The organism is Algoriphagus marinus, assembly GCF_001936475.1.
In the GTDB taxonomy this organism is placed as follows: Bacteria; Bacteroidota; Bacteroidia; order Cytophagales; family Cyclobacteriaceae; genus Algoriphagus; species Algoriphagus marinus.
Genome location: NZ_MSPQ01000009.1, coordinates 171916 through 229586, shown reverse-complemented (window position 1 = coordinate 229586; position 57671 = coordinate 171916). Strand labels below are relative to the sequence as shown.

General features: G+C 40.5%; 58 protein-coding genes (2 of these 58 only partly in view). 38 read left to right on the top strand and 20 right to left on the bottom strand.

The window, feature by feature from the left end; genetic code table 11:
- The 8 genes from BVC88_RS15640 to BVC88_RS15605 form a co-directional block, all read left to right on the top strand.
- Positions 1–1932, top strand: partial view of a CusA/CzcA family heavy metal efflux RND transporter gene (locus BVC88_RS15640; protein WP_075351646.1) — the end only. The gene continues 2394 nt to the left of window position 1, outside the view; 1932 of the gene's 4326 nt are visible here — the last part of the coding sequence; the start codon falls outside the window, past its left edge; the stop codon is at positions 1930–1932.
- On the top strand, positions 1932–3083 hold the full coding sequence (locus tag BVC88_RS15635; protein WP_075351645.1) for an efflux RND transporter periplasmic adaptor subunit: 1152 nt from the start codon (positions 1932–1934) through the stop codon (positions 3081–3083). The genes BVC88_RS15640 and BVC88_RS15635 overlap by 1 nt, the downstream gene beginning before the upstream one ends.
- Positions 3084–3150: 67 nt before the next feature.
- On the top strand, positions 3151–3777 hold the full coding sequence (locus tag BVC88_RS15630) for a hypothetical protein (RefSeq protein ID WP_075351644.1): 627 nt from the start codon (positions 3151–3153) through the stop codon (positions 3775–3777).
- The gene (locus BVC88_RS15625) at positions 3774–4295 is read left to right on the top strand and encodes a GNAT family N-acetyltransferase (protein WP_075351643.1); all 522 of its coding nucleotides are present in this window, start codon (positions 3774–3776) and stop codon (positions 4293–4295) included. Before BVC88_RS15630 ends, BVC88_RS15625 begins: the two co-directional genes overlap by 4 nt.
- 331 nt (positions 4296–4626) lie before the next feature.
- Positions 4627–7842, top strand: a complete 3216-nt coding sequence (locus BVC88_RS15620) for a SusC/RagA family TonB-linked outer membrane protein (RefSeq protein WP_075351674.1) — start codon at positions 4627–4629, stop codon at positions 7840–7842.
- A gap of 34 nt (positions 7843–7876) precedes the next feature.
- The gene (locus BVC88_RS15615) at positions 7877–9427 is read left to right on the top strand and encodes a SusD/RagB family nutrient-binding outer membrane lipoprotein (RefSeq protein ID WP_075351642.1); all 1551 of its coding nucleotides are present in this window, start codon (positions 7877–7879) and stop codon (positions 9425–9427) included.
- A 68-nt stretch (positions 9428–9495) separates the two neighbouring features.
- A complete protein-coding gene (locus BVC88_RS15610) occupies positions 9496–10584 on the top strand; it encodes a phosphoglyceromutase (RefSeq protein ID WP_075351641.1) in 1089 nt (362 codons plus the stop codon).
- The gene (locus tag BVC88_RS15605) at positions 10581–12272 is read left to right on the top strand and encodes a metallophosphoesterase family protein (RefSeq protein WP_075351640.1); all 1692 of its coding nucleotides are present in this window, start codon (positions 10581–10583) and stop codon (positions 12270–12272) included. The genes BVC88_RS15610 and BVC88_RS15605 overlap by 4 nt, the downstream gene beginning before the upstream one ends.
- 137 nt (positions 12273–12409) lie before the next feature.
- On the opposite strand, the gene BVC88_RS15600 is transcribed toward BVC88_RS15605, so the two are convergent.
- The gene (locus BVC88_RS15600; protein WP_075351639.1) at positions 12410–12979 is read right to left on the bottom strand and encodes a phosphonate degradation HD-domain oxygenase; all 570 of its coding nucleotides are present in this window, start codon (positions 12977–12979) and stop codon (positions 12410–12412) included.
- Positions 12980–13304: 325 nt separating this feature from the next.
- Here BVC88_RS15600 and BVC88_RS15595 point away from each other — a divergent pair, with 325 nt between their 5' ends.
- The 4 genes from BVC88_RS15595 (at position 13305) to BVC88_RS15580 (ending at position 17233) form a co-directional block, all read left to right on the top strand.
- Positions 13305–14021 (top strand): HAD hydrolase-like protein, encoded by a 717-nt coding sequence (locus BVC88_RS15595; protein ID WP_075351638.1) that lies wholly within the window; start codon positions 13305–13307, stop codon positions 14019–14021.
- Positions 14018–15334 carry a DUF5690 family protein gene (locus BVC88_RS15590; RefSeq protein WP_075351637.1) on the top strand — a complete coding sequence of 439 codons (1317 nt, stop codon included), beginning with the start codon at positions 14018–14020 and terminating at the stop codon, positions 15332–15334. Before BVC88_RS15595 ends, BVC88_RS15590 begins: the two co-directional genes overlap by 4 nt.
- Positions 15335–16474 carry a TIGR03364 family FAD-dependent oxidoreductase gene (locus BVC88_RS15585; RefSeq protein ID WP_075351636.1) on the top strand — a complete coding sequence of 380 codons (1140 nt, stop codon included), beginning with the start codon at positions 15335–15337 and terminating at the stop codon, positions 16472–16474. It begins immediately after the preceding gene.
- Between the two features lie 183 nt (positions 16475–16657).
- The gene (locus tag BVC88_RS15580) at positions 16658–17233 is read left to right on the top strand and encodes a helix-turn-helix domain-containing protein (protein WP_075351635.1); all 576 of its coding nucleotides are present in this window, start codon (positions 16658–16660) and stop codon (positions 17231–17233) included.
- Between the two features lie 133 nt (positions 17234–17366).
- Here the strand turns inward: BVC88_RS15580 and BVC88_RS15575 are convergent, their stop codons facing one another.
- The 12 genes from BVC88_RS15575 to BVC88_RS15520 form a co-directional block, all read right to left on the bottom strand.
- A complete protein-coding gene (locus BVC88_RS15575) occupies positions 17367–18548 on the bottom strand; it encodes an MFS transporter (protein ID WP_075351634.1) in 1182 nt (393 codons plus the stop codon).
- A gap of 152 nt (positions 18549–18700) precedes the next feature.
- Positions 18701–19798, bottom strand: coding sequence for an acyltransferase family protein (locus tag BVC88_RS15570; RefSeq protein ID WP_083639125.1), 1098 nt, complete (start codon positions 19796–19798; stop codon positions 18701–18703).
- Positions 19799–19947: 149 nt separating this feature from the next.
- The gene (locus BVC88_RS15565; RefSeq protein ID WP_075351633.1) at positions 19948–20787 is read right to left on the bottom strand and encodes an MBL fold metallo-hydrolase; all 840 of its coding nucleotides are present in this window, start codon (positions 20785–20787) and stop codon (positions 19948–19950) included.
- Position 20788: 1 nt separating this feature from the next.
- Positions 20789–21547 carry a deoxyribose-phosphate aldolase gene (gene deoC / locus BVC88_RS15560; protein WP_075351632.1) on the bottom strand — a complete coding sequence of 253 codons (759 nt, stop codon included), beginning with the start codon at positions 21545–21547 and terminating at the stop codon, positions 20789–20791.
- Between the two features lie 171 nt (positions 21548–21718).
- Positions 21719–22744, bottom strand: a complete 1026-nt coding sequence (locus BVC88_RS15555; protein ID WP_075351631.1) for a cobalamin-independent methionine synthase II family protein — start codon at positions 22742–22744, stop codon at positions 21719–21721.
- An 88-nt stretch (positions 22745–22832) separates the two neighbouring features.
- Complete coding sequence (locus tag BVC88_RS15550) at positions 22833–23114, bottom strand: immunity protein Imm33 domain-containing protein (RefSeq protein WP_075351630.1); 282 nt, start codon at positions 23112–23114, stop codon at positions 22833–22835.
- 191 nt (positions 23115–23305) lie between these two features.
- Positions 23306–24496, bottom strand: a complete 1191-nt coding sequence (locus tag BVC88_RS15545; RefSeq protein WP_075351629.1) for a Gfo/Idh/MocA family protein — start codon at positions 24494–24496, stop codon at positions 23306–23308.
- A 72-nt stretch (positions 24497–24568) separates the two neighbouring features.
- A complete protein-coding gene (locus BVC88_RS15540) occupies positions 24569–25381 on the bottom strand; it encodes a sugar isomerase domain-containing protein (RefSeq protein ID WP_075351628.1) in 813 nt (270 codons plus the stop codon).
- Positions 25382–25404: 23 nt separating this feature from the next.
- Positions 25405–26292: an ROK family protein gene (locus BVC88_RS15535; protein ID WP_075351627.1), complete on the bottom strand. Its 888-nt coding sequence runs from the start codon at positions 26290–26292 to the stop codon at positions 25405–25407.
- Positions 26289–27074, bottom strand: coding sequence for an SDR family NAD(P)-dependent oxidoreductase (locus BVC88_RS15530; RefSeq protein WP_075351626.1), 786 nt, complete (start codon positions 27072–27074; stop codon positions 26289–26291). Before BVC88_RS15530 ends, BVC88_RS15535 begins: the two co-directional genes overlap by 4 nt.
- 20 nt (positions 27075–27094) lie before the next feature.
- On the bottom strand, positions 27095–28465 hold the full coding sequence (locus BVC88_RS15525) for a glucoamylase family protein (protein WP_083639124.1): 1371 nt from the start codon (positions 28463–28465) through the stop codon (positions 27095–27097).
- 93 nt (positions 28466–28558) lie between these two features.
- Complete coding sequence (locus tag BVC88_RS15520; RefSeq protein ID WP_075351625.1) at positions 28559–29233, bottom strand: OmpA family protein; 675 nt, start codon at positions 29231–29233, stop codon at positions 28559–28561.
- Positions 29234–29464: 231 nt separating this feature from the next.
- Between BVC88_RS15520 and BVC88_RS15515 the strand changes: the two genes are divergently transcribed.
- The 9 genes from BVC88_RS15515 to BVC88_RS15475 all read left to right on the top strand — a co-directional run bounded on the left by BVC88_RS15515 (position 29465) and on the right by BVC88_RS15475 (position 36820).
- A complete protein-coding gene (locus BVC88_RS15515; RefSeq protein ID WP_075351624.1) occupies positions 29465–30715 on the top strand; it encodes an alkaline phosphatase family protein in 1251 nt (416 codons plus the stop codon).
- Between the two features lie 2 nt (positions 30716–30717).
- Positions 30718–31113 (top strand): group III truncated hemoglobin, encoded by a 396-nt coding sequence (locus BVC88_RS15510; protein ID WP_075351623.1) that lies wholly within the window; start codon positions 30718–30720, stop codon positions 31111–31113.
- Between the two features lie 170 nt (positions 31114–31283).
- The gene (locus BVC88_RS15505; protein WP_075351622.1) at positions 31284–31958 is read left to right on the top strand and encodes a 3-keto-disaccharide hydrolase; all 675 of its coding nucleotides are present in this window, start codon (positions 31284–31286) and stop codon (positions 31956–31958) included.
- 152 nt (positions 31959–32110) lie between these two features.
- Positions 32111–32902 (top strand): hypothetical protein, encoded by a 792-nt coding sequence (locus tag BVC88_RS15500; protein ID WP_083639123.1) that lies wholly within the window; start codon positions 32111–32113, stop codon positions 32900–32902.
- A 23-nt stretch (positions 32903–32925) separates the two neighbouring features.
- Positions 32926–33948: a hypothetical protein gene (locus BVC88_RS15495; RefSeq protein ID WP_075351621.1), complete on the top strand. Its 1023-nt coding sequence runs from the start codon at positions 32926–32928 to the stop codon at positions 33946–33948.
- A gap of 59 nt (positions 33949–34007) precedes the next feature.
- Entirely contained in the window at positions 34008–34889 is an 882-nt protein-coding gene (locus BVC88_RS15490; protein ID WP_245803657.1) for a formate/nitrite transporter family protein, read from the top strand.
- A 62-nt stretch (positions 34890–34951) separates the two neighbouring features.
- Positions 34952–36100: a hypothetical protein gene (locus BVC88_RS15485; protein ID WP_139316584.1), complete on the top strand. Its 1149-nt coding sequence runs from the start codon at positions 34952–34954 to the stop codon at positions 36098–36100.
- A gap of 49 nt (positions 36101–36149) precedes the next feature.
- Positions 36150–36407 (top strand): DUF6364 family protein, encoded by a 258-nt coding sequence (locus tag BVC88_RS15480; RefSeq protein ID WP_075351618.1) that lies wholly within the window; start codon positions 36150–36152, stop codon positions 36405–36407.
- The gene (locus tag BVC88_RS15475; RefSeq protein ID WP_075351617.1) at positions 36404–36820 is read left to right on the top strand and encodes a PIN domain-containing protein; all 417 of its coding nucleotides are present in this window, start codon (positions 36404–36406) and stop codon (positions 36818–36820) included. Before BVC88_RS15480 ends, BVC88_RS15475 begins: the two co-directional genes overlap by 4 nt.
- Before the next feature lie 29 nt (positions 36821–36849).
- Here BVC88_RS15475 and BVC88_RS15470 read toward each other — a convergent pair whose 3' ends face one another.
- From BVC88_RS15470 to BVC88_RS21370, 3 genes are all read right to left on the bottom strand, one after another.
- Positions 36850–37305, bottom strand: a complete 456-nt coding sequence (locus tag BVC88_RS15470; protein ID WP_075351616.1) for an RES family NAD+ phosphorylase — start codon at positions 37303–37305, stop codon at positions 36850–36852.
- Positions 37306–37310: 5 nt separating this feature from the next.
- Entirely contained in the window at positions 37311–37772 is a 462-nt protein-coding gene (locus BVC88_RS15465; protein ID WP_075351615.1) for an antitoxin Xre-like helix-turn-helix domain-containing protein, read from the bottom strand.
- A gap of 205 nt (positions 37773–37977) precedes the next feature.
- Positions 37978–38118, bottom strand: coding sequence for a hypothetical protein (locus tag BVC88_RS21370; RefSeq protein WP_175574430.1), 141 nt, complete (start codon positions 38116–38118; stop codon positions 37978–37980).
- Positions 38119–38269: 151 nt separating this feature from the next.
- Here BVC88_RS21370 and BVC88_RS15460 point away from each other — a divergent pair, with 151 nt between their 5' ends.
- Positions 38270–39616, top strand: a complete 1347-nt coding sequence (locus BVC88_RS15460; protein ID WP_075351614.1) for a metal-dependent hydrolase family protein — start codon at positions 38270–38272, stop codon at positions 39614–39616.
- Positions 39617–39716: 100 nt separating this feature from the next.
- On the opposite strand, the gene BVC88_RS15455 is transcribed toward BVC88_RS15460, so the two are convergent.
- The 3 genes from BVC88_RS15455 to BVC88_RS15445 form a co-directional block, all read right to left on the bottom strand.
- Positions 39717–42674, bottom strand: coding sequence for a DNA polymerase III subunit alpha (locus BVC88_RS15455; RefSeq protein ID WP_075351613.1), 2958 nt, complete (start codon positions 42672–42674; stop codon positions 39717–39719).
- A gap of 424 nt (positions 42675–43098) precedes the next feature.
- Positions 43099–43665, bottom strand: a complete 567-nt coding sequence (locus BVC88_RS15450; RefSeq protein WP_075351612.1) for a pentapeptide repeat-containing protein — start codon at positions 43663–43665, stop codon at positions 43099–43101.
- Between the two features lie 130 nt (positions 43666–43795).
- Positions 43796–44608 (bottom strand): creatininase family protein, encoded by an 813-nt coding sequence (locus BVC88_RS15445; protein ID WP_075351611.1) that lies wholly within the window; start codon positions 44606–44608, stop codon positions 43796–43798.
- 257 nt (positions 44609–44865) lie between these two features.
- Here BVC88_RS15445 and BVC88_RS15440 point away from each other — a divergent pair, with 257 nt between their 5' ends.
- A complete protein-coding gene (locus BVC88_RS15440) occupies positions 44866–45564 on the top strand; it encodes a ferritin-like domain-containing protein (protein ID WP_075351610.1) in 699 nt (232 codons plus the stop codon).
- Positions 45565–45588: 24 nt separating this feature from the next.
- Positions 45589–46407, top strand: coding sequence for a ferritin-like domain-containing protein (locus BVC88_RS15435; RefSeq protein ID WP_075351609.1), 819 nt, complete (start codon positions 45589–45591; stop codon positions 46405–46407).
- A 165-nt stretch (positions 46408–46572) separates the two neighbouring features.
- Here BVC88_RS15435 and BVC88_RS15430 read toward each other — a convergent pair whose 3' ends face one another.
- A complete protein-coding gene (locus tag BVC88_RS15430; RefSeq protein ID WP_075351671.1) occupies positions 46573–47106 on the bottom strand; it encodes a GNAT family N-acetyltransferase in 534 nt (177 codons plus the stop codon).
- A 105-nt stretch (positions 47107–47211) separates the two neighbouring features.
- Here BVC88_RS15430 and BVC88_RS15425 point away from each other — a divergent pair, with 105 nt between their 5' ends.
- The 14 genes from BVC88_RS15425 to BVC88_RS15360 form a co-directional block, all read left to right on the top strand.
- A complete protein-coding gene (locus tag BVC88_RS15425; RefSeq protein ID WP_075351608.1) occupies positions 47212–48066 on the top strand; it encodes an ABC transporter ATP-binding protein in 855 nt (284 codons plus the stop codon).
- The gene (locus BVC88_RS15420; RefSeq protein ID WP_075351607.1) at positions 48059–48895 is read left to right on the top strand and encodes a hypothetical protein; all 837 of its coding nucleotides are present in this window, start codon (positions 48059–48061) and stop codon (positions 48893–48895) included. Before BVC88_RS15425 ends, BVC88_RS15420 begins: the two co-directional genes overlap by 8 nt.
- 1 nt (position 48896) lies before the next feature.
- Positions 48897–49280 carry a GntR family transcriptional regulator gene (locus tag BVC88_RS15415; protein WP_075351606.1) on the top strand — a complete coding sequence of 128 codons (384 nt, stop codon included), beginning with the start codon at positions 48897–48899 and terminating at the stop codon, positions 49278–49280.
- 86 nt (positions 49281–49366) lie between these two features.
- Positions 49367–50089 (top strand): hypothetical protein, encoded by a 723-nt coding sequence (locus BVC88_RS15410; RefSeq protein ID WP_075351605.1) that lies wholly within the window; start codon positions 49367–49369, stop codon positions 50087–50089.
- A gap of 265 nt (positions 50090–50354) precedes the next feature.
- Complete coding sequence (locus tag BVC88_RS15405; protein ID WP_075351604.1) at positions 50355–50609, top strand: hypothetical protein; 255 nt, start codon at positions 50355–50357, stop codon at positions 50607–50609.
- A gap of 41 nt (positions 50610–50650) precedes the next feature.
- The gene (locus BVC88_RS15400) at positions 50651–51796 is read left to right on the top strand and encodes a DUF4221 family protein (protein WP_175574429.1); all 1146 of its coding nucleotides are present in this window, start codon (positions 50651–50653) and stop codon (positions 51794–51796) included.
- Positions 51793–52206, top strand: coding sequence for a thioredoxin domain-containing protein (locus tag BVC88_RS15395; RefSeq protein ID WP_075351602.1), 414 nt, complete (start codon positions 51793–51795; stop codon positions 52204–52206). The genes BVC88_RS15400 and BVC88_RS15395 overlap by 4 nt, the downstream gene beginning before the upstream one ends.
- 80 nt (positions 52207–52286) lie before the next feature.
- Positions 52287–53255: a hypothetical protein gene (locus BVC88_RS15390; protein WP_139316583.1), complete on the top strand. Its 969-nt coding sequence runs from the start codon at positions 52287–52289 to the stop codon at positions 53253–53255.
- 45 nt (positions 53256–53300) lie between these two features.
- Positions 53301–53480, top strand: coding sequence for a hypothetical protein (locus BVC88_RS15385; RefSeq protein ID WP_075351600.1), 180 nt, complete (start codon positions 53301–53303; stop codon positions 53478–53480).
- Positions 53481–53857: 377 nt separating this feature from the next.
- Positions 53858–54118, top strand: coding sequence for a hypothetical protein (locus BVC88_RS15380; protein ID WP_075351599.1), 261 nt, complete (start codon positions 53858–53860; stop codon positions 54116–54118).
- Between the two features lie 49 nt (positions 54119–54167).
- Complete coding sequence (locus BVC88_RS15375) at positions 54168–55334, top strand: DUF4221 family protein (protein ID WP_175574428.1); 1167 nt, start codon at positions 54168–54170, stop codon at positions 55332–55334.
- Positions 55288–55752, top strand: a complete 465-nt coding sequence (locus tag BVC88_RS15370) for a hypothetical protein (protein ID WP_075351597.1) — start codon at positions 55288–55290, stop codon at positions 55750–55752. Before BVC88_RS15375 ends, BVC88_RS15370 begins: the two co-directional genes overlap by 47 nt.
- Positions 55706–56740, top strand: a complete 1035-nt coding sequence (locus tag BVC88_RS15365; RefSeq protein WP_139316582.1) for a hypothetical protein — start codon at positions 55706–55708, stop codon at positions 56738–56740. Before BVC88_RS15370 ends, BVC88_RS15365 begins: the two co-directional genes overlap by 47 nt.
- Positions 56741–56793: 53 nt before the next feature.
- Positions 56794–57671, top strand: partial view of a hypothetical protein gene (locus tag BVC88_RS15360; protein ID WP_075351595.1) — the 5' portion only. It continues 163 nt past the right edge of the window; the window shows 878 of its 1041 coding nt (coding positions 1–878); its start codon is at positions 56794–56796; the stop codon falls past the right edge of the window.

The following is a 57671-nucleotide window of genomic DNA, read 5'->3' as shown; positions in this document are numbered from 1 at the left end:
GGAGGATCTATTCCGCTATCCGAATTGGCAAAAATCTCTTATACGAAAGGGCCAGCAAAAATCTCACGAGACAATACGCAACGTAGAATAGTGATCGGAGTAAATGTCAGAAACAGAGACTTACAATCCGTTGTGGATGATATACAGGCTATTGTGGCTAATCAAATTGAAGTGCCAGAGGGGTATCGGGTATCTTATGGAGGACAGTTTGAAAACTTGCAACAAGCTAGGAGTCGCTTGATGATCGCAGTCCCTATTGCCTTGTTCTTGATATTTGTACTGTTGTATTTTGCATTTTCTTCCGCAAAGGATGCCATTATGATTTATTCAGCGATTCCTCTTTCTGCCATTGGAGGTGTGTTTTTGCTTTGGGCTCGGGATATGCCATTTAGCATCTCCGCTGGAGTAGGATTTATAGCTTTGTTTGGAATCGCAGTGTTGAATGGTATTGTATTGATCGAACATTTTAAATCCATGGAATCGAAGTTTACTAATCTTAAAGAGCTTGTTTTTATCGGAGCAAAGGAGCGGTTACGACCGGTTTTACTGACTGCCTCCGCCGCGGCTTTAGGGTTTTTGCCTATGGCAATCTCCTCTTCTGCCGGAGCTGAGGTGCAGCGACCTTTGGCTACAGTTGTAGTCGGTGGTTTGTTTACAGCTACATTTTTAACACTGTTTGTTTTACCGGTGTTGTATGTGCTTTTCAAAGAGAAAAAAGAGAAAAGTGGATTAAATCCAAAAGTGATCGCGACCATTATCCTTCTCATGATCGGCGTGCCAGCTATGGCTCAGGAAGTAACAGAACCTTTGACTTTGGAAGCGGCTTTGGAACTTGCTGAAAGTAGAAACCTTAGAATTCAATCTGCAGAAAAAGCAACGGAATCGGCAATAGCAAGACAAGGTGCCGGTTGGAACATAGATAAGACAACGGTTTATTATGGTTTTGATAAAAATGATATCGCCGAGAATGGGGTTTATAATCGGGTTTGGGGAGTAAATCAGCGATTTGCTTTCCCATCGCTTTATACTGCCCAGAAAAAGGTCCTAAAAGATCAAGCACTTATTAGTCAGCAACAAACCGAATTGGAGAAAATGCGGATTCGGTCTGAGGTTAGCAGCGCTTTTTTGACAGTACAGCACTACCAGAGTCTGAGTGATCATTACGATTTCCTGGATAGTTTATATGCGGTATTCGCTAATGCAGCAAACAGACGTTTCGAAACAGGAGAAACCAATTACCTCGAGAAACTAACTGCAGCGGGGAAGCTTCAGGAAATCAAACTCAAAAAATCCGAAGCAGACCAAAACTTTAAAGTAGCCCTAGATCAACTCAAACTGCAATTGAATTGGGTGGGAGAATTGGAAGTAAGTCAAAGTTTGACGAATCTCGATTTGGTGATTTTGGAGCAATGGGACACTCATCCTGGAGTTCAGTATTATGAAGGAATCAGAATCCAAGCTGCTCATCAGGTGCAGGTGGAGAAGAGAAGATTACTTCCTGATATTTCTGTGGATTTATTCCGGGGAACTAACCCTGGTCCAAATGCGGCAGTTTACCCAGGTTTCCAGACAGGTTTGTCGATTCCTTTGTTCTTTGGATCCCAAAAATCAGAAATTAACTCCTCTCAATTCCAGCAACAACGAATAGCTTTGGAATCAGAAAGCTATCAAAATCAACTGATCAGCAAGTCCAAGCAGCTACAAACTCAATTGAGGCAGCAAGAGCAAGTGATTAAATACTACGAATCTGAGGGAAAAGTACTTTCAGAGCAATTGATCGACCAAGCTCAACGATCATATAAAGAGGGCGAAATCGACTTTCTTCAATATGCACAATTACTGGAAAACTCCAGAAACATTACACTTCAGTATTTGCAAAGCAGATACGATTACCAACTCACTATTTTGAAAATCAATTACTTGATCGACTGATGAAAACCAAATTGCTTTCCCTCCGATATTTTCTTGCCCCATTGACTTTATTCTTTGCCTTTTCCTGCGGGCAGCAAACTGATGATAATTCGGGCCTTGAGATTGTAAATGCCTCCACTGAAAATGGGATGATTGAATTGACCACGGAGCAATTCAATGCCATGAATATGGCTTGGGGAAAATTAGAAACTGATCAGTTTTCTGAAGATATCACAGTTCAGGGAGCTGTTCGAGTTCCTGTAGAAAACATGATTGATGTGACTACCTACTACGGTGGATATGTCAGTGGTTTGGAATTGCTGGAAGGGCAATCGGTAAGAAAAGGTGAAGTGCTTTTCTATTTAGAAAATCCGGAATTTATACTTATTCAACAAAATTATTTGGAAGCAAAAAGCCAATTGAACTACTTAAAGGCTGAATATGATCGTCAGAAAACTCTTTTCGATGAGCAGATTGCTTCCCAAAAGAGTTACTTAAAAGCAGAGGCAGACTACCAAAGTACACGGGCAAAAGCAGAGAGTCTGAAGCGTCAGCTTGGTTTGCTTCGAATCAATGCAGACGAACTTCAGCCTGAGTCGATCCGATCTAAAATCGCTATTTACTCACCTATTGCAGGATTTGTGACAGAGATAAATTCTGTTCCTGGTGCCTATGTTCAGCCTACAGATGTTCCTGTTCGCCTGATCAGTAAAGCGCATTTGCATATAGAGTTGATTGTATTTGAAAAAGATGCTACAGCAATCAAAAAGGGGCAAACAGTTGAGGTTCGGGTTCCTGAACTTTCTTCAGAAATATTTGTCGCTGAAGTTTTTATGGTAGGACAATCCATCAATGATGCCCGCCAAATTAATGTACATGCAGACTTTAAAGACGAAAGCAAGGAGTCACTACTCGTTCCTGGAATGTTTGTCGAAGCAAAAATCCAAAAAGATCCTGAGGAGGCGATTTCAGTACCACAAACTGCAGTGATTGAGTCTGAAGGGAAAATGTACGTTTTGGTACTTCGAAATAAAAAAGATTCTGGATTTTCATTAGAAAAGATTGAGGTTCAAACAGGTAGAATGGGGGAGGGAAAGATTGAAATCTTACCAAATGCCAAGCTTTCCGATACTGATCAAATATTGGTAAAAGGTGGGTTTAATTTGATTTAAGGTAAAAGAAAACATCTTATCTCTTTTTAAATATTCAATTTCAACCCGGTTTGTTACTTTTGAAACCATGAAGCATTTTCTGATTCTGGTCTTAAGTATCTCAGTATTTCTTTCTAGTCAAGTTTCTTTCGCCCAAAATGTTTATCGAAATGAAATGGGCGGAATTATTACCAAGGACCAATACGAGGATAAAATATTGAATGGACCCTATTTCGGTGTTCCAGGAAATGATCCCAATGAACAAGTTTTGATTTATAGAATGCCTTTTGGGAAAGTGGACAATCCTGAACTGTTTTATAAAGCGCTGGAACTGGAGGAAGTCCTGAAAGAAGGTAAACCAATTGTGGTGATTTTTTACCCAGGAAAAGATGAGTGCAATTCAACAGGGTTGGTGGCTACAAATAAAAAACTCCGTAGGAAAAATCATGAATGGTTGGTTAAAAATATTGAATCTAAGGATGGTTATGGGCCAGTTTACCTTTACAAAAACCCTTCAGGATTAAATAAGTACCAAGGAATCATGACTCATATTCCTGATCCCGGTAGGCTATTTGAACAAACCTTTTTCAAATTCCCATATCCATGTGGAAGTTTTGTGGTGTTGGATCCCTCAGGAAATTACCATTCGATTTTGGGAGAGTATCCAAATTCTCAGATTATCGAAGCTTTGAAAAAGTTAGAAAAAGCCAAATGAGTAAGTCTTATCGTATCCTGAAATCTGAGCTTCCGGATTTGCCAGAATTGCTGAACATGGCTCAAAAAGCATTTATAGAGGCTTTCACCGCCAATAATAAACCAGAGAACGTGAAGGCTTATTTAGATGAAGCTTTTACGCTAGATCAGTTTCGGAAGGAATATCAAACTCAAGGTTCAACCTTTTATAAGTTGGTTACTGGAACTCGTATCATTGGCTACACTAAAGTGAATCTGACTCCTGCACAGACCGATGTGCACGATCCGGAAAGTTTGGAAATCGCCCGCCTTTATCTGTTAGATGAATTTATCGGCTTAGGTCTGGGGAAAATGCTTCTGGATCAAGCGATTGATTTTGCGAAGCAAAAACAGAAGAAATACATCTGGCTGGGAGTATGGGAGCATAATCCCCGAGCAATTAGCTTTTACGAGCGCAACGGATTTGAAAAATTCGGTTCACATCCCTTTCCTTTTGGCGATGAGCTTCAGACGGATTGGTTAATGAGGAAGGAGATTTAATCATTTGCTTTTACTTTAGGCTGATTCCCAGAAGATTTTGATGAGTCTCTTGCCAATCAGATTTTCCTAATTGATATATCAATTTTAATTGTTTAGTATTTATATACATTATTTTTTAATGTTTCGGTAAAGTTCACGAAACATACCATGTGTTTTGGATCTTAAAAATGACCCAAATAATTGTAATTGACTGTTTTTTAATTTGTTTTAGGAACAATGCTGAAATATTTGTTCATTTTTTGATAATTCTGATTTAACCGGAGTGGTTTTGCAGATGTATAGCTTTGGTAAAAATTTAACCAAAATCATTATCAAAAACATCTACAAAAAAATGGCTGCTAACAAAAGCATTTGGCGATGGATGGCTACTGCCAGTCTATTGCTAATCATGAATTTTTCGTTTGCTCAGGAATCCAAAATAACTGGAAAAGTCACTGATGCAAACAATGAAGCTTTACCAGGCGCGACGGTCTTGGTAAAAGGTACCAATCGGGGAACTGTCACTGACGTAGACGGGACGTATATGATTGATGCTACTCGAAGTGAAATTTTAGTTTTCTCTTTTGTGGGTTTTGAGAGTATTGAGCGAACGGTAGGAAACGCTTCTCAAATCAATGTTTCATTATCCGAAGGTCTCGCACTGAGTGAAGTAGTGGTGACCGCATTGGGAGTGGAGCGAGAGACAAAAGCGCTAGGCTATTCCGTTCAGGCAGTAGACGGGAGTAGGTTTACAGAAGCCAGAGAAAGCAACGTGATCAACTCATTGAGTGGTCGAGTGGCAGGAGTTCAGATTACCAACGGTTCCAGTGGAATCGGAGGGTCTACCCGGGTGACTATCCGGGGAGAGTCCTCTTTGAATATCAATGCAAATCAGCCGCTATTTGTAGTGGATGGAGTTCCAATTTCAAATAATGTCGTAGGATCATCAGGGTCAGGAAACCAAGAGGTCGATTATGGAAATTCAGCAGGTGAGATCAATCCTGATGACGTGGCTTCTATGACCGTATTGAAAGGACCAGCTGCTGCAGCTTTGTACGGTTCACGTGCGGCAAACGGAGCTATCCTAATTACTACCAAATCAGGTAAAAATAGACAAGGCTTAGGAGTGGTGATTAACTCCAATACCACATTTGACAATACCTTGGTGATGCCACAATGGCAAAATGTTTATGGTCAAGGAAATAATGGGCAGTTTGAATTCGTCAACGGAGCAGGCGCAGGTATAGCAGATGGAGTAGATGAAAGCTGGGGACCACGTTTAGACGCAGGTTTGCTGATTCCTCAATTTGACTCGCCAAGATCAACACCGGGATTCAGAGGTGGTGATTTAAATGCACCTGATGGAAGCACAATTCAAGCTACACCTTGGGTGGCTCAGCCAAATAATATTGATGACTTTTTTCAAACTGGCGTCACACTTAATAATAATGTGGCTATATCAGGAGGGAATGAAAAGTCAAACATTCGACTTTCCTGGACCAATTTGGATCAGAAAGGAATCGTTCCGAATACAGATTTGAAACGAAACACTATTTCGCTACATGGAGGGACTAAAGTGACTGATAAATTGACCGTTAATTCCTCTGTGAATTATCAGCGAACCAACAGTGGCAATCGACCGAATATTTCCTATGGAACAGAAAACCTGATGTATCTCTGGATTTGGTACGGAAGACAAATCAATACCCCAAATCTTAGAGATTATTGGATGCCGGGCTTGGAAGGAGTGCAGCAGTTTAACTATAACTACAATTACCACGACAACCCATATTTCAATGTCTACGAAAATACGAATGGGCAGGAAAAAGATCGGATTTTCGGAAATATCTCGTTGAACTACAAATTCACTCCAAAGTTAAACTTGATGTTACGGACTGGTTTGGATTCCTATAATGAACTACGAGACCGTAAGCGAGCATTTAGCACGCAGCGATTTCCAAAGGGGAATTACCGAGAGGATAATATATTTTTCAGTGAGCAAAACTCAGACTTCTTATTAACTTATTCTGAGACTACCAAGCCAGTATGGTCTTATAGCATCGCTTTAGGTGGAAACTCGATGAGGCAGGAAAACCGATTTCTTCAAACTGTTGCTCCTCAACTATTGATTCCAGGGATTTACAACTTCACCAATACTGCAGTAAATCTTCAAGTCAATCAATTTACTTCTGAGAAACGAATCAATTCCTTCTACGGATTTGGTCAGATAGGCTACAAAAATATCTTGTTTCTTGATATAACTGGTCGAAATGACTGGTCAAGTACACTGCCTGCAGACAACAATAGCTATTTCTATCCTTCTGCTACCCTTAGTTCAGTGATTTCGGATATGATTACTCTCCCATCTGCTATTTCATTTATGAAAGTTCGTGCAGCCTATGCAGAGGTAGGGAATGATACGGACCCATACAGCCTTTCGAATGTCTATAACTCTCAAGTAGCCTGGGGAACAATCCAGGCAAAATCTGAATCCAATCGATTGTCAAATGCAGAACTAAAGCCAGAGCGAACTGCTGCTTTCGAAGTAGGGGCTGATATTCGTTTTAATGAAGGAAGGTTTGGATTGGATTTCACTTATTTCGACAACCGTACCAGAAACCAAATCATCCCGATTGAATTGGATATCGCTACAGGCTATGCTTCCCGAATCATCAATGCTGGTGAGATTCAAAATCAAGGAATTGAAATTGTATTGAATGCCAAGCCGATCCAGAATAAGAATGGATTTAACTGGGATTTCATAGCCAACTTTACGAGAAATCGTGGCAAAGTGATTGAATTGACAGAAGGTCTTGATGCTTATACACTTACTGATCGAAATGGTGCTATAATCCAGGCTAGAATAGGGGAGCGAATGGGGAATATCTATGGTGTAGGCTTCGAGCGAGTAGAGGATCCAAATTCTGAGTTTTTTGGACAAATCGTCCATAACTCAACAGGTACTCCTTTGAGAGATCCTGAATTGAAACTTCAAGGAAATTACAACCCAGATTGGATGTTGGGGTTACAAAATAACTTCAGCTACAAAGGTGTCTCTCTTGGATTTTTATTTGATTTCCGATATGGCGGAATCGTCGTTTCTCGAACCAAGACCATTGGAAGTACTTCCGGACAATTGGAAGAAACACTCTATGGACGGGAAAACGGCTATGATTTGAATGTAGAAGGTAACGGCATTATAAGCCCGGGTGTAGTAAAAAACTCTGACGGTTCTTATAGCCCAAATACCGTGAAAATTACCTCACGAAACTGGCACAACAGATATTATGAGCGAAATAATGTTGAAGCAGCTAAGTATGATGCGACCTACTTAAAATTGAGAGAAGTGACCATTAGCTATACTATTCCAAGAACAGTCTTTGGAGATCTTCCGATTCAGGATGTTCGTGTATCTCTTGTAGGTAGGAATCTGGCTCTTTGGACAGAGAACCCTCATTTTGACCCGGAAACTTTATCAATGGCTGGTGGAACACTTCAGCCTGGAATCGAAAACATGGCATTTCCTTCAACCAGAAGCATCGGATTTAATGTAAATGTCAAATTTTGATCGGTTTAAAAATTACAACTAAACAAAAGACAAAATGAAATTTAATATAAAATATATAGCAGGATTAAGCTTAGCGACAGTTTTTGTGCTTAGCTCCTGTGACAAAGATTTCGAAGAAATCAATATGAATCCCAATAGCCCTGAAGTGGTTTCTTCAGATTTGCTCTTGCCAAATGTGATGCGAAGCACAACAAACGAGATCGCCGGAAACGCTTGGGGAATTGGTAATGTGGTCATGCAGTACTCTGCAAAAATCCAGTTTACAAACGAGGACCGATATAACTGGGGACCCTTTGGGAATCCCTATGATAGCTTCTACAATTCCCTTCGGGATTTGAACAATGTGATCGAAATTTCCACAGAAGCGCAACAAAGTAATTATGTGGGAATTGCTAAAGTAATGCGTGCTCATTTGTATTCTTTTATGTCAGATGCCTATGGAGATTTGCCTTATTCGGAAGCAACTCAAGCTAAACAAGGTATAAACTATCCGGCTTTTGAAACCCAGGAGGCGATTTATGCTGGTATATTGAAAGATTTGACTGAGGCAAATGCGCTTTTAGGGTCCACGGCTGAGCGAGTACAAGGTGATATCTTCTTTGATGGTGATATTATGAGATGGAAAAAATTTGCAAACTCGCTTAGGCTTAGAGTCCTTATGAGAATTTCTGATCGTCAAGATCCCTCAGCTGCGATGCAGGCAATCCTTTCAAATCCTGCTCAAAGTCCTATTTTTACTGGAAATGATGATCAGGCAGTACTACAATATTTGGGTGATGTACCTAATCAGCATCCGCTATACACGACAAGATCCGGTTCATTTGATGAGTATCGATTGAGTGAAAACATGGAAGATAAACTCAAAATGCTTGGAGATCCTCGTCTTTACGCTTTTGCTCAACCAACGAATGCTTCGGGTGCTGGGATAATTGGAGAATTGGATGATTATCAGGGTGTGCCAAACGGCCTTGCAGATGAAGAAGCCTTGCAGTATTCTCCTACTGGGGACCCTGCCCTAGGAGGATCTAATCACATTTCTAGAATCGGATTGCTTTGGTCTTGCTCTGCTTGTACTTCTTTAGCTAATCCAACAGGATACCAGGCAATTTTGATGAGCTATGCTGAATTGCAGTTTATTTTGGCAGAAGCTCACGAGCGTGGATTTATTACTGTTGGTTCTGCGGAAGAGTATTACAAAAATGGTATAATAGCCTCTTTGAGTTATTATAAAGAGCGCTACCAGGCAGTTAATCTTCCTCAAATAGCTGAAAAACTCATTGTGACTGAGGAGTACTTTGCACAGCCAGAAGTAGCCTACACAGGAACTCAAGATCAAAAGCTCGCGAAAATTGGAACACAAAAGTGGCTTTCTCTTTTCTTCACAGGTTTGGAAGGATGGTACGATTGGAGAAGAACAGGCTATCCGGAGATTGTCCCCGGTCCGGCGGCTTTCATTAATACTGTTCCTGTACGATATATGTACCCGTCTAGCCTGCAGGCTCTTAATGGTGAAAATTATAAGGAAGCCATACAGCGGCAAGGCCCGGATGCGATTACGACACGGGTTTGGTGGGATGTCAAATAATATAATTTAAGTAACTTAATCCGCTTTCTTATCGGGAAGCGGATTTTTTCAACCCAATTTTAATGACTATGAAAACTAAATTCACCTTTCTCATTTCTATGGCTCTATTTGTTTATGGGTCTATGCAAGCGCAAGAATACAAAACAGAAAATATCGTTCTGATTACATTCGATGGGCTACGTTGGCAGGAGCTTTTCAAAGGGGCAGATTCGCTTATGATCAATGATACTGGAATGATTGAGACCCCAAATTCGCTTTTGGCGGATTATTGGTCAACAGATCCAATCAAACGAAGAGAGATGCTCTTTCCATTTTTTTGGAATACTATCGCAAATGAAGGACAGATTTATGGTAATCGGGCCTATGGTAACTTAGTGGATAATCAAAACAAAATGTGGTTTTCCTATCCTGGATACAATGAAGTCTTGAGTGGATTTGCCGATGATGAACGAATTACTAGCAATGACAAAATCAATAATTTGAATGTGACTTTTCTAGAATATCTCAATCAAATGCCGGATTACAAAGGCAAAGTAATGGCTTTCGGTTCTTGGGATGTGTTTCCTTATATCATTAATGCTGAGCGAAGTGGGATCCCTGTTAATGCGGGTTTTGGAAAGGCAACTGGTGAGAATCTTACTGAAAAAGAGCAACTTCTTAATAGAATGCAAGATGAGATTCGCGGTCCCTGGGGCGGAGTGAGATTAGATCCATTTACACATCATTATGCTATGGAAGCGCTCAAAACGAAAAAGCCTAAGGTACTTTATATCTCTTACGGTGAGACGGATGATTGGGCACATGGGAATAAATACGATCAATACATTTGGTCAGCAAAGCAAACAGATACTTACATCAAAGAAATATGGGATTATATACAATCTGATCCTATGTATAAGGATAAAACCACTATGATTATTGCCGTAGATCATGGACGAGGTGTGACCAAAACTTCCTGGAGAAGTCATGGTTCATCTGTACCTGAAGCTGGTCAAATTTGGATAATGGCCATTGGTCCTGATACTCCGGCAAGTGGTGAGATGAAAATTAAGGGCCAATGGCAATCTGCGATGATCCCACGAACCATATTCCAACTTCTGGGAAAAGAATATCCAGATAAAAAAGCTGCTCCGGCAATTAAAGAGATGATGAAATGAAGGGAGTGATATTTCTGGTTTGGGGGATTTTGATCCTTTCAAGCTGTGAGAATAAATCAATAGAAAATGCTTCTCCAACTTATGGAGAGGCATTTTTTTCTAATGAGCGCTTTACCAAAGTACTCTCCGGGGATCAGTTTCCGAAAGATGGTTTACAGTTACTCAACCAAGATTGGGAGCTTTTGTCAATCGACTCCCTTCCAGGGATTGATCGGGATTTGCCGGAGTTTGAAGACGGAGAGAAGATCACTTTGCCACATCGGGTTTCCCTTCCGAATCATTCCTTTTGGTACCGGTCTTTTCTGGATCTTCAGGAAGGTTATTTGATCATCGACTCGGATGATGGTGCCCAACTCTGGATTGATGGAAAAAGAATCCGAAGAGAAGAGGAGTTGGAGTTTTTTAAAGTGGAGGAAAAAACGAATGCTGAACTGATCATCCGTGGCGTTAACAATGCCATGGCAGGTGGACTCCGTAAAGTTTATTGGATCGGAAAACCAGATGTTGATAGGTGGAGGGCTACACATCGTGCTTTGAAGGATTCCCTTATTTTAAAAAGTAAGATCCAGTCTTTGCAAAACCTGGAATTGCTGGATGAAATCAACTTCTTAAGTATTCAAGAGCAGCAGGAGAAATTAAGAGACTATCCGATTTTGATGTCTGAACCGGTGTTGATAAGCAGTGCAGATGGGGATTATTTTGTTCGTTGGGTTTCTGAGAAAGCAGGAGAAGCCAATCTGATTTTTGAAGATGGAAGCGTAGCGAAAATCAATTCGGAGAATGAGGTTTTTACCTTTTCATTGGAGGATTATTCAAATCACTCTTTCCGGATTTCTCAGGAAAAATCTGTTTTCGGACCATTCGAGTTCTCTATCCCCAAGTCAAAAGAATCGGTCAGACTAGCGATCTGGGCAGACTCTCAGGGAGGTTGGAAAACTTTCCAAACGGTCTCTGATAGGATCTCCACGCATCAGCCTGACCTGAGTATCGGAGCCGGTGACCTCGTCAATAATGGTTCTGAAACTTATGCTTTTCCCCGCTTTCTCCAAAAACTAAGCACCATGAATTCACCTCAACTGTTGGTGCCGGGAAATCATGATTACGATGGGTTTTATGAGGATTTGCAACCTAAACTGCTCCGGAAATATATTCAAAGAAGCTTTGATAGAAGCTATGGAATGCAGCAAATTGGGGCTGCGGCTATCATCAATCTGGATCCGAATTTATATTTTCCAGTGGCTATTCCGGAAGATTCAGATCAATTCAACTGGTTTAAAGAAGCGATGGAATCCGAGGCTTGGAACGCATCTCGCTGGAAAATCATCGTGGTACATCAGCCCCCATATTCTCAGGGATGGCCGGGGTATCAGGGTGAAAAATCTGTTTTGGGTTTATTGGAGCCGTATTTTCATCAGGGAAAAATCGATCTGGTTATTGCAGGGCATACCCATGACTACGAGCGATTGACCAGGGACTTTTCCGGGAATAAGATCACCTTCCTAATTGTAGGTGGAGCTGGGGGAGGTTTGGAGCCGATAGGCCAGGAATCTGATTCTCCTGAAATGGATCTCCTGATTAAAGCACATCACTTTGGGATTTTAGAACTTGATTCGATGAGGTTCAGCTGGAGGGTGTACGGCCTGGATGGACAAAAACTCGATAGTCTGCTTGTGGATAAGGCACGATAGATATCAAGATGCTGATCAATTATTTAACTCGGATTATGGGTTAGAATTCGTGATGAAGGCTTAAACCGGAATAAAACGAACCGAACCGACTGATTTTGAGCTGTAATAGAAAGTCTAATGCATATTTCGGGTTTAATTCAGCTACCCAAAATTTTACTAGCCATCTCTTTATAGATATTCAAATCAGGAACAGGAACATGTTCTTCTTTTGCTGCTTCATCCCAGCTCCGCATCTTTAAGGAGACTTCGAATAGTGGATCTTTTTCAAAAGCCTTTGCCTCCTCAGCATTCATTGAGCCACCTTGGTATCCCAGAGTTTTTAGACTTGCCTCGGAAAGTTTTGCTAAATAATCTGGGCGTATAAAGGTTAGGTATCGCTTAGCTTGAACATGATTCTCAACCAATTTGGCTACTCTTTCTGGAAAACCCTTTTTTCGTAAAAAGTCAGCACCGATTTGTTCGTGGCTTTTCACGCCATAGCCTCCCATTGATTCCATTTCTGTATTTTGAGCTAAAAGATGCCCAATATCATGGAAAAATGCAGCCAAAATTACCTCCGTATCATAGCCTTCTTTTTCTGCTAGTTGGGCCGATTGAGTCATGTGTTCGATCTGAGAGACTGGTTCTCCAATATAATCTGCAGAACCAAAACGCTCATAAAGTGCAAATACCTGATTTATCCTTTTGGTTTTTTCTGAATTTTTCATTTTACAAATGTTTATATATACTAAATAAGTGAAGTTGTTTTTGAAATTGGATTGATTGGTGTGAAGTTTTTATGAATTTCACAAAACATGCTTCATTCATCTGATTAAAGGATTTTAGTCTATTCTGCTCAAGCACAGTTAGTTGTTAATTGATTTAATTCATGATTTTTTAACAATTGAATAACCGGAAATTTTAAAGGATTTTTTGCGTTGTGTTTACTTTTACTAAACAGTAATAGAGTTGGTTTTGCCTTTAGAATGGGGATTAAGCGATGCTAATTCCCATTCTTTTCGGTAAGATCTCATTTCAACTAATTGAATCAGCATGCCTCAAATTAAACTGGCGGTTTTTGATATGGCAGGAACCACCATCCATGATGAAAACAGCGTCGCAAAAGCTTTCCAAGCAGCACTTAATAAACATGGCTATCCGCTAGTCTCTCTACATGAAGCCAACGAAAAAATGGGTTATTCCAAACCTCAAGCCATCAAGGAACTTTTAGAAATCCATGAAAAAGATTTGTCAAAAATCACTGCTGAATTGATCGCACAGATTCACGAGGATTTTGTGATGGGCATGATGGACTATTACCGGACAGATCCATCTATCCGCGCAATTGCTGATGCGGAAGAAGTATTTGATCAATTGCATAAGTGGGGTATAAAAGTGGCTTTGGACACTGGTTTTAGTCGGGATATTACTGATATTATTTTGAATCGGGTAGGATGGACAGATGGGCGGTATGTGGATGCCACCGCAGCAAGTGATGAGGTGCCCGAAGGCCGACCTTCACCACACATGATCCATAAAATCATGAGTGAACTTGGAATTCATGACCCGAAAGAAGTGATCAAAATTGGAGACACCGAAGTCGATGTCAATGAAGGGCATAACACTGGATGTCTGATGAGTATTGCTGTCACATCTGGGATATTTTCCGAAGAAGAACTTATTCCTCACAATCCAACTCACTTGGTGAAGAATCTAACTGAGATCTTGGATCTAGTGCAGGAATATGAACAATCTTTTCAACAGGGATGAAACAAATTCCTGCATTGACCCGGAAATTGGCTCAGACTAGCTCATTTAAAATGAGTCTTTTTGCGGCGATTACTGGGTTTTTGGTGTACAGCAGTATGTATGCTTTTCGCAAGCCTTTCGCCGTTGCGATTTTTGCAGGAGAGGAGTTTTTGGGATTTGATTACAAAGTTTGGTTAATTCTTGCTCAGACTTTGGGCTATATGGCCAGTAAATTTTTTGGGATCAAAATGATCTCAGAGCTTTCTTCTAAGGGGAGAGCCTGGCTGATCGTGGGGCTCATTTCCATTTCTTGGCTAGCCTTACTTGGATTTGCGTTATTGCCGGCGTCCTTGGGATTGATTTGTTTCTTGATCAACGGTTTTCCTTTGGGCTTAATTTGGGGAATCGTCTTTCACTACATGGAAGGCCGCAAGTTTACTGAGATGATGGGCAGCATGCTTGCCGCAAGTTTTGTTTTCTCTTCTGGTTTTGTCAAAAGTGTCGGCCAACTCCTATTGGTCAACTTTAATATATCCGAATACTGGATGCCTTTTGCCACCGGTGCAATTTTCTTTCCACTCCTTATTCTGAGTGTCTTTCTGCTCAATCATATCCCGGAACCAACTGTAGAGGATAAAATTCTTCGCTCACCTCGAAGCGCCATGTCCGGAAAATCCCGAATGGATCTTTTCAGAGAGTTTAGACCTGGATTGATTGCCCTAATCCTAGTCTATATGATGCTCACCGGCCTCCGTGATCTTCGGGACAATTTCGTGGTGGAGATCTGGAGAGGATTAAATATTACAGTAGCACCAGAACTTCTAACCCAAACTGAGATACCGATCACTTTGGCACTTTTGGTGATGATGTCTTTATTGGTTTTGGTGAAAAGCAATAAACAAGCTTTTTATCTTAATCACTGGATTATCATAGCTGGATTTGCTGTTTCGATTCTAGCGACTTTAGGGCTACAAGCTGGGATTATAGCTCCATTTCTTTGGATGGTATTAGCCGGTACAGGGGTTTATATGGCCTATATTCCATTCAACTGCCTACTTTTTGACCGACTCATTGCTACTTTCAAATATGCTGGGAATGTTGGTTTCCTAATGTATTTAGTGGATAGCTTTGGATATTTAGGCTCTTCCTTGGTTTTAGTTGTTAAGCAATTCGGTCAATTCGAAAATCTTAGCTGGCTCAATTTCTATATCAATTCCCTTTTGCTTTTCCTCAGTATTTCACTCGTTTTAATCTTGAGTTCTTATCTCTATTTCCAGAGAAAAAGCAAACAGAATTCTCAAGCGATCACATTTCACCAACCCAAACTCACGTAAATGAACACAAAACCTACTGCAATTGTAATTGGGGCCGGAATCCTTGGATTAGCTTTGACACGTGCTTTGATCGAGAAAGGCTGGTCTGTCCGTGTTTTCGAAAGACATCCTCAAGCTCAAGGGGCATCTGTTCGAAATTTTGGGATGATCTGGCCGGTGGGACAAGCCCAAGGAAAAACCTATGATCGAGCGATTCGCTCACGAGAGATTTGGTTGGAAATGAGTCGAAAAGCCGAGTTTTTCGCTGAACAAACCGGTTCGCTTCACCTTGCTTATACTGATCTGGAAATGCAGGTGGTAAATGAGTACGTGGCTGAAATGCAGGGAATAAAATCCGCATTTTCCCTTTCCCCTGAGGAAACCCTGAAGAAAAGTCCCGCTGCTGTTGCCAAAGGCCTGAAAGGCGCTCTTTGGACAGCAGAAGAAATGATTGTGGATCCCAGAGAGGCGGTTTTAAAACTTTCAATTTACCTTTCAAAATCAGATGACGTGGACTTTCACTGGAATACGGCGATTTCAGGAATTCAGGGCAACACAGTTTTTTCAGGACAAAAAAGCTGGTCAGCGGATCAGGTTTTTATTTGCTCTGGAGCCGACTTTGAAACCCTGTATCCGGAGGTTTTTTCAGAAGCCGAAATCACCAAGTGCAAACTCCAAATGATGCGGCTGACCCAGCAGCCTCAAAATTGGCGGATCGGTCCCCCGTTATGTGCAGGATTGAGTTTTATTCATTATAAGGGATTTGAGGTCGCTTCCTCCCTTGCTGAGTTGAAGTCGTATTATCATAATAAGTACCCTGAACTGATCGAATGGGGGATCCATGTTATGGTTTCTCAAAACGGACTTGGAGAATTAACCATTGGCGATAGCCATGAATATGGATTGAATCTGTCACCATTTGACCGTCAGCATGTCAATGACTTAATTCTGGATTTTTTGAAGACTTTTGCCCAATTCAAAGACTGGCGAGTGGATTCAGCTTGGCATGGAATCTATCCTAAAATGACCAATGGGGCAACTGAGTTTGTCAGGAAAATTGATAAGCAGGTGACCATCGTCAATGGGATCGGAGGAGCAGGGATGACGCTTTCTTTCGGATTGGCAGAAGAAGTGGTGGAGAAAATGGATTTGGGGAGCTAGGCTTTTCTGATCTGTAATTCCTCTAAATGGACTTTGCGAAATTGGAATCAACCCAATATTCAATGCGTGTCATGAGATCTATTTCGATCATTCCTCCATTTTATTTCCTGCTTATTCGTTCTCGAATCAAAATTTTTTCCATCTTTTTTGTAGTTTCCATTACTAACTAATTTTTCCAAATCCATGGAGCATGAAGTGATCGTTCAGATCAGCAACAAGATCAAAAGCATCCGAAAGGAAAAGAATCTAACCCTTCAGGATATTGCCGACAGAGCAGGTGTTACCAAAGGCTTGATATCACAGATCGAGAATAGCCGGACCATTCCTTCATTACTCGTTTTGATACAAATCATAAAAGCGTTGGAAGTGGATTTGGATTTGTTTTTCAATGATTTGAGTGCCCATTCAACTGCCGCCTCTATTTTGGTTCAGCGAAAATCAGACTACGAACGCTTTGAAAAAGAACCCTCAAGTGGTTATGAGTATTTCCGGATTTTCACTAAAAAGGTAAAGCAGAGTATGATTGATATTGTACTCCTCGAAATTCAGCCCGGCAGTTCCAGAGATTTTGTCCAAACTGAAGCATTTGAATACAAATACATCATTTCGGGTTCAGTCAGATATCAGTTTGTTGATCAGGAAATCATGCTAAATGCCGGGGATTCTATGCTTTTTGACGGTAGAATAGCCCATAATCCGATTAATGAAGGAACCGAAGTCGTACAAATGCTAGTTGTTTATTTCTTTGAAGAGAAGTGATGTCTAAATAATTAAATGGTTAAAGCCATTTTGAATAGTTTATTATAGCTCACTGTATTACCGATGGCCTATGTTGTTTATGAGGGAGTTCAAAAACCCAGTTTATTGGTTTAATTTAGAGAAGACTTGAAATTTAGGGTTTTAGTGAAGTCGATTCCTTTGCTGTTTTTAGATTTAATGAATTAGTAAGGAAAGCCATCAGCAATAGGAATATTCCCAAAAAATAAACCAAAGCTGAATACCCCGTCAGGATTGTTATTTTCCCAAAAAAGAAGGGCATCAGTGTAATTCCAACATATGCACTTGCCATTTGCATCCCCATAATTTTTTGTGAGTGTTTTTCTCCAAAATTCACCGGGGTTTCATGCAAAAGACTTGGAAAGATCGGAGCACAACCCAACCCAACCATCAGAAATCCCGGTAAAAGCACAGCATCATAGGGTATAAACAATAAACCCAATCCTATTGCAATCCCGCCTTGTCCCAAATAGATCAATTGACGGTTGGAGAAATACTTGGTTAAGAAACCGGAAAATAATCTTCCCGCTGTAATTCCCACGTAGTAAAGAGAGGCCAGTCTTGCGGCTTGATCCACCGCATAACCTTTTTCGAAAACCAGAAAACTAGCTCCCCATAATCCGAAAGTTGCCTCAATCGTGCAGTAACAAAAGAAGATTAAAAGAGCCTTTTTAAGACCGGGAATTGTTTTTAATAAGGTAAGCAGGCGGTCAGAAACCCCATCCTTTCCTATATCATTGCTTAGTTGTCTCTTACTCCAAAGCGGGAGCGAAAGAATCAAAATAACCACCAGACCGATTTGAATCCAAGCGATCGTATGATAGCCGTTGGACCAAGACATTCCTTTGGCTAAATAACTAGCCATGATTATCGGCCCAATAGCCGCCCCGACTCCCCAAAAACTATGAAGCCAATTCATATACCTAGCTTGATAATGAAGCGCCACGTAATTGTTTAGTGCAGCATCTACACTACCTGCGCCTAATCCTAGAGGGATGCTCAATAGGCAAAGGAATAAGAAGTGCTGGGAATAGGAGAACCCCAATAGCGCAATTGCGGTAAGGATTACACTGATTGTTGTCACCTTCGCTTCTCCAAACTTCTTGATTAAACTACCGCTATACAGGCTGGAAATAACGGTCCCTGCTGCTACTATCATTGAAATTATCCCTGCGTAATCTACAGGGACATTCAGATTTTTAAACATTGCCGGCCAAGCAGAACCCAAGAGTGCATCTGGAAGCCCAAGGCTGATAAACGCCAAATAGATGATGAGAAGAAGTAAGCGCTTTTTCAAGGGTGAGATTAAAAGTATTTAATCAAGAAAATAAATAACCTGGAGTTATCCAATGGCTTTTCATCTCTTTTATCCTCTTGGAAGTTTAAGCTTTTCAAAGAGCGGATCTGTGTGGATTTCCGGAAGAGATTTTTCGGGTTTGATTTTAGACTTTAATAAATGTTTTGTTTTTGTACATATACCAAAGCAATAAATAGAGTAGGGCGAAACCTCCTGTAGCGGTGATCATTCCATAATAAGTTCCAACATATTGCTCCAATCCATAAAATAGGAAGTCTGCAATTCTGGAAAAAATTAAAGACGTGAGAAAGTACGTATGCTGCGATTGCATTCATACCGATTACTTTGAAAGGGAATGTCCATTTTGTTTTTCCTTTTACATCAATAATCCAGTAGAACAAAGCCAGTAAAATATAACAAACACCTGATGATGCCAGTACGAACGAACTGGTCCATATTTTCTTCACAATAGGATGCCAGATTCCCCAAATCAATCCCAAGCCTAAAGCAACAATTCCGACAATAAATAAATAAAGAGCGACTTTTTCTCGGGGTAGTTTTGATTTAATCAATTCTCCTGCAAAGACTCCAGATAAGGTTGTCGCTGTAAATCCTAATCCGGTGAGGAACCAGGTGTACTGAAGTCCATCATCAAATTTTCCAAAAACCAAATGATCGAAGTACAAAGCATAATTACGATCAGGTAGTATTACACTCTTTCCAACACCAGGTACATTGGGTATGGTTAAAATCAAAGCATAGGCAATTAGGCAAGCGGCGAAAATAAAATAGAGCCATTTTCTCTCCAGATTGATATAGGCAATACATGAAAAAAAGTATCCCACGGCAATTGCCTGTAAGGTATTACTGAAAATATGGAACTGTGAAGAATCTAAGGCCAATAGGTTACCTTGAACAATCCAACCAAGGATAAATAGGATGATGAAACGCTTGATAAGTTTTTTGTAAATGGATGTTTTAGAGGTGTTTTCCTGTATTCTTTTGGATAAAGAAAATGGGATTACCGCTCCAACAACAAATAAGAATAAAGGCATGATAATGTCATAGAAAGTAGAACCAAACCACTCAGGATGATCAAACTGTCTTGCCAAGGATTCAGTAAAAGAGGTTCCTACACCTTCGTTCAACCCTATGAAAAATCTATCTGCAAAAATGATAAGTAACATGTCAAAACCTCTCAAGACATCAATTGAAAGGATGCGATTGGGTTTCACTAAGCTTTCATTCATAAAAATTTGAGTTAGCTGGATCTGTTTTTTTTCGATAGATGTGCTTCTATTGATTATATCTCTTTATTAGACTTATATTCTATTTAGTTAACACTACAAATCAGAATATTTAAAAGCTCTGAATAAGTTTATTGGAAATCAATTTAAAATTAGACCTCGATTTTCCCGCCAATTTCCAATACTTGGTATGGAATCCCTTCCTTTTCAGCCGCTTCTATAAAGCGCTCAGGATCTTCGGTATTAAACTCAAACATGTTGTAATGATGAGGGATGACAATTCCTGTTCCCACTGCTTTTCCAAATGTAGCGGCTTCATCAGCACTCATATTTCCCGCGACTTTCCGTTCTGGCTTATTTCCGTTGATGGGTAAAAGAAGTACATCAGGATGGAAGTGGGCAACTTTTTTCTCTAAACCTTCATACCATAGCGTATCTCCTGAATGGTAAATGGAATATGGGCCAATTTGAATGATATAGCCTAAGAACTTGTGATGGCCGTTATCATTTTTCTCCAATTCATTATGTGCAGAAGGAATCGCATTAAATGCCACGGCCTGATTGAGAAAGTAACTCTGTCGGTCGGTCAGCCCAATTAGGAAATTCGGATCACATCCTACTCGCTCAGCTACAAAAGCTCGATTTGCTTCGGGAATCACAAAACGGATTTTAGGGTTTGCCTTTAAAATTGGCTTAAGTGTCTCCGCATCCAAGTGATCCGTATGGTTATGTGAGGAAGTGACCAAATCAATGAAATCCAGCTTTTCCGGTGAAATCACCAACTCACTCATTCTCACATGAGGCTTGTCCGTACCCTGATACTTTTTGCTGAGACTATCGGATAAATAGGGGTCTAAAAGCAAATGAATTCCATGCCATTGAATCAGAAAACCACTTTGACCGAGCCACCATATCCGAAGTCCTTCCACTTCCTCAGCGTATGCTTTGATTTCAGCCAAAAGCTCCTCGTCATTTTTGATTGGTTTGATCATCTCAATAACCGGATTTGTCTTCTGCCGCCTCTTTTTTATCACCTGAAATTCCTAATCTGGATTTGGCTTCTTCCATTATAGCTACTGTAGCTGAGGCTCCGAGACGCGTGCAGCCCAAATCTCTTGCTTCCAGTAATCCATCTAAGGTTCTGATTCCTCCAGCGGCTTTGATCTGAACTTTCGGGTCGCAGTATTTTCGCATCAGTTTCAGATCATGTGTGGTAGCTCCAGCATAGCTGTAATGTCCATCGGGTTGCTTTACAAATCCATAGCCCGTGCTTGTCTTCACAAATGCAACTCCGATTTTACTGCATATTTTACAAAGCTTGATCTTGAATTTATCCTCGGATAAAAAGTCGTTTTCGAAGATCACTTTCAAGATTGCCCCATGCTTTTCGCATTCTTTATTGATGGCTTTGATCTCTTTTCGAACATAGCTCCAGTCTCCGCCTAGAACTTTGCCACAGTTGGCCACCATGTCGATCTCAGTCGCGCCATCTTTGCAAGCTTGACGGGTTTCCAAGACTTTCAATTTGATGGTGCTATTCCCATGCGGAAAACCGATTACTGAGCAAACTTTGACTTTGGAGCCTTTCAAAAGCTTGGCAGTCTCCTTTACAAAATAAGGCTTGATACAAACCGCGGCTACCTCGTATTCTAAAGCCAGCTTACATCCATCCTCCATTTCCTGATCGGTCATCGTGGGATGAAGCAAAGAATGGTCGATCATTTTTGCGACTTCTTTTAAAGTAAAATTCATGGGAAGAATTTAAAATTTGAAAATTAATAATTTAAAATTAAGGGCTTAAAGCCGATTTGATAGTCTCATTCTAGCCATTTACTTTGGGGTTTAAAATTCTGGAAGTCAAGTATCTGAATTTTTTTCATCCAACATCCAACATCCGACATCCGACATCCGACCTCCAACTTCCTACCTCCTCATCTCTTTCGCTCCTTGGCACATTGCTGCGAGTTTTCGCTTGGCTGCCCAGCGGGCAGTTTGACTGAGTCCACAATCGGGTGCTACTGCCAGCTTTTCTGCTGGGACATATTGAAGGACTTGTTTGATTCTGTTTTTGACGTCCTCAACTGTTTCGATGTAATAATTTTTCACATCAATGATTCCTACAGCGACGTCCATTTTTTCTGCGAATTGGGCCAAAAGTGGTAATTCATCAAATTCCCGATTGGCCATTTCGATATGGATTTCATCGACGTTGAAGTCTAGGAAATCTGGTAACATCGGATACAATTTACGGAAACCAACAGGTCTTCCTTTGAAATTCCCAAAACATAAATGCGTTGAAAGTCTACTTTTTCCTACCGCTGGTGCAACCGTTCGATTGAAAATATCCACAAATCGCTTCGTATCTTCTTTGTAGGCATAGCATGACATTGATGGCTCGTCCACGGTGATTTCCTGACAACCTGCATCCACCAATCGCTGAATCTCCTCTCGAACTAAAGGCAAAAGTGCTTCGGTGATTTCATATCGATCCTTGTAGATTTTGCCATCAGGAATCATTCTACCACTCAAGGTATAAGGTCCGGGAATTGAAGCTTTCAAAGTCGGGCCTTTTGGGGCAAGGCGAACCAAGCGTTTATATTCTTCTACTGCACCCAATCCTTCCGGAGCAGTCAATGGCTCAATGATGGAATGCTTCCCTCGCTGATCATGGGCAGGAGGTCCAAACTTTCGGGTCTCGTCATGATTGGGTTGGAGACCTTTCAGAAAGCCATAGAAAGAAAGGTTGAAATCGATTCGAGTTTGCTCTCCGTCAGTGATTACATCAAGTCCTGCATCGACTTGATCTTTGATAGCAATACTGACTGCATCATCGATCATTTCGGCGATGTCTGCTTTTCCAAATTTGTCTAGGTTATTCGAGCCGAACTCGAGCCATCCCGGAAAAGGGTAGGAGCCGATTACGGTGGTTCTGATTGGGGTTGGTTGCATGGGTTAGGGAATAGGGGTTAGGAGATTGGGGATCAATAGATTTGAGTTAATATTTTAAAGCCATTTCATCAAAAAAAGAAGTGTTTTTTCATCCCGCTCTTCGGATTTTCCAATTACAATCTTTGCTGGCTCTAGTCGCTGTATAACCGGCTTCCATTTCAAGAAGCTGAATAAGAGAAGGGTCAATATTTAATATCTCCTGAAATCCCACTATTCTAGCTACATCTTCAAAATTCTCAAATTCATCATCACTAAAGAATTGCCAAGCTCCATCCTCAATTTCATGTGTTACAAAAGTGATTGGCTTGTTTTCCAAGAGGACAAACGTTGTAGTGAAAACAGCTGTATCAATTGAATTTATCAATTCCATTTTTTAAAGCTTTTGCCCCAATAAAAGAACTCCGATTCTCTTTTTATTAATGATCCCAAATGTTTCGTGGCCATATACATCTCCCTTGAGTCCATATTTTTACCTTATGATTAGCATTTTATTATTTGCGTAAAAGTCAAAATATCGAAGCTTCCCGCATCCAACCTCCAACACCCGACACCAAACACCCATCACCCCACTATCTCCTTCACTTTTCCACTTTCTTTGTTTTTAACAATCGTGACTTTATCGCCATTCGGGAGTTTTTCGGTTTTGATTAGCCAATGATCCGCATCGTATTCTTGGAAGACGGAAGGTTTGGTGATGCCGGTTTTTCCACGCCAAACTTTCAAATCCACAGGTTCCCAAAGCTTGGTTTTCGCAGATTTGTATGCCGCATCAATTATTGAGTTCACTACATAGCCATCGTAGAAAGTTTCTTGGGGTGCAGTGCCTTTTTCAATTGCATCAAACATATCGATAAACATATTTGGATAGCCCAACTCGTGAGCCTCGTCACCAACTGGGAATTGCCAACCAGAATCAGATTCCGCTTTTTCTGCGATATAGCCCTTTCCTTCCCCTGAAGTGAACATCTCAAATCCGGTTCTCAGCCAAGTATTTACCCAAATCGTCCCCTCAGTTCCCATCACCTCATCTCGAAGGTCCATTCCACCACGGAAGGTCCAGCTCACCTCGAATTGACCGATTGCCCCATTTTCATATTTCACCAAACCGATTGCATGGTCCTCTGCATCAATAGGCTTCACTTGGGTGTCTGCCCAGCACATGACTTCCAACGGGCGAATATCTTTCCCGATAAAATTCCTCGAAATCTCAATGCAATGGCAGCCTAGATCCACAATCGCTCCGCCTCCAGCTGCTTCCAGATCCCAAAACCAATCGGCATGAGGGCCCGGATGGGTTTCTCGCGATTTCGCCCAAAGTACCCGGCCAATTGCTCCATCCTGAACAGATTTGAGTGATTTCTGGAATTTTGGTGTATAGCAAAGATCTTCCAAATAGCCCGAGAAGACTCCTGCTTTTTCGCAGGCATCCATCATCCGAAATGCTTCTTCGGCATTTCTTCCAAGTGGCTTGGTGCAGAGTACTGGCTTTTTATATTTTACACAAAGCATTACTGCTTCTTCATGCAGGTAATTTGGTAAAGCAATGATCACAATCGCTGAGTCTGGATGCGCAACTGCTTTTTCCATATCGGTAAATGAGACCGGAACATTATAATCTTTCGCAAAGCGAGCTACAGTTTCTTCTGATCTGGAATAGACGACTTTGACTTGGTCTCTCGACCGTCTTCCTGTTAATGACTCGGCATAAAATCGACCAATAAATCCTCCTCCGAGAATACAGATGTTTGCCATAGGTTTTGATCTTTTGGGTTTGAAAGTATAATATATTACCTGTGCGCTTATTTTGGAAATGAAATCTGCACCTTATTTCACAGGGTTTTGCTCTGAGACATAAGATGGGATTCCATTTTGTTGATACATTTTGGCGATTCGATGCCCATGTTCATCATAGGCCGCTTGGAAGATTTCGGTAGCTTTTTTAGCTCCGATCACCGCTCCTGCAGTCAATACTTTTGGAGGATGCCCCGCTTTGGTAAGCAAGTTTGCTACTTCTGCCTTGACGGCATTGACCAACATACAAGATCCGATTGTAGAACCGGGAGCGACGGGAGTTTCTAAGCCTTCAATTTGGACCATTGCATCTCCCACCGGCGCGCCTGAATCCAATACTAAATCACAGAAATCCTGCAATTTTTTCCCATCGGATCTTTTTGAGGTGGAGGCTTCAGAATGCTTTTTGGAAATCAAGCCAACGGTTTTGATCCCTTTCGATTGGAAGATTTCAGCCATTTCAATCGGTACTACATTGCATCCAGATGAAGAAATCACCAATGCGGAATCTATTTCTGAAAGGTCAAAATTTCGAAGAATTTGAGAAGCAAAACCCGGAACGTTCTCCAAAAACATAGCTTGACGCTGCCCATTCGCCCCTACAACAAGATTGTGAAAAGTCAACGAAAGCTCCACAATCGGATTGAAACCTGGGAATGATCCATAGCGAGGCCACATCTCTTCCACCATGATGCGACTATGACCCGAACCAAAAACATGGACCATTCGACCAGCTAAAATGGATTTTGAAAACCAATCTGCAGCAGTTTGGATGGCTGATTCTTGAGTACGAACTCCATCCAAGAGTTCTTGGCAGCGGTCGAGGTAGGTTTGGGTATAGGACATGGTTTTCTTGTTTTCCGGTAGATTTAAGTTTTTTTGAGGGCAAAAGCTGCTGCGCCAATAGCGCCCGAGAAGTCTTCAAATTGGGCTTTGATGATTTTGGTTTGCTTTCCATTTGGCCGGAATTCATAGCGGTCCACAAAGTCCTGAAGTGGGACAAAGAGCGAATCACCGGCATGGGTTAAGCCACCTGACAGCACAACCGCTTCCGGTGAAAATATATTGGCAAGCGAGCAGATCGCCAAGGAAAGCGTGCGCATCATATCCAGCCACATCCATTTGGCGAATGTCTCGCCTCTTTGATAAGCTTCCAACAATTCATAAGTACTTTGATATGTCCCTTGACTGCGTTTGGCAATGGAATAGTTTCCAATAGCATATTCCAGGCTTCCTGGGATTCCAAGAATGCTTAGGTCATCCATTCCGGATTGAATAGCCGAATGACCGATATGACCAGCCATTTGGGCAAGGCCTTGATAAAGTTTGCCGTCTAACAATAATCCTCCGCCTACTCCAGTACCAAGAGTAAGCAAAATAGCGTTTTTCATTCCTCTCATCACCCCGAATGAAGCTTCTGCCACCAAGGCAGCGTGAGCGTCATTCAAAACGTAAGTTTCTTTTCCTAGAAAAGTAGACCAATCCAATTGCTCTAAACCAGGAAGTCGATTCGGTAGAAAGTTGATGCAGGAGTTCGTTTCATTAGCCAGTCCAGGTGCAGAAAGTCCTACTTGGATTTGAGAATCGGGGTCAAAGTTTTGAATTTCTTGGTAAAGTGCTTTTACATTCTGTTGCCAAACTCCATCTTCCTCTCCAACTGTGGCTTTTCGAGTTTGATGCAGGATTTTTCCTTGCTCATCGATTAGGACACCTTTGATATTTGTTCCTCCCAGGTCTATACCAATTGCTTTCCTCATCCGTATTGTCCCTCGGTCAAGTGCCAGCCACCATCGATGTGGAGGATTTGGCCTGTGGTGAATTTGGAATCATCCGAAAGAAAAAAGACTGCAGCCTGATCGAGATCAGAAGGTTGACCAACTCGCCCACCATCCAAAGGCATTTTGGAAGCAGAAAAATTCATGATTTCAGAATTGGTCATGGCGCGCTGGGACATAGGACTTTCGACCAAAGCCGGTGCAAGGACATTGATTCGAATATTTTGAGAAGCGTAATATGCAGCCGAACTTACAGTCAAACCTTCCACAGCAGCTTTTGCAGCAGCATAAGCATGGGTGACGAAGTATTTTGGTGAAGGTGAAAAGGCTAAAATAGAGCCTAGATTCAGAATCGATCCACCGTGCTTGAGATTTTGAAAAGCCTGAACTGCGGCTTGATTGGATAGCATCAAAGATGTGAGATTTAGGGAAAGTGTCTTATTCCAACCTTCGAGCGTCATCTCATGAAGCGGACCATCTCCGAATTTTCTACCACTTCCTCCGGCGACATGATAAAGTCCATGAAAATTCCCATAGATATCGATGCAAATTTCTATTGCCGATTTTGCGACACCCTCCTCTTGCGCATCCTCAAAGTTCACATGAGCCATACCATCCAGCGCAACATAAGCATCCTTACAACTTTGCTCATCTAGTCCAACAAGTACCAGATTCGCGCCTTCTCGCGCAAGCGCTTTCGCAGCAGAAAGGCCTATTCCGGAAGTTCCTCCGATAATTACAAAAGATTTGTCAACAAGTCGCATAGCAGATTTTAAAATAGAACTTAAGGAATTTGATAGCTAAATCCCAATCTGTCCAAGCCTTCTTTCACCTCTGGGGCACTCATAAAGAGTTTCCAGCCCAAGCCACTTCTGTGATTTTCTATCATTGTTACCATTGGTCCCTGGTCAATAGCAAGGTATCGCTGCGGGAAGAAATCATGATGTGGACTCATGGCATCATAGAATCCAAACTTTCCAAAAACTTTATCCCCATAGTTTTCATAGAGATTTCGAATCACTTTCATGCTTTCGGCTGGGGTATAGACTATTGATGAGACGGCGGCTGTAGGAGAAATCACACCAGTGTCATTGCCGGGACGATGCGCATCGTAGAAATTGATCGAATATGAGGCTGTCAATCCCCAAAGATCTTCTCCATAGCCTTTGAAATTGCCGGAATTGTTTATGCACCAGGCTCTGTTTATTAGCGTTTGATTTCTGTTTTCCTCCCAATAGTCGGCATAGTCATCTTTTAGACCTTTTGGGTTTAGGCTTAGATAGGAATAATGTGCCCAAAAAAGTGGCCCTCCATATTCTTCGGCTCCGTTATGTTTGAGCTGGAGAGGAAAGCCGAAAGGAGCAATTCCGTTGGCTTTTATGTCCCCATTTCTTGCCCAGCCCTGATGGTAAACTTCAGGTGCAATTGGGTGAGTGGGTGAAGAAGCTGCCAAAATGTAGGTGATTAAGGCTTCATTATAGCCTTCGAGGGCAAAATTCATGTCCCAAGCAAAATTTGGTGACCAATGCCAATACAATACATTTTGACCGTCTCGGGTATGGTAATCCCAATCCATTTCACGCCAAAGCAAATCGATCCTATTTGCGAGGGATTTTTCTGCTTCCGATCCATCCTTGAAATATTCCCGCACAGCAAGTAGGCCCTGAATCAAAAATGCAGATTCTACCAAATCAGCACCATTGTCTTTCGGAGAAAAAGGTTTGACTCTTCCGGTTTTACCATCCAGCCAGTGAGGCCAGATTCCATGCCATCGGTCTGCTTTTTCTAAAAACCCAACCATCTTTTCGAATCTGATTCTGGCTTGATCCCTTGTGATCCAATTTCGATCGATCGCTCCCAAGATCCCGATTAAACCCATTCCTGTTCCTCCAGTTGTCACAATGAATTGGTCATTGTCTGGATAATTACCGTCCAAATGAATGCGCTCAGGCGCCATGCCTGAATTGGATTCTGCCCCATCCCAAAAATATTGGAAAGTGTAATACTGAACAGAATCCAGGAGCTGTTCATCAGAAAGTTTGACTTCTATTGAATCTTTAGGGATTGGATTTTCAGTACATCCTGTGCACGAAATGCAAAAGCTGATCAGCGCAATGTAGCTGAACGAACTAAAAATCTTAAAAGGCTTAATCATGCCTTGAATTTAGAGATATTTCTCTGCCTATTAAAAAAAAGAAGACGCCATATTTGGCGTCTTCAGTATCACTAATTTGTAATGAATTAAACCTTAATTTTTATCCAATTCGCCATTTTTTGCATCATTTTGCATTTTCTCATTAGCGGAAATAGCTACTTCAACTCTTCTGTTTTTTTGTCTTCCTTCCTCAGTTTCATTTGAAGCTATTGGCATTTCTTCTCCAAAAGCTACTATTTCTAATCTACCATTTTCTACTCCTAGAGAGGTCAAGAAGTTTTTGACAGATCCAGCTCTTTTCTTTGATAAATTCATGTTGTAAGCTTCTTTTCCCGTGTTGTCGGTATGTCCATTAATCAAGATATCCGTATCTGGGTATTCTTTAAGAGATTCTGCAAGTTCGCGCAAGTTTGTTTTAGACTGCTCAGTAAGTGCAAATTGATTTGTTGGAAACATCAATCCAGAATCGAAAGTGATTTTGATTCCTTCAGCTACGCGTTCGATTTCCGCATTTTCCAATTTCTCCAATTCTTTTGCCTGTCTATCCATTTGCTTTCCAATGATAGCTCCGGCAGATCCGCCGATTGCTGATCCTAAAATCACACCTAATGCAGTATTTTCTCCGCCTGCCATGACTCCACCTAAAGCACCTCCAGCTGCACCACCTATGGCCCCGCCTTTTACAGCGTTGCTTGTGCCGCAACTAAAGGTCCCAAATGATAGGCCTATTAACATTGAACCAATTACTAATTTGTTGATAGTTTTCATTTTTATTGATATTTGATTTACCTACACCCAAATCTTATACCGTGTCAAAATTGGCTTGTCCGGGGACTATTTTGATTTTATCTCAGTAAGGATTTGCCGATTTTGGGGAAAAGTGAGTAAAAAGAAACTGACCGATTCGCAATTGTCTTAAAAGTTTTATTTCAAGTTTGTCTATTCATTTGTGTTTTGTCGAGAAAGGAAGAACTTTGACGCATCCTAAAGGAAAGTACCATGAAAAAATTCTTGAGCATTTTTAGCATTTGTTTGCTCTTTATTTTGAATCCTTCAATGAGTCAGGAGAAATCAGATCCTCATGTGATCTTAATATCGCTGGATGGATTTCGATATGATTATGTGGAGCGATTTCAACCTGAGAATCTTCGGAAATTCATTGCCAGTGGCGTTGCAGCAAATTCCTTGATTCCATCTTTTCCAACAAAGACATTTCCAAATCACTATACAATTGCTACCGGATTAAGACCTGAGCATCATGGCATCGTTGATAATTCATTTTATAATCCTGATAAAAATGATACCTACAAAATCAATAATAGAGAATTGGTAATTGACGGGAGTTGGTATGGTGGGACTCCACTTTGGGTACTTGCCGAGCAGAATGGGATGAAGGCAGCGAGTTACTTTTTCGTGGGCTCTGAAGCAGATGTGCAGGGTGTTCGGCCTAGTTATTACTATGATTATGATGGGCGTGTAAATAATCTAACCAGAGTTTCTAAGGTTTTTGAATGGCTGCAAATGCCAGATTCAATCAGACCCAGGATGATCACGATGTATTTTTCTGATATGGATGATGTCGGACATGGTTACGGAGCAACTAATGATGCTAAGCTTTCCCAGCGATTAGAACAATTGGATAGGGAGTTGGGTGCATTATTTGAGGGAGTCAAAAGCCTAGACCGAGATGTGAATATTATCATCGTTTCCGATCATGGGATGGCTGATGTGTCTTTGGAAAACTATATTTCGCTTGATGGAATTACACAAGATGTTTCCGGTAAAGTAGTCAATAGTGGAGCTTTAGCCCATATCTATCTCGATGATCCAAAGGACAAAGCAAAAGTTATAGAAGAGATAAGAAAGGAAGCAGTTGGCTTTAAAGTTTTTGATCCGGCAGATGGAGAATATTATCATGATGTTAGTCTTCACGGAGATCGAATTGGCGATGTGATTGTCTTGGCTGATTTGGGGCATTACTTTATTGATAATGAAGAATACAGGGAAGTCGTGAGCCGTAGAATGCGAATTGATGGAACGAGTGTAAGAGGTACCCACGGTTATAGCCAAGAATACCCTGAGATGCATGGAATTTTCTATGCTCAGGGGCCTCAAATTAAATCAGGAATGGGAATCGAATCCTTTGATAATATCCACATTTATCCACTCATTTGTAAGATTTTAGGTCTACCCATTTCAGAAGAAATTGATGGGAAACTGGAAGTTTTGGAGAAGATTCTGAAAGATTGATCATGGACAGAATTGACATCAAAAGCCGAAAAGAAGTAGATTTTTTAGTTCGAAGATTTTATAAAGAAATTCGGGTTCATGAGACCTTAGGACCAATCTTTAATTCGGTTGTCCAAGATTGGGATCATCATTTAGTACATCTTTCTGATTTTTGGGAAATGATTTTACTTCAAACTGGACCGGGAAAAGGTCAATTTAACCCCACTAAAGTCCATCAGCAGGTGGATCAGAAAGTAGATCATTCCATAGAGCAAGCACATTTTGGAAATTGGCTGGAGCTTTGGTTTATGACAATTGATCGGTATTTTGAAGGAGAAATAGCTGACTTTGCCAAAGAGCATGCGCGAAGAATGGCTCACATGCTGTTCATGAGGATTTGGGAGGCAAGGCCTCGATAAGGTAAATTCTAATCCAATCTGAATCTATGAAACCGAGCATGACTGAGGCAGACAGGCATGACCAAAAAGTGACAAACTGGAATGATTGTAACCCAGTGAGATTCTCCCAATCCCGAAACATATCGGAACGGGACAGGCTACCTAGCCAATAAAAACCAAATTATAAACACATGAAACTGACCATCACTTTTCTTATTATTCTTATCTCTTTTCAGATTGTCTTTGCTCAAGGAAAAGAGATTTCACTTTTTAATGGAAAAGATCTTAAAGGATGGCATATCGATGTTCCTGATTTACAGAATGACAGTTCCCTTCGAGTTCCATTTATAGTTAGAAATGGACTTTTGGTGAGTTTAGGGACTCCTCAAGGTCATTTGATTACGGATGCGATTTATGAAAATTACACCTTAGAGCTTGACTATCGCTTCGCTGGAGAACCGGGGAATTGTGGGGTTTTAGTTCATGCCTCAACTCCCCGTGCATTATATGGGATGTTTCCCAAGTCCATTGAGGTTCAGCTGATGTATCAGAATGCCGGAGATTTCTGGTGTATTCAAGAGAATATACAAGTGGAAAATATGGAAGCTAGGCGGGGGTCAAAGGAAAATTGGGGAGTGACGGAAGGGAAGGAGCGACGAATAATCAATTTGACAGATGATACTGAGAAAGCACTAGGGGAATGGAATCACTTAAAAGTCGAATGTAGCCAAGATCGGGTGACCGTTTGGGTGAATGGAGTCTTAGTAAATGAAGGCTTCGGTGCAACTGCAACCAAGGGTCAGATTGCTCTTCAGGCAGAAGGCGCTGAGGTGGAATTTAGATCTATTGCTTTAAAAATGAGATGAGACTGATCTGTTTCTTTGGTCTGGATTTTTGATTTCATCCTAAGATTTTTAGTATATTTCCATTGAGCTGTTGAAATATTTTGAGTTTAGAATCTTTTCATCAGGGTTGAATTAAACTTCTTTAACTGATTTTCTCTCGGAGCCTTTTTTAAATGGAAAAATACCTGTCTATTATCAATTCCCGAACTTTGATTGCATTGGGCATCACTTGGTTTGCCACTTTTCTGACCATAAGATTCAACTTTCAATACAATTTTGATTTGACGATGATCAGTATTGCTATTATTTTCCCATTGGTTTTTACGATCAGAAGTGCATTCAAGCGCAGGGAAAAAGCATTAGAGTTTTTGTCCAGATTTAAGGCGGGAATAATTACAGTTAAGTCCAGCATCGAAAGCAATACAAAAATCTCATCTAAGGAGAAAGATGATGTTTTGGAAATACTTCTTCGAATTCCAAAGTCACTGATTTCCTATTTGGGGCCAGAGCCACTTCCTATTGAAAGTTTAAGGGCTGATGTAAGCAAGGTGAATGATATGTTAATCCATATGAACAGTAAAGTAAAAATCAATGGGTTACTCAAAGTCCTCGGTTTCATGCGTGATGTGCATATTGGAATTGAAAATACTGCGGCGATCAAGCTTCATCGAACTCCTACTTCGATCAGGGCTTACTGCCTTTTATTTATCTACCTCTATCCGATTATTTACGTTCCTTCCATCCTTTATAGATTGAATGAATCTTCATCGATGAATGATTCGTGGATTCTTTATTCCCTTTCGATCGTATCTTCATTTATTCTCATCTCTCTTTTCAATGTGCAGGAGCAGTTGGAAAATCCTTTTGACCAAGATGGTATAGATGATATTAAACTCGAAACGTTTGATTTGGATTCGCTCGAATTGGAGAGAATTAAAAAAGAAGCCAATCCGATTTTTGAATAATTATAAACTTTAACCGAATTAAAATGAATGTACTAAATCGATTTTTCGCACTCTTCCTAATCGGATTCTTTCTTTCGTTAAATTCTTTTTCTCAGACTTATCCGGAGCTTTTTTCTACCGAAGAACCTCTGGAAATTCAGATGAAATTTTCTTCTAAACAAGTGAAGGCCGAAACGAATGACTCAACCTTCATTGATACATTTTTAATGTATAAAAACACCGAAGGTGGTTGGGATAGTCTGGATATTGACTTGAGAGCCCGAGGTAATTTCCGTAGGGATAATTGCTCCTATCCTCCGATTCGGATAAAAATCAAAAAGAAAAAATCAAAAGAAACCCCGTTTGAAGGTCATAAAAGCTTAAAGCTAGTCATGCCTTGTAATGACTCAAAAAATGCTCCGAGCTATATCGCAAAGGAATACCTTGCCTACAAGATGTATGAGAAAGTCACTCCCTACTTTTTTCCAACTCGTTTGGTGAAAATTTCCTTTGTCGATGAGGATGATAAAAAAGGGGAAGTAAGTGAGTTGATAGGGTTTTTGATCGAGGATGATGACCTGGTGGCGGAGAAATTCGGCGGGGAGATTTTTGATGAAAAAAAACTGGGGCCTACTTTCCTGATGGACTCTGCAACTGTCCGTCATGACCTCTTTCAATACATGATCGGCAATACGGATTGGTCAAGTATGTTCTATCACAATCAGAAGATCATGAAACTTTCCGATACCGAATTCATTCCATTGGCGTATGATTTTGATATGACTGGCTTGGTTAGCCCTCCTTATGCGCAAGTCAGTAATCTGGTAGATATCGAAAAAATAACCGATCGGCTTTATCGAGGGTTTTGTAGAGACGAAGGAATTATGCAGGCTGTTCGGCAAGAGTTTTTGGCTAAAGAGCCTGAGCTGATGGCACTGGTAGACAATCAACTTTTCATGGAAGAACGTGATGTCAAGCTCGCCAAATCCTATCTAAAAGAATTCTTTTCAACCATGTCAAATGATAAGCAGTTTGAATCCCAGATAATAATGAAATGTAGAAGATAGTATGCTTTTTGAAAGATAAAATAAGTCCGTCGTAGTCAGATGGAAAATGAACTTTTAGGATGATGTGGAATAAAGAAAAAACAAAAGAGCAACTCGAAGAGGAGCAGCAAAGGCGAATAGATCGAGAGATTGAGAAATCAGAGTCTCAAAAGAAGGATACTGCCAAATCTCATGGAGAAATCCTTCGTGAACAGCTGAGCGATGCTCAAGAGACTTACGAAAAGAGCCCTCAAAGCATTTTATTAAGTTCACTGACCGCAGGTCTAGAGATAGGGTTCAGTTACCTGATGATTTGTTCTTTATTCTATTTTCTGGACGGAAAACTAGGTGAAGACACCATGTTCAAAATGATTGCTTTTGTCTATCCTTTGGGGTTTATCTTGGTCGTTTTGGGGCAAAGTATACTTTTTACCGAGCAGACAGCCTTATTGACTCTTCCTGTTTTAAATAAAAAACGAGATGTGTTAAGTCTTTTGAAAATCTGGGCTTTGGTAATATGTGGCAACTTAATCGGTGGATATTTTATAGCATTAATATTACTGTGGCTAGGCCCAAGTCTTCATTTATTTGATCAAGAAACGGTGGTCAAGATCGCTACTCATGTTTTAGATTTCAGTTTAGGGGTGATCTTTGTAAGTGCGATTTTGGCAGGCTGGTTGATGGGACTTTTGTCTTGGTTACTTGCTTCAGCTCGGGATACTATCAGCAGAATAGTGATGATATTTTTGATTACCGCGGTGATGGCTTTTACCGGATTACACCATAGTATTATTGGAAGTGTGGAGATTTTTTCGGGAATGATGAGCTCACCTGAGATATCATTCTGGGATTACATTTCTTTTCAGAGTACAGCTTTGTTAGGGAATGCTTTTGGTGGTGCGACTTTCGTGGCTTTGCTGAAATATCGGGCATTTGTCTTTAATGTTGGCGGAAAGAGCTGAGTTTGCTTTTTTTAACTAAAATCACAGAAGCGTTTTTTCTATTTTTCAGGATGAGAAAATTGATGACTTTTTTTGGGTTATTAGTTCTATTTGCATGTAATTCTTCCGACCAAGCAAATCAGGATACTGCTGCTACCTATTCAATTGAAATTGTAGACTCACTTCAGATTGATTATTTGGGGGACTTGTGGATCATTGATTATGATTCTTCCAGTCAGCAGTACTTGGCTTGGGGGAATGGGGATAGAGAGGTGTTGGTTTTGGATAAATTCGGAAGTATTTCTTCCACTTTTAATTTCCCGACTGATGGACCGGACGCGGTGCCGGGATGGATAAACCCCATAGGGTTGTCTAATGGGGGGATTGAATTTATGGCTGCTCCGGAGGGATTTTATCGATATGATTTTCAAGGGAATAGGGTTTGGAGTTATAAAATGCCTTCAGAATATTTCTATTTAAATGGACTTAAAGGTGATCCTTATTATTCCTTGGGAGAAGATATCGCATTTATTAGGCCAGAGAAAGGGGAATTGGATTGGGATAATCTGGCTGATTTAATCAAGAATTTATATAAATCTCCTATTCTAGAAGTAATTGATACTGCTTCCCATACTTCCCGTTTTACTATGCCATTTCCTCCCAACTCTATTTTTAACGATGGAAATTTTCATTTTTGGACATTTCCCACTGTCCATAAATTTGGAAACGAATGGATTCTTTATTTTAGAAATGAATTGAAATTTTGGGTTTATCAGGAGAAAGAGGGAGAAGTACTATTTCAAAAAGAAGTGAGTTTGGGTGTAACTGACGCAGTAATGGAAAAGGGTGTTCCATTTGAAAATGCTGAGGATTATAATGAACTGTCTGCCTATGATTTCCCCGGTTCTATCCAAGAAATCTATCAAGCTAAGGATAAAATAGTGGTGACCTATCACAAAGGAGTCTCTGAAGACCTAGCTAGGCAATTTGATAGGGATAGTCCTGAAGGTAGGAGAGAAATAGAAAAGCTTAAGAAGAAATATTTGACTGTTTTTGATTTTGATTTTAATCAATTGCAAACAGATAATCCTGTTCCACCAGGTTTGATTTTTACTACAATCTCTTTAGAGAATGGTGATATTTTGGCTCTGAAGCATCAGGATTTTTTCGAAACCGAAGAAGATCAAGTGATTTATTATAAGCTGAAATTGAAGGAGGTAACTAAAAATTGATTTTAATTTACGTATAAAATATTTATTTTTGTCGTATAACAATTCAACTATGGATACTAAAATTACGCTTGCTTTTGATTCCAAAGTGATAGCAAAAGCTAAGGCCTTTGCAAAGCAGAATCAAATCAGTCTTTCAAGACTGACTGAATATATTTATTCTCAGTTGACTTCAGAAGATTTTAAAACTTTGGAAGATCTTCCGATTGCGGATTGGATTGATCAGGTGGAGGAAGGAGAGGCGGAGTATATCCGTACCACCGATAAGAGTTCTTCTAAAAAAAAGGAGTTCTTTGAGTCTCGGAGATGAAGGTTTTTTTAGACGCAAATGTTCTTATCTCTGTTTTGAATAAGGAATTTCCTGTTTTCCCCTATTCTTCTAGGGTTCTAAGTTTGGGACAAATCAATGGATATGAGCTCTACACTTCTCCAATCTGTCTTGCAATCGCTTTTTATTTTTCTGAGAAAAAGAGTGGATCCGCACTCGCAAAAAAGAAAATCGGAATTTTAACTTCAAAACTTTTGATTACCACGGTGGGTACAAATGAAGTCCTCCAGGCGGTTTTAAATCCTAGTGTCCTGGATTTAGAAGATGGTTTGGAATATTTCGCTGCTCTAGGGTCTTCTTGTGATGTGATAGTAACAGAAGATTTAAGTGACTTTCACTTTTCAGATATTCCTGTGTTTGATTGTCAGGGATTTGTGAGAAAGTATTTTGGGTAATTTTTGGTTGGAAAAAACTTCTCAATTAATCACTTGACAATCCGCTGATCCAACTCCAGCGGATAGGTTTTGAATTCCAACAAATGGAATTTCTCATACAACGGATTGATTACATAATTCAAAGAACTGGAATCCACTACCGAAGGCACAGCAAAACAGGCTATCCCGGATTTTAAAAGGTCAGTGCCATATGCTTGTGATGCTTTTACTGGTGGAATATGATTCCAGCCTATCGGCAAATCCTGTAGTTCCGGTGTGAATACCAGTTCATTGGGAATATTGATTTCCATTACGGCATATCTAATATACCGCTCCGACGACAGCAATTCGGGATCAATCGTCAACCTTTCTAGCAGGGAAGCAGAGATACTCGATCCTGCATAGATAGCAGGAGATCCGGGGAGATTCCACCTGCCTCCATAGATTTTAGCTCCTTCGCCACTGGTATCACAGTATTGGGATAAGGCGATTCGATAGACTTTCATATCGATCAAACAGCAATACCATGCTGCAGTCGCATGATTTCTGTTTTGAGAAGGTCCAAGCCTTCTGATACATCTATCAGGCCCAGAGGCGCTCGATTGCCAAGGGTGAAAAGTGGTCGCTCCATCCATCTTCTGAATCCTTCCCGACCAAAATAATTGATGCCCAGCGTATATAATTCGGCCAACTCATAGATCTTTTCGGACTGAGCAGTATCGAATACTTCTTTTCGCTGGAGGGTTTTGGAGGAGACACCCAAAGCAGTCGCTAAAGTATTGTAATCAAGCCCTGATAATTCTTTGAGGCTTTCAAAAGATTTTTTCTCTAGACCATTTCTAAAAGTCTCAACCCGACTCAGTGGCTCGTCCAACCCGCTAGAATCGATATCGAGTACATCCCCAACGGATAGATTGGTATTTCGGAGATAAGCAACTGCTGGCTCATTGACTTTCTGATTTTTCTTTGCCATCACTCAATTAGGTAAATTGTCCTTTAAGATAACGTAATTTGTCCAATTTAGATCTTTTTCTCAAAAGTTTTTTACTACAAATCATACAATGACCTATGAAGAAGCACATATGGAATCCATCCTAACATGTAATTGGCTGGAGGCTTCAGATAATTCTCCGGCTTTTACCTTTCATTTCCAATTCTCTCATTCTTCATTTTAAATTCTACTCTCCTCCATTCCAATATTCCAGCCGCTCACACTTCGTGACTTCGATGCTGTAGAAGTCAAAATCCGGAAAGACGTTACCTTTGATTGGATAGTTTAAATCAATTAGCAAGGCGGAAAGGTTAATTTTATTTATCAAACAGGAGAAGAGTTTAATTTTTTTTAATTTGACCCAAATTGAAATCGGGTATAAAGTATTCTTATGAAATCGAGCATGACTAAAAAGTCACACACTGGGATGATTATAATCTGCGAGATTCCATGTGACCAAATAGAAAAATTATAAACACATGAAAAAGAGCGTTTTAATCTTATGGTCGTTATTTTTTTTGATCCAAGGCATATCAAAAAGTCAGGATTTGAGTGTGGTTGTTTTTGAAAATGTGAGGGTGTTTGATGGAAAGTCCGAAGAGCTAACTCCTGTAGTCAATGTTTTGGTAGAGGGAAACAAAATTAAATCAATTAGTCCAACGAATATTGAAATAATGCCCGGTGCAAAAAGGATCCAAGGTAATGGAAAAACCTTAATGCCCGGCTTAATTGACGTACATGTGCATATGGCTTTTGGCGCACTCACGATGAAGGAAATGATGTCGCCGATGTTGTCGGAGGGAGTTATTGTAGAGAAAACCTCCAAAGGTGCGGAGGAGATGTTGCTAAGGGGGTTTACTTCTGTCAGAGATGCGGGAGGGCCGATTTTTCCATTGAAAATGGCGATAGACGCTGGGAAGTTTAAAGGTCCGAGGATTTGGCCATCCGGAGCGACTATCAGTCAGACAGCAGGACACGGGGATTTTAGGACACCGGAAGAAAAGTCCAGGAGATTCTTTGGAGAACCTTCTCGGGCGGAAAGATACAATGCAACTTTTATTGCAGATGGGAGGGATGAGGTATTGACAGCTACTCGTGAGAACCTCCGTTTTGGAGCGAGTCAGATAAAATTGATGGCAGGAGGAGGAACTTCCTCAGCATATGATCCGGTGGATGTAACCCAATATACTTTTGATGAAATGAGAGCTGCTGTGGAGGCTGCGGAAGACTGGGGTACTTATGTAATGGTACATGCCTATACACCAAGGGCGATCCAAAGGGCCATTGAGGCAGGAGTGAAATGTGTGGAACATGGACAGATGCTGGATGAAAAAACGCTTCGGTTGATGGCAAGGAAAAAGATATGGCTTAGTACCCAGAATCTGGTAGAAGATACTCCAGATATGGATCCTCTGCGTCGGGAAAAGAGAAAACCGGTCATCGAAGGACAATCTAAAGTATGGCCTTTGGCTAAAAAGCTCAAAGTGAAATTGGCTTGGGGTACGGATTTTCTTTTTGAACCTGAACTTAATGCCTTGCAGAATGAATATATTCTCCGACTTCAAAAGTGGTTTTCCAATGCCGAAATCCTCAAGATCGTAACTCATGACAATGCGGAATTGCTCCAGCTTTCAGGTTTAAGAAGCCCTTATCCTGGAAAATTGGGTGTTGTGGAAGAAGGGGCATTTGCAGATTTGATTTTGGTGGACGGTAATCCGTTAGATGACCTTAGCCTGATTGCACAACCAAAAGAGAAATTTTTGATCATCATGAAGGATGGTGAGATTCATAAGAATCTTATAAATCTTACAGATCCAAGTCTTTAGACTTGGGCCATCTCTTTGAGGTCTTAAGACTGCTTCTTCACTCTGAAAACTAGGACTATTTTGGTCCAAAACTAAGTATTGAACCAGTCTAATTCTTGAACTACTCCCCTCCATTCCAATACTCCAGTCGCTCACACTTTGTGACCTCAATAGAATAGAAGTCAAACTCTGCGGTGACTTTGCCTTCGATCAAGTAGATTGCTCGACCTTTGAAGGGATATTTTTTTACGACAGGAGGAAAATGCACCGTATCGATCCAGTGCCCTTCCCGGTCTACAAAAGTCCCGAAGTTCATCACATCGCCTTTGATAGTGCGCGTGTATTTCACCGTCACTAGATAGCCCACGATTTGCACGGTTTTGCCGAGATAGCTTTTCATATCCTGAGCTCGGATACCTTGGATGCTTTGGTCTTTGACTAGGTGAAAAGGGGAGTCCAGCGGGAACTCCAGAATATCGATTTGATCGACGATTTCTTGGCGGATGTCGATTTCTTCCAGTTTCGGAACAGTTGGCTGACGAAAATTGAATCCGCTATCGCCTTTGAAAAGATCAGTTGGACCGGGAATGACTTTGCGCTTGTTTAGAATAAAATGTGCCTCCCAGAGCAATTCCTGCTTAGTCTTTCCCGTATAGCGAAAGCATCCAATTCGGATCAGAATCAGTAATTGCTCCAGACTGATACCTACCCGTGCGGTGAAGTCTACCAATCCTACAAAGGGTCCATTTTCGAGGCGATCACTCAGGATTTTTTCTACACTGGATTTCTCCAAATACTTCAGATGGATAAAACCCAAATAGACGGTCTTGCTCGTGATCCGGGTCAAGTAGTCGCTTTCATTGATATGCGGAGCTTGGATATCAGCCCCATTCATTCGGAGTTCGTGGATGTAAAACTCGGTATGATAAAAGCCCCCAAAATTATTCACCACACCAACCATAAACTCCAGCGGGAAATAGGCTTTGAGGTATAAGCTCTGATAGCTTTCCACTGCAAAGGAAGCTGAGTGGCCTTTGGCAAAGGAATAACCCGCAAAGCTTTCGATCTGATACCAGACTTCAGCAGCCAGCTTATCCGGATGTCCCTTTTCTTTACAGTTGCTAAAAAACCGATCTTTCACCCGCTCAAATTCATCCTTGGATCGGGATTTTCCGCTCATGCCTCTGCGTAGCACATCGGCCTCACCCAGACTTAGCCCTGCAAAGTAATGCGCCACTTTGATCACATCCTCCTGATAAACCATGATTCCATAGGTTTCGGGCATGATCTCAGCCATGACAGGATGGGCTAGTTTACGACGCTCAGGATCGATATGGCGCAGGATGTATTCCCTCATCATGCCTGAGCGAGCCACTCCAGGACGGATGATCGAACTGGCAGCGACGAGCTCAAGGTATTCATCTGCTTTCAGCTTGGCCAGGAGCATACGCATGGCGGGTGACTCCACATAGAATGCCCCGATTGTATGCCCATCCCGTAGATGCGCTTTGATTTTCGGGTCTTTTTTGAACTGTTCGACTTGGCGGATATCGACTTTGATCCCTTGATTTTCATAGATGATCTGGATGGCGGACTTGATATGTCCAAGTCCACGCTGGCTCAGGATGTCAAACTTGTGCAATCCAATATCCTCAGCCACATGCATATCAATATGCGCTAGGGGAAAGCCTTTGGGGGGCATTTCTGTGGCTGTGTAATAATGAATCGGTTTATGCGAAATCAGAATTCCACAGGCATGAATAGTCAGATGCGAGGGCATATCGTGGAGGACTTGGCTGTACTTCAGAATGAGTTTACCATATTGATCAGCGACATAGTCCGGTTTTCCTGCATAGTGAATCAGCGACTCGATCTCACTTTTTGGTAGCCCAAAGACCTTCCCGAGTTCCCGGATCATAGAGTTGGCTTGGAAGGTGCTGTAGGAGCCGAGCAGTGCGACATGCTCCTGACCGGACTGATTGTATTTTTGGAAAATATACTCTGTCACCGCATCCCGATCCGTCCAGCTGAAGTCAATATCGAAATCGGGGGGATTTTCCCGATAGAGATTGATAAAACGCTCAAAATACAAGTCCAGCTCAATCGGGTCCACATCGGTAATTCCGAGACAATAGGCTACAATGCTATTGGCACCGGAGCCCCGGCCGACATGGTAGAAATTGCGCTCTTGTGCAAAAGTCACGATGTCGTAATTGATCAGAAAGTAGGAGGTAAAGGACTTTTGCTGGATGAGTTCGAGTTCCTTTTCGATTCGCTGACTGATCGTGGGACTGAGATTCGGATAGCGATTGATGGCTCCCTTGAAGGTTTCTTGGCGCAGGTAGTCAAAATCTTCCCAATCCGAACCTAGAATATCCCGACGGTTTTTGACCGCTTGGAAGTAAAAGGAAAACTGACATTGCTCGAGAATTTTTTGTGCATTAGCGATGAGGTAGCTGTGATTCTCACAGCGTGAAACCATATCGGCGTAGCTGTAAAACTGATCGCTAGGATCTGCCTGCTCCTCGATGGGTAGTTTGCTGAGTAGGGTATTCAGATCGATGCTGCGCAAAAGTCGATGCGCATTGAATTCGATTTTGGAAGAGAAATTTACCGCTTGGAGTAAGACGAGTTTGTCTTTGAAGCGATACCAAGGGGAGGAAATCAGTCGGTTGAGTTGGTGTGGATGTACGCCGACAAATTCATTTTCCCGCAGATCAAAGTACTTCTCCGGAAGTGGGTAGATAATGAAACTATGAGCAAAAGCCGGTGCACGCTTTGCAAAAGGCTTCTTGTAAACCAAGTGATCAGAGAGGTGGGTATTGAGTTCGTAGAAGCCTTCCTGATTTTGCGCCAGTCCCACATAGGCTTGACTGCTACCATTTCGAAAATCGATGCCGACCACCGGATGAATGCCTGCCTTTTGCGCAACCCGGATAAAAGGAAAAATACCAGCGGTGCAGTTGATGTCCGTGAGCGCAAACGCATCGATGCGTTTGGCTTTTGCCTCCGCTACCAATGCCTCGATGGACATTGTGCCGTATTTGAAACTGAAGTGGGAGTGGCAGTTGGTGAACATGGTCATTTCGAACGAAGTGAGAAGTCTCCGCTGGTTTATTTTTGTAATTGACTTTTTGAAATAGGCCTTTGGCGAAATATCGCTTCGCTGAGATACGCTTCGCGAGATAAGGTCGCTTTGCTCCCGAGATACAGACTCCTTGCATCGTTTGAAATATGCTTTCGGTGAGATAGGTTTCTAGTATTTCACCGAGCAAAGCGAGGTGTATTTCTACCATATTTCAATTATATCCCTTCAATTTGTTAATTAAATCAACAAATTAATGTTTATAATGTAGTCAAAAAATCATCCCGAATGCAAGGGTAGAGAAGGAAATTGTCAGATGATTTTGTGGAAGAAATCTTTAAGAAAAATATCGAAGGCTGAATATCAAATAATGAATTCTGAAGTCACATCATACATCTCATATCATACATCCTATATTCTATCCCACCTTGATTCTATACTTCTCTAACAAACCCGGTAGTCCATCCAAGTCGAAAAAAGCCCCTTTGATTCGGTTGAGTTCGGGGTCTATGGAGAAGTTTTGGGCGTTTCGGAAGTCAGTTTTCTCCAGAATCGTCCGATCGAAAATCACTCCGCTTAGATCTGAATCCCGAAAACTTCCGCCGCTCACGTCCGCTTGCGTGAAACTGGCTTCGCGCATCCGACAGCTTTCCAGTTTGGTTTTTTTCATCGGAAGATTGAAAAAACTGCAGTAATCCAACTGACACTTATCAAAGCTGAATTCCAATAAAAAGGGATTGCAGGTATGAAAATGGACACCCAAAATCTTACAATCCTTGAAACTTACTTGTTGAAATCCAGCTTTGAACACCTTCACATTACTGAGATCACAGCTCATGAATGAACAATTCTCGAAGCTGAAGCCACTCAAGTCCAAGCCCGAAAAATTGCACTGAAGAAACTGGCAAGACTCATACTCGCCTTTTTCTAAAGGCTCCGCAGTAAAGTCTTTATTTTGAAGGCTTTGGTTGGAGAAGTAGGGCATTTTGAAGTGTAAAGTTTGAAGAAGGTTTCTTAGGGTAAAAAAACTTGGAGGTCAACTTCGAATATCGAATGATGAACAACGAATAGTGAAGTCACGTCAAATCATAGATCTGAAATCTAATATCCTAAATCTACAATCCTGCCAAATCCCACTTTCGAATCGTCTCTTTGATCAGCCCGGCTACTTTTGCATTGACTTTTTGGAAGTATTCCTTGGCTTGAGTTTCATTGAAATTTGGATAGCCCTGACCTTCTTGATAGAGTCCAATGCTGGAAGGAAAAGGGACCGCAGACCAAGTTCCGGTCTTCGGATAGGCAGTCGCCATATCGGCATTGTATTTTTCTTTATGTACCAAAGTCGGATCAATCGCCTGAATATAAGCCGTCTCATTAAGACCAGCATGTCCTCCATCTTCTTTGAATACTTCCAAAGTCACATCCGAAGCATAAGACCACCAGTTGATTACCAGCGTACGAATTCCCAATTCATTAGCAACTTCTCCTGCTATCCGTTGAAGTACAGCAGTTTGCCCGCCTCCGTGACCATTAAGGATGATGATGTTTTTGAAACCATTTTTGGCAAGGCCCTTCAAAATATCTCTGATAAATGGGGCGTATGCTTCCTCGGTTATCTGAAAAGCTCCTGGGAAAGCCGCCATACTTCCAGTGATTCCATAATTTAATGTTGGTGCTATTAAGGCATTGAGTTCAGAAGCAATAGCTTTTGCCATGGCGGTGGGAGCAGTGTTGTCCGCACCGTTATTTAGCACGCCATGTGGCTCGAGTGTTCCTGTTGGAAGCAAAACTGTATTGATTTTCTCAGGAACAAAATCTGCAAATTCCATCCAATTGATTCGATCCATCTCGCGGGTGGAAGGGTTTTGCTGGGCAAATCCTAAGGTATGAATCAGGATCAGCGAAAGGGTAAGGGCTAAATATCTCATGGCAAAAATTTGTTTTCGAAAAATAAGGCTTTTCTCAAACAATGGATGGCTAATCTTGGACAAGGTCCCGGTTTTTATTCTTCAATGGTTTACCGTGAGAGATTCAATTTTTTCGATTTGTAATTTTTTTTCAACCCCAGTCAATCCAATCACTTTACCCACTTCGTAAGTCAGTTCAAATCCACAAAAGCTGATTTTCAGAAATAGGTTTTGTGGCTTTGAGCTTTAACCGATGTATTATTTAAAAATCAATCAACATGAAAAATGAGCTAATCAAGCCTACTGCACTGGTCAAAAGTGCCAATCGTAGGGAGTTTTTGAAACGCGGAACATTGTCGGTCGCTACGGCAGGACTACTTCTGGTAGGATGTAACGAGGATGAGGATATGATGCCACCTATGATGGGCGGAGTAAGCCTCGGTTCGGGGGATATTGGGATTTTGAATTATGCCTATGCTTTGGAACAATTGGAAGCGGCATTTTATGCAGCGGTGCTAGGTGGGGGGTATTTTGCAAATGCAAATGCAGAAGAAAAGACTATCATGGGAGATCTCGAAAAGCATGAGCGAGCACACCGTGAGTTTTTTAAAGCGGCATTAGGGAATATGGCGATAGCTGATCTGGAAATTGACTTTTCATCGATTGATTTCAATAGCCGAACTTCTGTCTTGAACGCTGCCAAAACTTTTGAGGATCTAGGAGTTGCCGCATATAATGGAGCAGGGCAGTTTCTCGAAAGCTCTGATTTCTTATTGATCGCCGGAAAAATTGTTTCCGTGGAGGCGAGACATGCTGCCGCGATTCGTGATTTGATCAATCCAGGTTCAGCCGATTTCGCTGGAGATGATTTGATCGATGCCAATGGTCTGGAGCGTACCTTGAATTTCACTCAGGTATTGACTGCGGCAAGTACGTATGTAAAGACACCAATCGACTTTAGTCAGCTGCCTTCTTAATTCCACTTTAAAAAATCTAGAGATATGAACTTATTAAAATTATTAGATACAATGTGCCCGGACACCAAAACTCCGGAGGAAAAGGATACTTTTTTCTCGAGAAGAGATGCCTTTCGTCAGTTTGGAGACTTGAGCAAGAAAATGGCTATGGCTGCTATCCCGCTTGGTATACTATCCGCTTTGCCAAAGGTGGCTAAGGCTGATACTGCTAGCTTGATCGGCGTTTTGAACTATGCCTTGACTTTGGAGCATTTGGAATACCGCTATTATCAAACAGGGTTAGAGTCAAATGTTATTACGGCAGCAGATCGGGTGATTTTTCAGAAAATCAGAGATCATGAGTTGGCGCACGTCAAATTCCTTCAAGAGGTTATCGCAAATGTATTAGGCGGGACACCTGTAGTAGAGCCTGGTTTTGATTTCACAGCTGGGGGAAATTTTAATCCATTCACCGATTACCCTACTTTCTTGGCTTTATCTCAGGCTTTCGAAGACACGGGAGTTCGCGCTTACAAAGGTCAAGCGGCTAATGTCAAAGAGAGTGATGTGGTTTTGACAGCTGCATTGTCTATTCATTCGGTGGAGGCAAGGCATGCCTCTATGGTCCGAAGACTACGAACCATAAAAGGTCAGGATACCGTAAAGGGCTGGATCACGAATGGATCAATTGGTTCGCTACCTGCAGCAACTCAATCCATTTATGCGGGTGAAGAAAATGTGTCTCATGGCGGAGTAAATGTGGTGAGTTTGACTGGAATCGATGCTGGAGCAGTTTCTGAGGCTTGGGATGAGCCATTGACTGATCAGCAAGTACTTGGTATAGCTTCACTTTTCTTGGCTTAGAAAAAATAATAGTTGGGTGGTTAGATGTCGTCTCTGCAAAGGGGCGGCATTTTTTTTTGAAGAATGATATAGACTTTGTGAAATAGACTTTGTTAAATACGCTACGTAAATTAATTATTTCACCGACCGTAGGGAGGTTTATTTCTATTGTATTTCCATCGTATTTCAAAAAGTGATCTTATACAAACTACATGGATTTAGCCTTGGGGTATTTTTTAATTCCTCCAGATCAAAATCCTTGATGTAAGTCAGGCCCGCTTTTTCCATGACTTTGGTCGAGGCTTTATTGCTGTTCGAAGCATAGGAATAAACTTCCTTCAGCCCCATTTCTTTGGCATATTCCAAGACGCGTATGGCGCCCTCGCTGGCAAATCCCTGATTCCAAAATCGCTTATCCAACCGCCATCCGATATCTACACATGGCGTAAAGTCAGCCTCAAAGGTCTTCCATCCCATCCCTATCATACCGATGAATTCCCCCTTTTCCAATGATTCGATAGCGAAATAGCAATGGCCTCGGTCCTCGTATAGCTTGTTCATTCGCGCCATCATGGCTTTGGATTCTTCTTCAGAAAGTGGTTTTTCGAAATAGTACATTGTTTCCTGGTCTGCATTCATTGCTGAAAAGCTGGGAAGATCCGAATCCTGCCAAAGCCGGAAGCCAAGTCGGGGAGAGGTGAAGAGGTAGGTGGGATTCATGCCTAAATCTACTGATTTCTTAAAAAAAATTATGGAAGAATTTTGATTTTGAAAATAAGGTTTTAGATTAGTGGCATAATATACTATGACAGTAAAACAGCTATCATGATTTCCATTCAAAATTTAAGTTTTTCTTATCCCAAAAAGTCAGCTCTTTTTCAGGAGTTGGATTGGGAATGTCCGGCAGGATCTATCGTTGGACTACTTGGTAAAAATGGCGCTGGGAAATCTACTTTTCTCCGCTTGCTATCCGGTTTGATTTTTCCAAAAGAGGGAACTGTGCAAGTGAATGGTCGCTATTCAAAAGACCGTAGCCCTGATTTTCTTCAAGAGCTTTTTGTGGTTCCTGACGAACTGGCTTTGCCACTGCACTTGTCTGTGAGCGCTTATACCAAAATGACGTCCCCGTTTTATCCCGCTTTTGATCAGGCGAAGTTTCTATCCATCCTCGAGGATTTTGAGATTGAGCCTAATTTAAAGCTGGGGGACTTCTCATTTGGGCAGCAGAAAAAAGTGGTTTTAGCTTTTGCCCTGAGCACAAATTGTAAGCTGCTGTTATTTGATGAGCCTACGAATGGCTTGGATATTCCTTCCAAAACTTCTTTCAGAAAGGCTGTGGCGGCCAATCTTAGTGAAGAACAGACGCTGATCTTAGCGACTCACTTGGTCAAAGATGTAGAAAATCTGATCGATCGGGTGGTGATTTTGGCAGATGGGAAAGTGAAATTGGATCAGGATTTATTGGAACTAAGTGATCGCCTCAGTTTTGGAATGGCTACCTCTGCTCCAGAAAATACCATTTATACGGAGAAAAATAAGTTGGGAGTCCAATTTATCCAACCTCGAGTTTCTGGGGAAAATCAAACTCCGGTCAGTCTGGAACTCCTCTTCAATGCAGTGATGTCGGGAGCGGTTTCTAATTCTATTTTATCAGAAAAAAATCTAGCTAGCCATGAATAGTACTTCTAATTTTCAAATAAAGCGAATAGGGAACTTAATTCGATACGAATGGATGAGCCGAAAAAGGGTGTATCTACTTGCTGTCACTGGCTTGATCGCATTGCATATTTTCTTTTTTCAGGTGTTCTTCCTTTCCAACTTAGGTTCCATGCGTTGGGAAAGCGAATACTATCATGCAGTTTATATTCTTGGGTTTATCGTGTTGGCATGGGGTATCGTTGGACAAAGTTTTTTAGACTTAAGGGAAAATAAATCAGCAAGTCTTTATTTGAGACTACCAGCTTCTCATTTTGAGAAATTTTCAGTTCAATGCCTGTTACGAGTCGTCCTGCCTATAATTAGCTACCCATTAATTTTTTGGTTGGCTTCTGTCCTTTCTGTTTACCTGTTCGAACTAGCCGATTTGATTTTTGCCTTTTCAGGTGAAATAGGTTCCCCTGAGGTCTTTCGATTTAGCAGTTTTATAGTTTCTAATGCAGTGAACAATCCTGTTGTTTCACTCCTCATTCTAGGAATGGCCTGTTTAATTCCTTCGCTTATGTTTGTAGGAGGAATCATATTTGGTAAGCGCAATCTGGTGCTTATGCCTATATCCATCCTTACTTTTTATCTGCTAATCACTGCCAGCAGCCTATTACTTGCTTGGATCGTCTTTCCCGATTCGCTGGTTTGGAGTGAGCAGGTTGCCTTTAATTTCCCAAATATTGATCAGCCGGAAATTTCTCCTGATGTGCCAATCTTAATTTTCGCCTGCATGATTTTGATCTGGATGGGTGTATTTCTTTCCTATGTAGTCAGCTATTTCAAACTCACTGAAAGAGAAGTTTAAGATGGATTTCAACGAAAGCAAAAATATCTTTCTTCAGATTCGGGACTGGCTTGCGGATCAGATCATGCAGGACAAAATCCTGCCTGGAGATAAGGTGCCCTCCGTGCGAGAACTTGCTGTGGACTTGGAGGTGAATCGAAATACGGTGATGCGAAGTTACGGCCTGATGGAAGAGGAGGGAATCCTCGAAAACAAACGGGGGATAGGTTTTTTTGTGGCTTTGAATGCAAAAAGAAACCTCCTGAAAATTCAGAAGGAATCCTTTTTTGAGCAGGATCTACCCGGCCTATTACATAAAGTGAAGGTGTTGAAACTCAACTCCACCGATCTCCAATTGCTTATTCAATCCATTCAATCCAACGATCATGAAATCAAGCATGACTAAAAAGTCACAAACTGGGATGCCCCGATAGCTATCGGGGAAGCCATGCTAGATTCCAGATGACCTTTAAAAAAACAAATTATAAACAGATGAAAACTAGTACTAAGATTATTCTTTCCTTTTTGACTTTCTGCTGGATCACGCTGATGGCCACTCTCCTGATTTCATTTCGCTATTCGGATCAGCGTAGGTATGGGATATTAAAGAAAATTGAAAAGGAAGAAATTCTGCTTCAGGAGTTTAAACATGTAGTCATCAAGAATTCAGGATTGCTTACGATCACTAGCTCTGATTCCTTAAAACTGACGTATTTCAAGGTATTTACAGATACAGGTGAGAGTCCAGAAGAACCAGAACTGAGTTATCGAATGGTCAGTGATACGCTTTTTATTGATCGATTAATGCAAAAGAAATCGGGTTATTTCGAGCTAAAAGTAAGTGCGTTGAACAGTCTTGTGCTTGAAGATGTCTCGGAAGTGAGTTTTAAAAAATTCAGTCAGGATTCTTTGCGGGTTATTTCTAGTCAGGCTAGTTTAGTTTTTCAAGATTCTATGAGAGTTTCAAGAGAATCTTTTTCAGTTTCTCGAGACGTAAAGTTGGGATTTCTGGATTATACTGGAATATCTTCTGACTTGAAGGCAAATACGATCAGCAATTTGAATCTCCGATTGGAGGCTACTCAAGCTGAACTCGGAGGTGATATCCAATCGATCAGCGGCTGGGTAGGGGAAAGGTCAATTTTAATGCTTCCCAATAAGGTGGGTAAGGTGAACTTAGAAAGATCAAGTTCTGGAATCATTCAACTAAATTAGATTTTTGAAGGGTTTAAAGATTCTCAAATCGTTAACCAAAGGATGGTACGATTAAAGTCATTTTTTATAGAACGAACCAAATAAATTTTTGGGGTATAAACCTAATAACTTACAAGGATTCGAGTTTATAATTGTTTAGTTTTTCAAAACTTAAATTTTTATTGGTTTTTTCCAAAAAGTCCTAAAATTTCACATCAATTATTTGCATATATATATATATATATGTATACACTTGAGAATTAGTTTAACTCTAACTCAAAAAATTATGAAAAAAGTAAAATCGATTATTTTGTTAACATTGATGCTGGCTGGAACATTCCAGATTAATGTCTTCGCTTGTGGGTTACCACCTTGTAGTGGGGGAACATTAGTAGCTGGAGGAGGAGGGTGTTCTGGGAACCCTGAAGCTTCAGTATATGATTGCGGAGGCCATATTCAAGTTATAAGTACTCTGCTTCCTGGAGGAGGATGTGCTGGGGCACATCGAGATTGTTCTACTACTCCCCCACAATTTGGCTAGAAATTTAAATGATATTAGAAATGTGGCCAAAAAAGTCTTTTTTGTTAATCTTATTAGCAATTGTTTTTTCTTGCCAAACTAAAGAGGATAAATCAGCTGGGATCGGATCTGTAAACGATTTGGTCCTAGCTGATTCATTAATTTTGAGTTTGGATGAAAGATCAACACCTGAATTCAACTATCACCAAATTGGGGATTTTCTTGATCAAGAGTCTTTTATTAATCTTAATTTGGTGAACAACAGTTTGGATTTTTACAACTTATCAGAGGGTGAGATAATTCATAGAATTCAATTTGCTTCAGAGGGACCGGACAGGATAACCAATGTTGGTGGTTTTTATTATCATAATGAGGACAGTATATTTTTACTGCAAAAAATGACCATTTCCAATATCAAACTAATAGATATTAAAGGTAAAATCACTAATCAATTATCTCCAATTCTGCCATTAGATTTGGAAATACCTGGTTTAATTAACCATTTTTCAACCTCGCTAAGTCCGAGTTATTTTTTCCAAAATGCCATTTACTTTGATCAAGGAATTCTAAAAAACACTTCAGCTCCCGGAGTTTTGGGAGGTGATTTTAGGTCTTCAGGAAGGTTTGATTTAAATAGTGACTCAGTTTTTTTATTTCCAAAATCCGGGTTTCCACATTTTTACAAAGACAAAGCCTTACCAATATACCTTTCCATTTCTTCAAGGGTTTTAGGTAAGAATAATGAGTGGATATATTCTTGGAATGCTTTAGACAGTATCCTTGTATATGATTTAAATATGAATGATCGAAAAGCGATTTATTCAAAAAGCAAATTTAAAGAAAAGGATATTCCCAATACTCCGAATGCTAGCTTGGAAGTTGAATTAGAAGTAGTAATCTCAAATACCCACTATTGTAAAGTTCTTTATGACCCTTACCGAAAAAATTATCTCAGATTTGTGCAAATTGGGCGATTTTTTAATCCTGATCAAGACAATACGATTATGTCAATTTTTAAGAATGATTTCAGTATTATGCTTTATGATGAAAATTGGGACTTCATTTCTGAATCCTTTTTCGAAGGTTCCAAGCATAATTTTTACCATGCATTTATAGGGCAAAAGGGACTTTACATCCCAAGAACAAACCCCAACTTTGAAGGTTTAGATGAGGATAAAGTAGTGTTTGATATCTACGATTTGCTATGAAGTATCTTTATCTTTTATTTTTATTGGCAGTCTATAGCTGTAGTCAGGCTTTATCTGAAAAGGAGAAATTAGAGCAGTATTTTGGAATTATTGGAGTAGAAAATCCCAAAAAAGTATTGATTATTCACTTGGACGGTTGTTCAGGTTGTTTTTCTTATCATCAAATCTTAATGAAAAAGGTAAATGAGGTTGGGAATTATGATGTTGTCTTAGTGACGAAAAGTAAAAAGAAAGCGAGACTACTTTTTGAAGAAGACTTCAATCAGAATACCTATTTTGATACCAACTTAGAAGCACTTGATTTTGGATTGATAACCGGATTTCCCACTATTTATATTTTTGATGAAAATGGTGATTTATCTGAAAAAAGTGAAATCGACTATGGAACAAGTAACCTGATATTACCGTGAATAAATCCTTTTTCAAATTGCTTTTAATTCTCTTTTTGGGGTGTAATACGAAGCAAAAAGTTGATTTTCCTTCAAATTGTTTGGAACCTGATTTCAAACCTGTTCTCATAACTGATATCGTTCATGAGATTAGACCTGCATTCAAGGACTTTGGATTCAAATTGAAGGAAACATCTGATAATGGTTTTGTGCTTTTTATCCCATTTTGGGGAGATGCCTATAAATTTTCAAATGGAGGGAAATTAGAATGGAAGGCTTCATTTAACTCTAAATCTCTTTCGGAAAATAAGGAAAGAATAAATAATATAATGGGTACAACACCAGATTTTGATGTCTTTGATAATAGAATATACTTTCTTCAAAGCAACGAATCTATTTTTGTTTATGATTTGAAAGGAAATGAAATTCGAAATTTCCCAATAGATATTCCTGGCTTAACTACGGAGAATATTGAAGTTTTAAATGAAGTTGAATTGATTGTAGGCGGAATTATGGTTGATCAGGGACTAGCAAGTCTCAATTTCTTTAAGATAGATGTACCTAGTAATACAAAAGTTTTGATCAAAAAAATAGACTTCGATGCTGAAAGCACTCCCATTCTCGTAAACTTAAATTCGGAAAAAGCACACATTTTAGGAGATAGAGATTCTTATATAAACGAATTAGATCTTGTTGATAAAAGTATTGAAAAAATTGATTTTACACCCTCGCGAACCAGGGATTACAATAAATATTCAATTCCAAATAACGTTGATTACTTCTCCCTGACTGAGGAAGAAAAACGTCAATACAGAAATGATAAAACTAAAAGGTTTGTTATCAATGGAAGTGACATTTTGATATTTCATGAAATAGTAAACAGGGGAAATGATATTGATCAATCCTATAATTTTTTATTAACAAAACACGGTTTTTCAAAAGGTGGGGTAAATGAAAAATTTGATGTTGATTGGGGGATAGATTTTGATGAATGCGGGAATATCTTTCACATTGAAAATATGGATGGGGACTATTTCATTGTTCGGAAAACATGGGAGGAAATTGATTAACCTATTACAAGTTCAATTCTGAATGACGACGGAAAATCGTCTCGATTGAGTGCAATTGAAATAAGCAATTCGAATCTCCAATTGGAGGCTACTCAAGCCGAACTCGGAGGTGATATCGAATCGATTAGCGGCTGGGTAGGGGATAAGTCAATTTTAATGCTTCCCAATAAGGTGGGTAAAGTGAACTTGGACAAATCAAGTTCTGGTCAGATTCAGCTGAAGTAGAGGTTCAAGGGTTGTAAATTTTTAATTCCTTCATTTTAAATTCTTTCACACCGCCATCCCATTAAAAGGATTAAACCGTCGTCTGCCGACACTTATTTAACAGGGAAATAGGGAGATTTTTATTTCTGGAATATCTCGCTTAATACTCGAGTATTTGCAGTTTGTTTATTTTTTAGTCAGGTATTGTAATTTTTTAGTTCTATTGCTTGACTTTTACACACACACACCATATTTTAGTTGAAAAAAATGCTTTTTATGGGTTGGCAATCCATCTTAAGTCGGGTATGTGAAAGTGAAAAACGACTTTAAAAATCCAAGAGTAACCGCGGAAACCGAAAAGCGAACGAGTAGGAAAACAAACTTTTATTTAGATAACTATGAAAAAGAGAATTTCAATTTTGATGAGTAGTTTAGTTTTGGTGGTAAGCTTATTTTCCATTCAACCCGCATTTGCCACAGATACTACACCTGAATTTACAAAAGAATATTGTGCAGTTAGCCAAGCAGAAAAATGCAAGCAAACTGGTACGGGTTGCCCTGGAAAGAAAATTTGTTTCTGGAAGGATTTAAAAGATGTAGCTACTTTGGCAGCAACAATAGTTACTACTGCTGCCGCTATTGATGCCCTTGCTGATTGATTGTTTTAAAGCGGCCTTTTTTAAGGCCGCTAACCTTAATTTAATTCAAATGAAAATTTTTCGGTCAAGTATTTTAAGTGTTTTCCTGCTTGCAGGATGTATTCAGCATACTGAAAATACTTCCATTCAAAAGGAACTGACTCATCGGTTTGAAGATGAAAAAACCTTGATTAATTCGAAATCAAAAGTCATTTTGATTGATTCACTTTCCTTGCCTTTTTATGATTATTTCCAGGTGATAGAGCGAAATAATATTTCCTATTTAATGGGGCTCAACAGACAAAGTGTTGCACTCGATTTTATTCCTCTGGAAGGAAAATATGATATAGCCCATCTTTCTTTTGCAGAAGATGGACCAGGTTCTGTGGATGCTGATTTGGATATCGTTCATTTTTTTTCTGAGGATAGTATACTCACCATTCAAGACCGAGCCCCACGATTTAACGTGTTGAATGGGAAAGGAGAATTGATGAATTCATATCGTAAGACCATTAGGGATACCAAAGGGTTGGAAATGTTTCCAGTTTCGTATTCATATCTCGGTCAATGGCCGGTTTTTCTAGATTCGGTTTGGGTCCTTCCGGTTTACCCTGATCTAGATGTGAAGTCAAACGCCTATTATAAGCGGAATAAATTCATGGTGTATGATCCTGTCAAGAATGAAGTGGTGGATGAGTTTGGAGCATATCCGGCTATGTATCAAGGAGAAAATTACTTTGATATCTTACGGGAACCCAATCTTACTCGAACTCCAAAAGGGACTTTTTTGGTGACCTTTCCCGCTGATCCTGGGATTTATGAATACCAACTCGGAGCGGAGACAGTCATCTACCATCACTACCCAGATTGGGAGCGATTTACAAATGAAGGAATTGATCGAAATGGTGATATGCAGCAGTTCGTCAACCATTATATTTCCTCGGCTTGGTTTCAGCAGCTGATGTATGATCCTTATCGTAAGGTGTATTATCGCTTCGGAAAAGAAAGTCAGGAACTCCGAAGATCAGACGGGGAGAAAAATACAGCATTTGATGCCGAATGGCGAATCTTTATTTTGGATAAAGAACTTGATCAAATAGGAACCTATGCATTGGATGCTAATCGATTCAATCCCCTGTTTTCATTTGTAAGTGAAGAGGGCTTATTTATTTATGATAACCAACGAGAACATGATGATGAAATGGTCTTCGGTATTTTCCAGATTTCGGAATTTTAGTCTGGGATTGCTTGGACTATTAGCTTCCTGTTCTACTCCAAATATGGAGCACTATGTCTATGGACCAGAATTTGAAAACTACATAAAGGCTATCAATGCTACCGTAGATAATAATTTGGTACTACTTCTGCCCCTTGATAGCTGTGGTCTCTGTGTAGATCAGGTACTTTCGGACTTGGACAAAACGGAAAAATTTATTTCGGTCATCTTATCTGGTAATCAAGTAGCTAAAGATCGACTGGACAAGGCTAAGAAGTTGTTGCAAAAGAAAAATCTTCAAATTATTATCGACGAAAACAGTAAGTCCAAATCCTATGACCTGAATGCCTTTAGTCCAATTATTATAGATGTTTCAAAAAAAGAGTATAGCTATGTATCGCTTTCCCCACAAAATTCTGCTGAGTTTATTTTGGATTAATTTACTGAGTACACCGACCCTTTTTTCTCAAGAAGCAAATCCTGAGCTGGTCTATGCTTGTGAGAACTGCGTATTGACTTCGTACTTACCCATGGGCGAGTATAAGGTTCTGATCTATGCGTCAAACAACAAACCTATGAAGCGGCACATGTATCTTTTGGATAAGTCCAATCTGATTGTCGATGACATGAAGATCGATGCGGCTTCTTCTTTTGTGAAGGTGAATGATTCTATTTTTAGTCCTCTAGATGTGAGTTATGCGGTAATGATCAAGGTGAAGGAAAAGGAATTGATAGTCGAAGAGGCTTACGAGTTTTACAATGGTCCAAAGCATGGGATTAATACGCCAGGTACATTTATGAATCCAGAATACATTATTGGATTCGAGCGAAAAGACTACAACGAAGGGGTGCAATTGTTTTTAATTGATCGACCAAAGAAAAAGTTTATCAACTCGGACCGGCGTCATATGGGCTATGATTTTAAAGAAAACCCTCCTTTTGATTATGGTTTTCTCTCCAAAGAGGATACGACTGTCATATTCCAGCCCTATGGAGAATTAGTAGGTAAGTCAAAAGAGACATTTTCTAGGTATTTTGGTTATAAAAACGGTACCACCTTTATCTGGGCTACGACGCACAAAACGCTGATCAGACTGGATAAAAGTGGGGATATGCAAAGGGGCAAGGTGCCTATCGCCAGTGAAAATACCGAGATGTCAATGTACTTTGATCATGAGACTGAAGAAGTGTACCTGCTCTCTTGGGAGTCTGGTTTGGAAGACGCTGAGCGTGTTTATACACTTAATCAAGTCACAGCTGACAATCAACTTCGACCGTTACTCAATCTGTACTTTTTTCCAATGGTCATCGATGATGGCTATGTGTATGAAGGTAGAAAAGACAAGAAGTCCTTTGAGGTATATCGCTATCCGCTTAAGGGGCAAGTTCCTGACAAGGTGGTACCATTTGGGTTTGAGGGAAATTAGATGCTTACAATTCAGTCTAATTATTATAGATTTTTCAAAAAAAGAGTATAGCTATGTATCGCTTTCCCCACAAAATTCTGCTGAGTTTATTTTGGATTAATTTACTGAGTACACCGACCCTTTTTTCTCAAGAAGCAAAACTTGAGCTAGTCTATGCTTGTGAGAACTGCGTATTGACTTCGTACTTACCCATGGGCGAGTATAAGGTTCTGATCTATGCGTCAAACAACAAACCGATGAAAAGGCACATGTATCTTTTGGATAAGTCCAATCTGATTGTCGATGACATGAAGATCGATGCGGCTTCTTCTTTTGTGAAGGTTAATGATTCCATTTTTAGTCCTATTGATATTGGGGACGGCATAATGATTAAGGTTAAAGGTGGAAAATTGAATTCACTCGAAGCCTATGAATTTTATAGGCCTGCGAGGCATGGTATTAATACGACCAATGTTTTTTTGAACCCCGAAACTATGATAGGAACAGATTATGTAAACAATGAAGAGATGCTAGGAACTCAAATTTACCTTATTGATCGTCCGGAAAAGCGCTTTATAAATCCTAATGGGTATCACGAAATGTATGATTATAAGAAAAATCCTCCATTCGATTATGGTTCCCTTTCCAAGGAAGATACTACTGTTATTTTTCAGCCTTATGGGAAGTTGATAGGAAAAAATAATGAAACTTACAGCAATTACTATGGCTATTATAATGGTACTACCTATATCTGGGCTACCACTCATAAAACGCTGATTCGTATAGATAAAGAGGGAAATATCCGTAGAAGTCGTGTGCCTATTCCTTCGGAAAATACGGAGATTAAGATGTATGTTGATAATGTAACGGGGGAACTCTATTTGCTCTCATGGGAGTCTGGGTTAGAAGATGATGAGCGCATATATACATTGAATCAAGTCTCCGCTGACAA

Excerpts from the sequence above, each read along its gene's own strand:
- BVC88_RS15635 (WP_075351645.1), top strand. The coding sequence starts at position 1,932 with ATGAAAACCAAATTGCTTTCCCTCCGATATTTTCTTGCCCCATTGACT.
- BVC88_RS15630 (WP_075351644.1), top strand. The coding sequence starts at position 3,151 with ATGAAGCATTTTCTGATTCTGGTCTTAAGTATCTCAGTATTTCTTTCT.
- BVC88_RS15625 (WP_075351643.1), top strand. The coding sequence starts at position 3,774 with ATGAGTAAGTCTTATCGTATCCTGAAATCTGAGCTTCCGGATTTGCCA.
- BVC88_RS15620 (WP_075351674.1), top strand. The coding sequence starts at position 4,627 with ATGGCTGCTAACAAAAGCATTTGGCGATGGATGGCTACTGCCAGTCTA.
- BVC88_RS15615 (WP_075351642.1), top strand. The coding sequence starts at position 7,877 with ATGAAATTTAATATAAAATATATAGCAGGATTAAGCTTAGCGACAGTT.
- BVC88_RS15610 (WP_075351641.1), top strand. The coding sequence starts at position 9,496 with ATGAAAACTAAATTCACCTTTCTCATTTCTATGGCTCTATTTGTTTAT.
- BVC88_RS15605 (WP_075351640.1), top strand. The coding sequence starts at position 10,581 with ATGAAGGGAGTGATATTTCTGGTTTGGGGGATTTTGATCCTTTCAAGC.
- BVC88_RS15600 (WP_075351639.1), bottom strand. The coding sequence starts at position 12,979 with ATGAAAAATTCAGAAAAAACCAAAAGGATAAATCAGGTATTTGCACTT.
- BVC88_RS15595 (WP_075351638.1), top strand. The coding sequence starts at position 13,305 with ATGCCTCAAATTAAACTGGCGGTTTTTGATATGGCAGGAACCACCATC.
- BVC88_RS15590 (WP_075351637.1), top strand. The coding sequence starts at position 14,018 with ATGAAACAAATTCCTGCATTGACCCGGAAATTGGCTCAGACTAGCTCA.
- BVC88_RS15585 (WP_075351636.1), top strand. The coding sequence starts at position 15,335 with ATGAACACAAAACCTACTGCAATTGTAATTGGGGCCGGAATCCTTGGA.
- BVC88_RS15580 (WP_075351635.1), top strand. The coding sequence starts at position 16,658 with ATGGAGCATGAAGTGATCGTTCAGATCAGCAACAAGATCAAAAGCATC.
- BVC88_RS15570 (WP_083639125.1), bottom strand. The coding sequence starts at position 19,798 with ATGAATGAAAGCTTAGTGAAACCCAATCGCATCCTTTCAATTGATGTC.
- BVC88_RS15565 (WP_075351633.1), bottom strand. The coding sequence starts at position 20,787 with ATGATCAAACCAATCAAAAATGACGAGGAGCTTTTGGCTGAAATCAAA.
- deoC (WP_075351632.1), bottom strand. The coding sequence starts at position 21,547 with ATGAATTTTACTTTAAAAGAAGTCGCAAAAATGATCGACCATTCTTTG.
- BVC88_RS15555 (WP_075351631.1), bottom strand. The coding sequence starts at position 22,744 with ATGCAACCAACCCCAATCAGAACCACCGTAATCGGCTCCTACCCTTTT.
- BVC88_RS15550 (WP_075351630.1), bottom strand. The coding sequence starts at position 23,114 with ATGGAATTGATAAATTCAATTGATACAGCTGTTTTCACTACAACGTTT.
- BVC88_RS15545 (WP_075351629.1), bottom strand. The coding sequence starts at position 24,496 with ATGGCAAACATCTGTATTCTCGGAGGAGGATTTATTGGTCGATTTTAT.
- BVC88_RS15540 (WP_075351628.1), bottom strand. The coding sequence starts at position 25,381 with ATGTCCTATACCCAAACCTACCTCGACCGCTGCCAAGAACTCTTGGAT.
- BVC88_RS15535 (WP_075351627.1), bottom strand. The coding sequence starts at position 26,292 with ATGAGGAAAGCAATTGGTATAGACCTGGGAGGAACAAATATCAAAGGT.
- BVC88_RS15530 (WP_075351626.1), bottom strand. The coding sequence starts at position 27,074 with ATGCGACTTGTTGACAAATCTTTTGTAATTATCGGAGGAACTTCCGGA.
- BVC88_RS15525 (WP_083639124.1), bottom strand. The coding sequence starts at position 28,465 with ATGATTAAGCCTTTTAAGATTTTTAGTTCGTTCAGCTACATTGCGCTG.
- BVC88_RS15520 (WP_075351625.1), bottom strand. The coding sequence starts at position 29,233 with ATGAAAACTATCAACAAATTAGTAATTGGTTCAATGTTAATAGGCCTA.
- BVC88_RS15515 (WP_075351624.1), top strand. The coding sequence starts at position 29,465 with ATGAAAAAATTCTTGAGCATTTTTAGCATTTGTTTGCTCTTTATTTTG.
- BVC88_RS15510 (WP_075351623.1), top strand. The coding sequence starts at position 30,718 with ATGGACAGAATTGACATCAAAAGCCGAAAAGAAGTAGATTTTTTAGTT.
- BVC88_RS15505 (WP_075351622.1), top strand. The coding sequence starts at position 31,284 with ATGAAACTGACCATCACTTTTCTTATTATTCTTATCTCTTTTCAGATT.
- BVC88_RS15500 (WP_083639123.1), top strand. The coding sequence starts at position 32,111 with ATGGAAAAATACCTGTCTATTATCAATTCCCGAACTTTGATTGCATTG.
- BVC88_RS15495 (WP_075351621.1), top strand. The coding sequence starts at position 32,926 with ATGAATGTACTAAATCGATTTTTCGCACTCTTCCTAATCGGATTCTTT.
- BVC88_RS15490 (WP_245803657.1), top strand. The coding sequence starts at position 34,008 with ATGATGTGGAATAAAGAAAAAACAAAAGAGCAACTCGAAGAGGAGCAG.
- BVC88_RS15485 (WP_139316584.1), top strand. The coding sequence starts at position 34,952 with ATGACTTTTTTTGGGTTATTAGTTCTATTTGCATGTAATTCTTCCGAC.
- BVC88_RS15480 (WP_075351618.1), top strand. The coding sequence starts at position 36,150 with ATGGATACTAAAATTACGCTTGCTTTTGATTCCAAAGTGATAGCAAAA.
- BVC88_RS15475 (WP_075351617.1), top strand. The coding sequence starts at position 36,404 with ATGAAGGTTTTTTTAGACGCAAATGTTCTTATCTCTGTTTTGAATAAG.
- BVC88_RS15470 (WP_075351616.1), bottom strand. The coding sequence starts at position 37,305 with ATGAAAGTCTATCGAATCGCCTTATCCCAATACTGTGATACCAGTGGC.
- BVC88_RS15465 (WP_075351615.1), bottom strand. The coding sequence starts at position 37,772 with ATGGCAAAGAAAAATCAGAAAGTCAATGAGCCAGCAGTTGCTTATCTC.
- BVC88_RS15460 (WP_075351614.1), top strand. The coding sequence starts at position 38,270 with ATGAAAAAGAGCGTTTTAATCTTATGGTCGTTATTTTTTTTGATCCAA.
- BVC88_RS15455 (WP_075351613.1), bottom strand. The coding sequence starts at position 42,674 with ATGTTCACCAACTGCCACTCCCACTTCAGTTTCAAATACGGCACAATG.
- BVC88_RS15450 (WP_075351612.1), bottom strand. The coding sequence starts at position 43,665 with ATGCCCTACTTCTCCAACCAAAGCCTTCAAAATAAAGACTTTACTGCG.
- BVC88_RS15445 (WP_075351611.1), bottom strand. The coding sequence starts at position 44,608 with ATGAGATATTTAGCCCTTACCCTTTCGCTGATCCTGATTCATACCTTA.
- BVC88_RS15440 (WP_075351610.1), top strand. The coding sequence starts at position 44,866 with ATGAAAAATGAGCTAATCAAGCCTACTGCACTGGTCAAAAGTGCCAAT.
- BVC88_RS15435 (WP_075351609.1), top strand. The coding sequence starts at position 45,589 with ATGAACTTATTAAAATTATTAGATACAATGTGCCCGGACACCAAAACT.
- BVC88_RS15430 (WP_075351671.1), bottom strand. The coding sequence starts at position 47,106 with ATGAATCCCACCTACCTCTTCACCTCTCCCCGACTTGGCTTCCGGCTT.
- BVC88_RS15425 (WP_075351608.1), top strand. The coding sequence starts at position 47,212 with ATGATTTCCATTCAAAATTTAAGTTTTTCTTATCCCAAAAAGTCAGCT.
- BVC88_RS15420 (WP_075351607.1), top strand. The coding sequence starts at position 48,059 with ATGAATAGTACTTCTAATTTTCAAATAAAGCGAATAGGGAACTTAATT.
- BVC88_RS15415 (WP_075351606.1), top strand. The coding sequence starts at position 48,897 with ATGGATTTCAACGAAAGCAAAAATATCTTTCTTCAGATTCGGGACTGG.
- BVC88_RS15410 (WP_075351605.1), top strand. The coding sequence starts at position 49,367 with ATGAAAACTAGTACTAAGATTATTCTTTCCTTTTTGACTTTCTGCTGG.
- BVC88_RS15405 (WP_075351604.1), top strand. The coding sequence starts at position 50,355 with ATGAAAAAAGTAAAATCGATTATTTTGTTAACATTGATGCTGGCTGGA.
- BVC88_RS15395 (WP_075351602.1), top strand. The coding sequence starts at position 51,793 with ATGAAGTATCTTTATCTTTTATTTTTATTGGCAGTCTATAGCTGTAGT.
- BVC88_RS15380 (WP_075351599.1), top strand. The coding sequence starts at position 53,858 with ATGAAAAAGAGAATTTCAATTTTGATGAGTAGTTTAGTTTTGGTGGTA.
- BVC88_RS15375 (WP_175574428.1), top strand. The coding sequence starts at position 54,168 with ATGAAAATTTTTCGGTCAAGTATTTTAAGTGTTTTCCTGCTTGCAGGA.
- BVC88_RS15370 (WP_075351597.1), top strand. The coding sequence starts at position 55,288 with ATGATGATGAAATGGTCTTCGGTATTTTCCAGATTTCGGAATTTTAGT.
- BVC88_RS15365 (WP_139316582.1), top strand. The coding sequence starts at position 55,706 with ATGTATCGCTTTCCCCACAAAATTCTGCTGAGTTTATTTTGGATTAAT.